Annotated in this window: 64 protein-coding genes; 27 read left to right on the forward strand and 37 right to left on the reverse strand. The window is 34.4% G+C overall.

Annotated elements, in window-relative coordinates:
• Nucleotides 1-355 precede the first annotated feature (355 nt).
• The 3 genes from BM227_RS05420 (at nt 356) to BM227_RS05430 (ending at nt 3,183) form a co-directional block, all read left to right on the forward strand.
• Entirely contained in the window at nt 356-1,675 is a 1,320-nt protein-coding gene (locus BM227_RS05420) for a ferritin-like domain-containing protein (protein WP_092911936.1), read from the forward strand.
• 231 nt (nt 1,676-1,906) lie between these two features.
• Nucleotides 1,907-2,809 carry a DnaJ C-terminal domain-containing protein gene (locus tag BM227_RS05425; protein WP_092911938.1) on the forward strand — a complete coding sequence of 301 codons (903 nt, stop codon included), beginning with the start codon at nt 1,907-1,909 and terminating at the stop codon, nt 2,807-2,809.
• Nucleotides 2,809-3,183 (forward strand): heat shock protein transcriptional repressor HspR, encoded by a 375-nt coding sequence (locus tag BM227_RS05430; RefSeq protein WP_092911940.1) that lies wholly within the window; start codon nt 2,809-2,811, stop codon nt 3,181-3,183. Before BM227_RS05425 ends, BM227_RS05430 begins: the two co-directional genes overlap by 1 nt.
• 10 nt (nt 3,184-3,193) lie before the next feature.
• Here BM227_RS05430 and murA read toward each other — a convergent pair whose 3' ends face one another.
• The gene (gene murA / locus BM227_RS05435) at nt 3,194-4,456 is read right to left on the reverse strand and encodes a UDP-N-acetylglucosamine 1-carboxyvinyltransferase (protein ID WP_092911942.1); all 1,263 of its coding nucleotides are present in this window, start codon (nt 4,454-4,456) and stop codon (nt 3,194-3,196) included.
• A gap of 2 nt (nt 4,457-4,458) precedes the next feature.
• Nucleotides 4,459-4,881 (reverse strand): NUDIX domain-containing protein, encoded by a 423-nt coding sequence (locus BM227_RS05440; protein ID WP_092911944.1) that lies wholly within the window; start codon nt 4,879-4,881, stop codon nt 4,459-4,461.
• Nucleotides 4,882-4,966: 85 nt separating this feature from the next.
• On the opposite strand from BM227_RS05440, the gene BM227_RS05445 reads away from it, so the two are divergent.
• From BM227_RS05445 to BM227_RS05470, 6 genes are all read left to right on the forward strand, one after another.
• Entirely contained in the window at nt 4,967-5,404 is a 438-nt protein-coding gene (locus BM227_RS05445; protein WP_092911946.1) for a hypothetical protein, read from the forward strand.
• 82 nt (nt 5,405-5,486) lie between these two features.
• On the forward strand, nt 5,487-5,876 hold the full coding sequence (locus BM227_RS05450; RefSeq protein WP_218147917.1) for a rhodanese-like domain-containing protein: 390 nt from the start codon (nt 5,487-5,489) through the stop codon (nt 5,874-5,876).
• Between the two features lie 120 nt (nt 5,877-5,996).
• Entirely contained in the window at nt 5,997-7,067 is a 1,071-nt protein-coding gene (locus tag BM227_RS05455; RefSeq protein WP_092911948.1) for a tyrosine-type recombinase/integrase, read from the forward strand.
• A 5-nt stretch (nt 7,068-7,072) separates the two neighbouring features.
• Nucleotides 7,073-7,993: a ribonuclease Z gene (rnz, locus tag BM227_RS05460; protein WP_092911950.1), complete on the forward strand. Its 921-nt coding sequence runs from the start codon at nt 7,073-7,075 to the stop codon at nt 7,991-7,993.
• 77 nt (nt 7,994-8,070) lie between these two features.
• A complete protein-coding gene (locus tag BM227_RS05465; protein WP_092911951.1) occupies nt 8,071-8,343 on the forward strand; it encodes a type II toxin-antitoxin system Phd/YefM family antitoxin in 273 nt (90 codons plus the stop codon).
• Nucleotides 8,344-8,346: 3 nt separating this feature from the next.
• Nucleotides 8,347-8,682 carry a type II toxin-antitoxin system RelE/ParE family toxin gene (locus tag BM227_RS05470; RefSeq protein ID WP_092911953.1) on the forward strand — a complete coding sequence of 112 codons (336 nt, stop codon included), beginning with the start codon at nt 8,347-8,349 and terminating at the stop codon, nt 8,680-8,682.
• 60 nt (nt 8,683-8,742) lie between these two features.
• Here BM227_RS05470 and BM227_RS05475 read toward each other — a convergent pair whose 3' ends face one another.
• The 8 genes from BM227_RS05475 to BM227_RS05510 all read right to left on the reverse strand — a co-directional run bounded on the left by BM227_RS05475 (nt 8,743) and on the right by BM227_RS05510 (nt 16,902).
• Complete coding sequence (locus BM227_RS05475; protein ID WP_092911954.1) at nt 8,743-9,267, reverse strand: hypothetical protein; 525 nt, start codon at nt 9,265-9,267, stop codon at nt 8,743-8,745.
• 39 nt (nt 9,268-9,306) lie between these two features.
• Nucleotides 9,307-9,933, reverse strand: coding sequence for an NAD(P)H-dependent oxidoreductase (locus BM227_RS05480; RefSeq protein ID WP_092911956.1), 627 nt, complete (start codon nt 9,931-9,933; stop codon nt 9,307-9,309).
• 189 nt (nt 9,934-10,122) lie between these two features.
• Nucleotides 10,123-10,695, reverse strand: coding sequence for a CvpA family protein (locus tag BM227_RS05485; protein WP_092911958.1), 573 nt, complete (start codon nt 10,693-10,695; stop codon nt 10,123-10,125).
• 3 nt (nt 10,696-10,698) lie between these two features.
• Nucleotides 10,699-11,559: a lysylphosphatidylglycerol synthase transmembrane domain-containing protein gene (locus BM227_RS05490; protein WP_218147918.1), complete on the reverse strand. Its 861-nt coding sequence runs from the start codon at nt 11,557-11,559 to the stop codon at nt 10,699-10,701.
• Nucleotides 11,543-12,502, reverse strand: a complete 960-nt coding sequence (locus tag BM227_RS05495) for a glycosyltransferase family 2 protein (RefSeq protein WP_092911962.1) — start codon at nt 12,500-12,502, stop codon at nt 11,543-11,545. The genes BM227_RS05490 and BM227_RS05495 overlap by 17 nt, the downstream gene beginning before the upstream one ends.
• Before the next feature lie 19 nt (nt 12,503-12,521).
• On the reverse strand, nt 12,522-14,090 hold the full coding sequence (locus BM227_RS05500) for an ArnT family glycosyltransferase (RefSeq protein WP_092911963.1): 1,569 nt from the start codon (nt 14,088-14,090) through the stop codon (nt 12,522-12,524).
• Entirely contained in the window at nt 14,087-15,418 is a 1,332-nt protein-coding gene (locus tag BM227_RS05505) for a UDP-glucose dehydrogenase family protein (protein WP_092911965.1), read from the reverse strand. Before BM227_RS05505 ends, BM227_RS05500 begins: the two co-directional genes overlap by 4 nt.
• A 5-nt stretch (nt 15,419-15,423) precedes the next feature.
• The gene (locus BM227_RS05510; protein WP_092911967.1) at nt 15,424-16,902 is read right to left on the reverse strand and encodes an ArnT family glycosyltransferase; all 1,479 of its coding nucleotides are present in this window, start codon (nt 16,900-16,902) and stop codon (nt 15,424-15,426) included.
• Between the two features lie 183 nt (nt 16,903-17,085).
• Here BM227_RS05510 and BM227_RS05515 point away from each other — a divergent pair, with 183 nt between their 5' ends.
• On the forward strand, nt 17,086-17,403 hold the full coding sequence (locus tag BM227_RS05515; RefSeq protein WP_092911969.1) for a hypothetical protein: 318 nt from the start codon (nt 17,086-17,088) through the stop codon (nt 17,401-17,403).
• Nucleotides 17,404-17,414: 11 nt separating this feature from the next.
• Here the strand turns inward: BM227_RS05515 and hemH are convergent, their stop codons facing one another.
• Nucleotides 17,415-18,356: a ferrochelatase gene (hemH, locus tag BM227_RS05520; protein ID WP_092911970.1), complete on the reverse strand. Its 942-nt coding sequence runs from the start codon at nt 18,354-18,356 to the stop codon at nt 17,415-17,417.
• Between the two features lie 122 nt (nt 18,357-18,478).
• On the opposite strand from hemH, the gene BM227_RS05525 reads away from it, so the two are divergent.
• The gene (locus BM227_RS05525) at nt 18,479-19,678 is read left to right on the forward strand and encodes a saccharopine dehydrogenase family protein (protein ID WP_092911972.1); all 1,200 of its coding nucleotides are present in this window, start codon (nt 18,479-18,481) and stop codon (nt 19,676-19,678) included.
• The gene (gene nspC, locus BM227_RS05530; RefSeq protein ID WP_092911974.1) at nt 19,675-20,811 is read left to right on the forward strand and encodes a carboxynorspermidine decarboxylase; all 1,137 of its coding nucleotides are present in this window, start codon (nt 19,675-19,677) and stop codon (nt 20,809-20,811) included. The genes BM227_RS05525 and nspC overlap by 4 nt, the downstream gene beginning before the upstream one ends.
• Nucleotides 20,812-20,818: 7 nt before the next feature.
• Here the strand turns inward: nspC and BM227_RS05535 are convergent, their stop codons facing one another.
• Nucleotides 20,819-21,088: a hypothetical protein gene (locus BM227_RS05535; RefSeq protein ID WP_092911976.1), complete on the reverse strand. Its 270-nt coding sequence runs from the start codon at nt 21,086-21,088 to the stop codon at nt 20,819-20,821.
• A gap of 69 nt (nt 21,089-21,157) precedes the next feature.
• Here BM227_RS05535 and BM227_RS05540 point away from each other — a divergent pair, with 69 nt between their 5' ends.
• Nucleotides 21,158-21,709: a class I SAM-dependent methyltransferase gene (locus tag BM227_RS05540; RefSeq protein WP_092911978.1), complete on the forward strand. Its 552-nt coding sequence runs from the start codon at nt 21,158-21,160 to the stop codon at nt 21,707-21,709.
• Between the two features lie 175 nt (nt 21,710-21,884).
• Complete coding sequence (locus tag BM227_RS05545) at nt 21,885-22,103, forward strand: cold-shock protein (RefSeq protein ID WP_092911979.1); 219 nt, start codon at nt 21,885-21,887, stop codon at nt 22,101-22,103.
• A gap of 44 nt (nt 22,104-22,147) precedes the next feature.
• On the opposite strand, the gene glmS is transcribed toward BM227_RS05545, so the two are convergent.
• Genes glmS through rpmH form a run of 7 tightly spaced genes read right to left on the reverse strand, consistent with a single transcriptional unit; the run spans nt 22,148 to nt 28,626 of the window.
• Entirely contained in the window at nt 22,148-23,947 is a 1,800-nt protein-coding gene (glmS, locus tag BM227_RS05550; protein ID WP_092911981.1) for a glutamine--fructose-6-phosphate transaminase (isomerizing), read from the reverse strand.
• 9 nt (nt 23,948-23,956) lie between these two features.
• The gene (gene mnmE, locus BM227_RS05555; RefSeq protein WP_092911983.1) at nt 23,957-25,300 is read right to left on the reverse strand and encodes a tRNA uridine-5-carboxymethylaminomethyl(34) synthesis GTPase MnmE; all 1,344 of its coding nucleotides are present in this window, start codon (nt 25,298-25,300) and stop codon (nt 23,957-23,959) included.
• Nucleotides 25,297-26,232, reverse strand: a complete 936-nt coding sequence (locus BM227_RS05560) for a Jag N-terminal domain-containing protein (protein ID WP_092911985.1) — start codon at nt 26,230-26,232, stop codon at nt 25,297-25,299. The genes mnmE and BM227_RS05560 overlap by 4 nt, the downstream gene beginning before the upstream one ends.
• Entirely contained in the window at nt 26,232-27,809 is a 1,578-nt protein-coding gene (gene yidC, locus BM227_RS05565) for a membrane protein insertase YidC (RefSeq protein ID WP_092912042.1), read from the reverse strand. The genes BM227_RS05560 and yidC overlap by 1 nt, the downstream gene beginning before the upstream one ends.
• A 23-nt stretch (nt 27,810-27,832) precedes the next feature.
• A complete protein-coding gene (gene yidD / locus BM227_RS05570) occupies nt 27,833-28,153 on the reverse strand; it encodes a membrane protein insertion efficiency factor YidD (RefSeq protein ID WP_425431713.1) in 321 nt (106 codons plus the stop codon).
• Between the two features lie 12 nt (nt 28,154-28,165).
• Entirely contained in the window at nt 28,166-28,504 is a 339-nt protein-coding gene (gene rnpA, locus BM227_RS05575; protein WP_342707887.1) for a ribonuclease P protein component, read from the reverse strand.
• Complete coding sequence (rpmH, locus tag BM227_RS05580) at nt 28,492-28,626, reverse strand: 50S ribosomal protein L34 (RefSeq protein WP_092911990.1); 135 nt, start codon at nt 28,624-28,626, stop codon at nt 28,492-28,494. Before rpmH ends, rnpA begins: the two co-directional genes overlap by 13 nt.
• Before the next feature lie 208 nt (nt 28,627-28,834).
• Here rpmH and BM227_RS05585 point away from each other — a divergent pair, with 208 nt between their 5' ends.
• Nucleotides 28,835-29,701 (forward strand): TIGR01777 family oxidoreductase, encoded by an 867-nt coding sequence (locus tag BM227_RS05585; RefSeq protein ID WP_092911991.1) that lies wholly within the window; start codon nt 28,835-28,837, stop codon nt 29,699-29,701.
• On the opposite strand, the gene BM227_RS05590 is transcribed toward BM227_RS05585, so the two are convergent.
• A complete protein-coding gene (locus BM227_RS05590; protein ID WP_092911993.1) occupies nt 29,698-30,183 on the reverse strand; it encodes a pilus assembly FimT family protein in 486 nt (161 codons plus the stop codon). The genes BM227_RS05585 and BM227_RS05590 overlap by 4 nt on opposite strands.
• Nucleotides 30,184-30,411: 228 nt before the next feature.
• A complete protein-coding gene (locus tag BM227_RS05595; RefSeq protein WP_092911994.1) occupies nt 30,412-32,988 on the reverse strand; it encodes an ATP-dependent Clp protease ATP-binding subunit in 2,577 nt (858 codons plus the stop codon).
• 251 nt (nt 32,989-33,239) lie between these two features.
• On the opposite strand from BM227_RS05595, the gene BM227_RS05600 reads away from it, so the two are divergent.
• The 7 genes from BM227_RS05600 to BM227_RS05630 are packed head-to-tail and all read left to right on the forward strand — an operon-like array spanning nt 33,240 to nt 38,225.
• Entirely contained in the window at nt 33,240-34,556 is a 1,317-nt protein-coding gene (locus tag BM227_RS05600; RefSeq protein ID WP_092911996.1) for a S41 family peptidase, read from the forward strand.
• 14 nt (nt 34,557-34,570) lie between these two features.
• On the forward strand, nt 34,571-35,290 hold the full coding sequence (gene purC, locus BM227_RS05605; protein ID WP_092911998.1) for a phosphoribosylaminoimidazolesuccinocarboxamide synthase: 720 nt from the start codon (nt 34,571-34,573) through the stop codon (nt 35,288-35,290).
• Entirely contained in the window at nt 35,287-35,529 is a 243-nt protein-coding gene (gene purS, locus BM227_RS05610; protein WP_092912000.1) for a phosphoribosylformylglycinamidine synthase subunit PurS, read from the forward strand. The genes purC and purS overlap by 4 nt, the downstream gene beginning before the upstream one ends.
• Nucleotides 35,526-36,197, forward strand: a complete 672-nt coding sequence (gene purQ / locus BM227_RS05615; RefSeq protein WP_092912002.1) for a phosphoribosylformylglycinamidine synthase subunit PurQ — start codon at nt 35,526-35,528, stop codon at nt 36,195-36,197. Before purS ends, purQ begins: the two co-directional genes overlap by 4 nt.
• A 1-nt stretch (nt 36,198) precedes the next feature.
• Complete coding sequence (locus tag BM227_RS05620) at nt 36,199-37,347, forward strand: GW dipeptide domain-containing protein (RefSeq protein WP_092912003.1); 1,149 nt, start codon at nt 36,199-36,201, stop codon at nt 37,345-37,347.
• Nucleotides 37,325-38,032 (forward strand): lysophospholipid acyltransferase family protein, encoded by a 708-nt coding sequence (locus BM227_RS05625; RefSeq protein ID WP_092912005.1) that lies wholly within the window; start codon nt 37,325-37,327, stop codon nt 38,030-38,032. Before BM227_RS05620 ends, BM227_RS05625 begins: the two co-directional genes overlap by 23 nt.
• A gap of 1 nt (nt 38,033) precedes the next feature.
• Entirely contained in the window at nt 38,034-38,225 is a 192-nt protein-coding gene (locus BM227_RS05630) for a YwbE family protein (protein WP_092912044.1), read from the forward strand.
• Here the strand turns inward: BM227_RS05630 and BM227_RS05635 are convergent.
• The 15 genes from BM227_RS05635 to BM227_RS05705 are packed head-to-tail and all read right to left on the reverse strand — an operon-like array spanning nt 38,222 to nt 50,635.
• Nucleotides 38,222-38,803, reverse strand: coding sequence for an ABC transporter ATP-binding protein (locus tag BM227_RS05635; protein ID WP_092912006.1), 582 nt, complete (start codon nt 38,801-38,803; stop codon nt 38,222-38,224). The two genes, BM227_RS05630 and BM227_RS05635, sit on opposite strands and share 4 nt — an antisense overlap.
• Nucleotides 38,804-40,036, reverse strand: coding sequence for a glutamate-5-semialdehyde dehydrogenase (locus BM227_RS05640; RefSeq protein WP_092912008.1), 1,233 nt, complete (start codon nt 40,034-40,036; stop codon nt 38,804-38,806).
• Nucleotides 40,036-40,935, reverse strand: a complete 900-nt coding sequence (locus BM227_RS05645; RefSeq protein ID WP_092912010.1) for an NAD(P)H-dependent glycerol-3-phosphate dehydrogenase — start codon at nt 40,933-40,935, stop codon at nt 40,036-40,038. The genes BM227_RS05640 and BM227_RS05645 overlap by 1 nt, the downstream gene beginning before the upstream one ends.
• Nucleotides 40,928-41,644: an NAD-binding protein gene (locus BM227_RS05650; RefSeq protein ID WP_092912012.1), complete on the reverse strand. Its 717-nt coding sequence runs from the start codon at nt 41,642-41,644 to the stop codon at nt 40,928-40,930. Before BM227_RS05650 ends, BM227_RS05645 begins: the two co-directional genes overlap by 8 nt.
• Nucleotides 41,616-43,199 carry a potassium channel protein gene (locus BM227_RS05655; RefSeq protein WP_218147919.1) on the reverse strand — a complete coding sequence of 528 codons (1,584 nt, stop codon included), beginning with the start codon at nt 43,197-43,199 and terminating at the stop codon, nt 41,616-41,618. The genes BM227_RS05650 and BM227_RS05655 overlap by 29 nt, the downstream gene beginning before the upstream one ends.
• Before the next feature lie 8 nt (nt 43,200-43,207).
• Nucleotides 43,208-44,638 (reverse strand): Asp-tRNA(Asn)/Glu-tRNA(Gln) amidotransferase subunit GatB, encoded by a 1,431-nt coding sequence (gatB, locus tag BM227_RS05660; protein ID WP_092912016.1) that lies wholly within the window; start codon nt 44,636-44,638, stop codon nt 43,208-43,210.
• A 21-nt stretch (nt 44,639-44,659) separates the two neighbouring features.
• Entirely contained in the window at nt 44,660-45,214 is a 555-nt protein-coding gene (locus BM227_RS05665; protein WP_092912018.1) for a thiamine phosphate synthase, read from the reverse strand.
• On the reverse strand, nt 45,192-45,482 hold the full coding sequence (locus BM227_RS05670; RefSeq protein ID WP_092912020.1) for a hypothetical protein: 291 nt from the start codon (nt 45,480-45,482) through the stop codon (nt 45,192-45,194). Before BM227_RS05670 ends, BM227_RS05665 begins: the two co-directional genes overlap by 23 nt.
• Before the next feature lie 13 nt (nt 45,483-45,495).
• Nucleotides 45,496-46,176: a F0F1 ATP synthase subunit A gene (locus tag BM227_RS05675; protein WP_092912022.1), complete on the reverse strand. Its 681-nt coding sequence runs from the start codon at nt 46,174-46,176 to the stop codon at nt 45,496-45,498.
• A gap of 46 nt (nt 46,177-46,222) precedes the next feature.
• On the reverse strand, nt 46,223-46,981 hold the full coding sequence (locus BM227_RS05680) for a TIGR02757 family protein (protein WP_092912023.1): 759 nt from the start codon (nt 46,979-46,981) through the stop codon (nt 46,223-46,225).
• A 35-nt stretch (nt 46,982-47,016) separates the two neighbouring features.
• Nucleotides 47,017-48,276, reverse strand: a complete 1,260-nt coding sequence (locus BM227_RS05685; RefSeq protein ID WP_092912025.1) for an RNA polymerase factor sigma-54 — start codon at nt 48,274-48,276, stop codon at nt 47,017-47,019.
• Nucleotides 48,273-48,995: an LPS export ABC transporter ATP-binding protein gene (gene lptB / locus BM227_RS05690; RefSeq protein ID WP_092912027.1), complete on the reverse strand. Its 723-nt coding sequence runs from the start codon at nt 48,993-48,995 to the stop codon at nt 48,273-48,275. Before lptB ends, BM227_RS05685 begins: the two co-directional genes overlap by 4 nt.
• A complete protein-coding gene (gene tsaE / locus BM227_RS05695; RefSeq protein ID WP_092912029.1) occupies nt 48,988-49,407 on the reverse strand; it encodes a tRNA (adenosine(37)-N6)-threonylcarbamoyltransferase complex ATPase subunit type 1 TsaE in 420 nt (139 codons plus the stop codon). The genes lptB and tsaE overlap by 8 nt, the downstream gene beginning before the upstream one ends.
• A complete protein-coding gene (gene trpD / locus BM227_RS05700) occupies nt 49,404-50,387 on the reverse strand; it encodes an anthranilate phosphoribosyltransferase (protein WP_092912030.1) in 984 nt (327 codons plus the stop codon). Before trpD ends, tsaE begins: the two co-directional genes overlap by 4 nt.
• Complete coding sequence (locus BM227_RS05705; RefSeq protein WP_092912032.1) at nt 50,384-50,635, reverse strand: RNA-binding S4 domain-containing protein; 252 nt, start codon at nt 50,633-50,635, stop codon at nt 50,384-50,386. Before BM227_RS05705 ends, trpD begins: the two co-directional genes overlap by 4 nt.
• Nucleotides 50,636-50,755: 120 nt before the next feature.
• On the opposite strand from BM227_RS05705, the gene BM227_RS05710 reads away from it, so the two are divergent.
• The 4 genes from BM227_RS05710 to BM227_RS05725 are packed head-to-tail and all read left to right on the forward strand — an operon-like array spanning nt 50,756 to nt 54,222.
• Entirely contained in the window at nt 50,756-51,889 is a 1,134-nt protein-coding gene (locus BM227_RS05710) for an ABC transporter permease (protein ID WP_143089694.1), read from the forward strand.
• Complete coding sequence (locus BM227_RS05715; RefSeq protein WP_092912034.1) at nt 51,886-52,677, forward strand: ABC transporter ATP-binding protein; 792 nt, start codon at nt 51,886-51,888, stop codon at nt 52,675-52,677. Before BM227_RS05710 ends, BM227_RS05715 begins: the two co-directional genes overlap by 4 nt.
• Nucleotides 52,667-53,635 (forward strand): MlaD family protein, encoded by a 969-nt coding sequence (locus BM227_RS05720; protein WP_092912035.1) that lies wholly within the window; start codon nt 52,667-52,669, stop codon nt 53,633-53,635. Before BM227_RS05715 ends, BM227_RS05720 begins: the two co-directional genes overlap by 11 nt.
• A complete protein-coding gene (locus BM227_RS05725) occupies nt 53,632-54,222 on the forward strand; it encodes an ABC-type transport auxiliary lipoprotein family protein (RefSeq protein WP_092912037.1) in 591 nt (196 codons plus the stop codon). Before BM227_RS05720 ends, BM227_RS05725 begins: the two co-directional genes overlap by 4 nt.
• A gap of 47 nt (nt 54,223-54,269) precedes the next feature.
• Here the strand turns inward: BM227_RS05725 and BM227_RS05730 are convergent, their stop codons facing one another.
• Complete coding sequence (locus BM227_RS05730) at nt 54,270-54,971, reverse strand: FlgO family outer membrane protein (protein WP_092912039.1); 702 nt, start codon at nt 54,969-54,971, stop codon at nt 54,270-54,272.
• Between the two features lie 116 nt (nt 54,972-55,087).
• On the opposite strand from BM227_RS05730, the gene BM227_RS05735 reads away from it, so the two are divergent.
• Nucleotides 55,088-55,320, forward strand: a 233-nt coding sequence (locus tag BM227_RS05735; RefSeq protein ID WP_143089695.1) for a transposase family protein, incomplete at its 3' end; no start/stop codon positions are given.

A 55,320-nucleotide genomic window follows, 5' to 3' on the forward strand; every position in this document is an offset into this window, starting at 1 on the left:
CAAAGTATCTCATATAAGCTCCTCTCGTATCTCTCTTTGGTTGCCCAAAGGGCATCACAGCCTCGTAATCAATGAGCAATTGATGCAAAAGCATCATTGCAACTTTTAATCAGTGATTATCACCAAAGAGACAGTCAAGCTAAATTAAGTGATCTCCTTAAGCAAACTAAGCTTAAAGAAGTCACAGGGGGTATAAAAAGACTTTTTAGCTCTTTGGTTAGACTGTGATTAAGTTAAAGATCTGAAGTCTAATTTCTTCATTCTTGATAGTAATAATTTAGAGTTAATTTTTCAATCCTTTTTGGATGAAAATCTCTAAATTATTTCTATAAATGTATTATACGAGGAGGTAAAAATGGTAAAAAGTAGTTATATAGTGTCTGGAGTAGCAGCTTTAGCACTGCTAGTTGCAGGATGTGGAAGCAGTAGCTCATCTGATACAACTGCAATTTCTGGTTATGATGTTACTGTAGAGAGAGGACCAATATTACACTCTGTTGTTATAGATGCAAATGGACAAAAATCTTTTGAATTAGGAAATGGAAAATACCGATTTGCTCAACCGCCTGTATATCCAGTTACAGCTATGGGTGGTTTTATAGATATTGACCGTGATGGCATTGTATCGGTTAATGATGTTAACAATACAATAATACTAAGAGGACATAATGGAAGTGCAACAACTCTAGTTAATACTATTGCTGCAGATGAAGAGATTAAAACTTGGTTAACCGAGCAATTTGGATTAACTGAAGATGAAATTTATAATGCTACACCAAATACAAATGCAACAATTGCGGCAATTAGTGATGTTGTTTTTGCTTATTGTGTAGAAAATAATCTTACTAGTCCTGAATCTATAACATTAGATCAGTTAAAAAGCTTAGAAAATGATATAAATGATCGTATCAGTTTATATATAAATAGCGAAGTAACAACTGCTGATTTAGAAGAACAGTTAGTTGATGAATTAAATATATCTCGCTTAACAAGTGATGATATACTTAATATGCAAAATATGTATAATGGTACTTTTGGCGGAGGTGGATGGAATAGTATGCATAATGGCACAGCAATCATTAGTACACTGCCAACTTCAGAATTAACTAATGAACAGAAGTATCTATTGGCTTATATGTGGAATGAAGAGAAACTTGCTAAAGATATATATTTTGCACTAAATGAAATTACACCTCATCAAGCTTTATATAATATAGCAGCTAACTCAGAAACAACACATGAAGCAATGGTAGAAGCACTCATTGAAAAATATGATCTAAATATTACAAATTTGACTGATTATAGTGGAGGCTATTCTGCAGATGAGCTAAGTGCATTTGCTCCTGGTCAATATGAATTGCCAGAAATAGAAAATTTATATAACGTATTGTATGAAAAAGGAAGTCAATCACTAATAGATGCTCTGCAGGTTGGATGTATGGTTGAAGTTACTGATATAAATGATTTAGATAAAGATATTGCTACTGCTAGCGGTGCAGACGATTTGGTAATGGTATTTAGCAACTTAAGAAGTGGTAGTTACAATCACTACTGGGCATTTGATAGTGCTTTAAAAGCTCTTGGAGTATCTGACGGATGTTGCTCTGCTGGAGAAGAGTATTGTAAAACTGCTGATGAGTATCCTCTTCCACATAATGGACACTACAACTTTTAAATAATACTTATTTAATAACTTTAATTTTTTTAAGAGATGGCATTTTTGCCATCTCTTATCTTCATAAAAAACTTCAATTACTAAATTAAATAAATCAAAATCAATTTTTACATAATTTAAATTGCCTAAAGTAACCCAATTATAATTTTCACATCTTTAAAGTTGATTGACATCGACTAAACTTTTATGATATAATTCCACAAAAATTTGGTTAGTTATTAAGGAGTGGGCATGAGTAAAAGCCTATATGAAACATTAGGTGTAAGCGAAAATGCAAGCGCAGATGAAATAAAGCGTGCCTATCGTAAATTAGCAAGAAAGTATCACCCGGATATAAATAAAGATCCAGATGCTGAAGAGAAATTTAAAGAGATTAATGCAGCATATGAAGTATTGAGTGATCCTGAAAAGAAAAGACAGTATGATCAATTTGGAGATCAAATATTTGGCGGTCAAAACTTCCATGACTTTGCTCGTGGACAAGGTGCAAATGTTGATCTCGATGAAATTTTACGTAATATCTTTGGCGGTGGATTTGGCGGATTTGGCGGAGCATCTAGGCAAGGTGGCTTCGGAGGTTTCAGCTCCGGCGGATTTGGCGGATTTGATATGGGAGGAATGGGCGCTCCTGATCTGGATATTCATGCAAAGATTACAATACCATTCAATACAGCAGTTTTAGGTGGAACACACAGCATAACAGCAAATGGTGAGACATTTGATGTACGTATTCCTGCTGGTGTAAAGACAGGAGAGACTCTTCGCATTCGCAATAAAGGTAAAAGTTACAATGGACAAAGGGGTGATCTGTTACTAAAAATTGAAGTTGCACCAAGTCCTGAATTTAATAGAGAAGGCGATGATCTTTACAAAACAATTGACATTCCATTAAAAACAGCTATGTTTGGAGGAAAAGTAAAGGTTCCAACACTAGAAAAAGAGATCACGCTTAAAATTCCTCAAAACACAAAAAATGGACAAAAGTTCCGTGTAAAAGGTTTGGGTGTAACAAATAGAAAGACAAAGATCAAAGGAGATCTTTATCTTATAGCCAATATTGTGTTGCCAAAGGTTGAAGAGCTTGATCCTGAACTTGCTAAAATGATGGAAGAAAAACTTCCGGGAGGTGAGTAATGCATAGTTATGATGAACCCGTATATTTAATAAGTGTCGTAGCAAAGGTTTTAAATATCCATCCGCAGACTCTGCGGCAGTATGAACGAGAAGGTCTTATAGAGCCTTCAAGAACAGAAGGTCGTATGAGGCTCTATTCTCAGCGAGATATAGATCGAATAAAGCTTATTTTGCGTCTTACACGTGAGCTGGGTGTTAACTTGGCAGGTGTTGACATCATTATGCAACTTAAAGAGAAGATTGATGCAATGCAAGAAGAGATAGACTCTCTAAGAAAAGAGTTGGAAAAAGCCAACAATAGTACAACAATTCCTAGTCACAGAGCAATAGTTACAAAAAACAACTATGAAATAATCATATTTGAAGAGGAGTAGGGGGATCTCCCTACTCTTTTAATCTCTCTATATTTGCTCCAAGTTTCTTTAACTTTTCATGTAAAGACTCATAACCTCTATCTAAATGGTAAATACGATGAACATTTGTAACACCATTTGCAGCAAGTCCTGCAAGTACAAGTGCACTGCTTGCTCTTAAGTCTGTTGCCATAACATCAGCACCAAGTAGTGAAATAGGTCCATTAAGTGTTGCAGTATGACCTTTTAAGTGTATGCTAGCTCCAAGACGCTGCAGTTCACTGACATGCATAAAACGGTTTTCAAAGAGTCTCTCTTCTATAATGCTGACACCTTCAGCCTGTGTAGCCAGTGCCATAAACTGTGCTTGCATATCGGTAGGAAATCCCGGATACTCAGTTGTAGAGACTTCAAATGCTTTTAATTTTGCAGCAGGGTAGATTGTCATGCTGTTTTCATTGCTTTCAATACGACATCCTGCTTCATGAAGTTTTGCTGTAACTGCATCAAGATGATCAGCTCTAACATTGTTAAGAGTAATAGAGCTGAATGTTATAGCTGCAGCACAAAGGTATGTTCCTGCTTCTATTCGATCTGGAATAATAGAAAATTGTTTAAAATTCAAAGGTTCCCTGTCCGTTCCGTGTATAATTAGCTCATCAGTTCCTATACCTTCAATATTTACACCTGCATCTTTTAACACTTCGCACAACTGGACAACCTCAGGCTCTTTAGCAACATTTATCAACTCACTCTTACCTTTAGCCAGTGCTGCTGCCATAATGATATTTTCACTGCCAGTTACAGTGATTTTGTCAAATATAATGCGTGCACCGTGCAATCCTTGTGGTGCTGTTGCTACAACATAGCCATTTTTTATCTCTATTGATGCTCCCATTTGCTCTAATGCTTTTAAATGAAGATCAATAGGGCGCTGACCTATGGCACATCCTCCAGGCAAACTTACTTTACAAGTTCCAAATCGGCTTAAAAGCGGTCCAAGAACCAAAATTGATGCACGCATCGTCTTTACTATGTCATATGTAGCTGTAGTATTTGTGATGTTCTCATTATCTATTTTTAAAGTATGATCTTCAAAAATAAATTTGCTTCCAAGTTTTTCAAAAAGCTTTAATAGAGTTCTAATGTCTGCAACATTTGGAATATTCTCTATAGTGCAAGGTTTATTACATAATAGTGTTGCTGCAATTAATGGCAAAGCAGCATTTTTTGCTCCTGAAATATTTACCTCTCCACTTAGACGAGAGGGACCTTTAATCGATAGATAATCCATTTTTAACAAGTTTCCTTATGCTTAATATAGTCTTTTAAAATCTGTTTATGATCAAAAACAAGTTTGTCCCAGGGAATATCAGAGAGATGATATAGAGTTGCAGTTTTTGCATCATCACCGCCAATAGGAACTCCTACAGCTTTGCTTACATAAACAATAGATACTGTATGAAATCGCTTATCACGTTTTGGATCTGAATAGACTCCAAGCAAATACTTAAGTTCTATATTTAATCCTGTTTCTTCTTTCATCTCTCTAATACAGGCGTTTTCAACTGTCTCTCCAACATCTACAAAACCACCGGGTAGGGCAACTCCTAAAGGTGGATTTTTTCTTTCAATAAGAACAATACCTTTAAACTCTCCTTTATCATTGAAACACTCTATGATACTGTCAGTTGCAAGAAACGGTGTTTTGATAGACATAAAAAATACCTTCTTCTAAATTTGTTGATTTTACCATAAAAAGGCGTTAAAATAGGGTGATATTTTTTAATATGGAGTAAAATATATGTCAAATAAAATAGATAGACTAAAGGCATTGGCAAATGAACTCTCCTCTTATGAGATAGATCGTAAAAAAAATCAAAAACGTTTAAAAGAGCTTTTTAATACATTGGAACTATATTCAAAAGTTGAAGATTTTGAAAAAATATTTGAGTTTAAGGCAATGAATCTCTCAGGTATTTCTCTAAACAATAGTAGTCTTGGTGAAATTTCAGAAGGAAAATATGCTCAGATTATTGCTATTATTTATGCAGAAGAAGAGGGTAAGAAGAGGGCAAAAAATGTTAATCTCAGGTATTTTGGCAGAGTTGAAAAGCTTGATGAAGAGTTAAAAAGAGATATTATAGAGTTTGTATTGAGATGGCGGCTTGAAAAGAGCTTTTTAGGAGTTGACCACTATAAAAAGATGATTAAAGAGTTAATAAAAGAGGAATCAGCTTAAATAAAATAAATAGCTTCTCAAACTTCACAACAACTTGGTTTTCTGATGATACTATTGCGAAAAAAATCGCAAAGGTTTAAAAATGACATCTGAAGAAATAAGTAATGCAGTACATATTTTTCCAACGAAAGATATGCTAGAAAGCGGCATTATGAAAATTATAGATATACGTACAGAAAAAGAGTGGCGACAAACTGGAGTAGTACCAGGATCTAAGTGCATAACTTTCTTTGACAATGTAGGACAATACGATATAGATAAATTTTTAGAAGAGTACCATAAAATCGCAGATAAAGATACACTAGTTGGTTTAATTTGCCGTACAGGAAGCCGTACGAGAATGGTTACAAACTTTCTACGTCAACAAGGATACAATGTTGTAAATCTTGATGGTGGAGTTTATCATTTAAATCGCATAGGAGTTGAGTTGGTTCCGTACAAACAAACTGTCTATTGCAATAGCGAAAATTAATGGAATAGTGAGTATAATACATTATAAAATAAAGTTTGAAAATTATAGTTTTCAATACTTTTATTAAAAAAGTATTGGAAACTAGAGTTTTTATAGTTTTTTTTATAAGGAAATATCTATATGAAATATCCATTGGATTTTGAAAACAGTTTCAATAAAACACTTCTTTTTTGGATAACACGCTATATGCACTCCAAACTTAACTCATTATCTAACCGTCAAGTAAAAGATCCTCAAGCACTTGCACGCATTATCTCAAATCTTCGTACCGGTGTAGATAGCATCGAGACTCTGTCACGTTTAGCAAAAGAGGCCAGAAATGCTGGATTAATTGGAATCAATACATACTATAAACCTCTTGAGAAGCTATATTATTATTTAGAAGAGATGGGTCCTGCATCTATGAAAGAGATTGATGAAGAGTTAATTAGTGATTTTCTTGCCTCAGCTACAGCAAGGCTTTCAGATGCAACAAAAAAGAATTATAGAATCTCTATGATTAACTTTTTTGGCTATATAGACAAACAAAACAGTGATGAAGATGGAAGAACCCATCGTTATGGAATTGAACTTAAAAACTGGGGCGGATTGTCTGGAAAAAGTGGTACAAAACTACCCTCTTTTATGCAGGAAGATGAAGTTGAGAGATTTTTAGAAGCTATTGAAACATACCCATTTCAAAGCAGCGTGGCTGCCAGAAACAGGCTTTTAATAAAGCTAATTCTATTTACAGGTATCCGTGTTGGAGAAGCTTTGCAACTTAAAACCAAAGATTTAATTGCCGAGGGAGATATCTATCTCATCCGTATTACAGGAAAAGGAAATAAAGCTCGAGTAGTAATGATAAAGGCATCTCATATTAATAAATATCTAACAGAGTGGATGCAAATTTGCAGATGTGAAAGTGACTGGCTCTTTTGCAACAAAAAAGGAACCCCCCTAACCCAAGCCTATGTAAGCCGTATAGTTGAAAAGATACTAATGAAAGCTGGTATTCGTAAAGAGAAGAATGGCGCACATATGCTTCGGCATACATTTGCAACCATGCTCTACCTTAAAAAGAAAGATTTAGTACTGGTTCAAGAAGCTTTAGGGCATGCAAGTTTAGATACATCACGCATATATACCCATTTTGACAAAGATAGGCTTAAAGAGGCTGCAAGCGTGATGGATGATATTGCTAAAGGTTGAAGTTAATGAATAAAATTATTTTTCTTGGAACATCAGCAGGTGTTCCTACAAAGTTTAGAAATGTATCTGCCCTATCCCTTCAACCCGAAAACTCTAAAGAGTGGTTTCTTTTTGATTGTGGAGAAGGAACACAGCATCAGATATTAAAAAGCCATTTGAGTCCATACAATCTATCTAAAATATTCATAACGCATCTACACGGCGATCACATATACGGTTTACCAGGACTACTTGCATCAAGAGGAATGCAGCAAGCTAAAACAGAGTTGGAAATTTACGGTCCTGCAGGCATTAAAGAGTTTATAGAGACCGTTTTAAAACTTAGCAGACTCAATCTTCCTTTCGATTTGAAGATTTATGAAATTTCAAATGATATGTCAATAGACTTTAAACAGCTATCTATTGACATAGTAGAACTCTCCCACTCTTTAACTTCTTATGGCTTTGTTTTAACTTTTAAAGATAGACCTGGAAAGTTTAATGTTGAAAAAGCAAGATCTATGAGCATACCGGAAGGTCCTATTTATGCAAAGCTTAAAAATTTAGAAACTGTCACACTTGAAGATGGGAGAGTTATAGATGGAAAAGAGTTTTTAGGAGATCCTATAAAGGGAAAACGCATTGCAATAGGTGGAGATAATGATAATCCCCTACTCTTTTCAAAATATGCCCCATTTGATCTAATGATCCACGAAGCAACATACACACAAAATGATTTTGATAATCTACCAAAAAAGTTTCAACATACAACAGCAAAACAGTTAGCTACTGCAGCTAAAAAAATGGGTGTAAAACATTTGATATTAAATCATATCAGCCCAAGATATGATAAAGATAACAGAGTCTCAGAGCTTTTAGAAGAGGCAAAAAGCTACTTCACTGAAAAAGTTGAAGTAGCTTATGACTTTATGCAGGTAGATTTTTAATTTTTTGCTTTACTAATCTGTAATCATATACTAAATTAAGACCAAATTTGGTACAATGTTATAAAAAGGATATTCACATGCAACTTAGTGAAACTATAAAACCTATCAGTTATTTAAAATCAAAAACAGCAGAAATTATAAATAGTGTAAATGAAAATAGGCAAGCTATTATCATAACTCAAAATGGTGAAGCAAAAGCTATTATTCAAGATATAAAAAGTTATGAAAACTTGAGAAATTCCTTATCATTATTAAAATTGATAGTTCAAAGTGAAGAAGATATACGAAATGATAATGTAATCTCTCAAGATGAAATGTTTGAAAATTTAGAAAAAAAACTTTTTGGATAACAATTGAAAAATTTTGAAGTTATATGGACAAAAAATGCAGAATTTGATTTAGAATCTATTATAGAGTATATCAAAACCGATAGCATTAAAATAGCTAAAGATATTTTTTTTGATATTAAAAATCAATGCAATCAATTATCAACTTTTCCTACCAGTAGAAGAATTGTTCCTGAACTTCAACAAATAGGGATTTTGAGGTACAGAGAACTCATATTTAAAAGATGGAGAATTATTTACAAGATTGAAAAAGAGAAAGTTTTTATTTTAATAGTTGTTGATTCAAGTAGAGATATCGAAGATATTCTTTTTCAACGGTTGTTAAAAGATGACAACAAATAGAGAAATAAAAGCTACTTCAATGCAAAAGTTGAAGTAGCTTATCTTTATGCAGGTAGATTTTTAATCTATAGCCTCTTCAAGGTCTTTAGCAGTTGTAACAAACTCAACTTCTTTAACAACACTATGATCAAGATCAATTACCATAACATAATTTTTATATTTATCATTTTTAAATTTTTGAGAGACAGACTCGTCAAGAATTAGATAGATTGGATATTTGTGTTTTTGTAAATCTGGAAGTGCTGCATATTTAAATATCATAGATGGCATTTTACTTACATCAGCAATAAAGATAACATGATGCTCTTCTAAGTAATTTTCCGGTTTTGTATTTAAAAACTCTTTTACAAGATGTCCTGTTGATTTAGCAAAAACCATTATAACCTTTTCACTATTTTCATCAACAGTTCCTTCTTTACCAAACTGATCTTTTAAAGTACCAGGCTCAAACTTTTTCCCTATCTCTATTGCCGGAGCAATTGTGCCCTTCTCTACTTTTACTACAGGTTTCTCTTCTACTTTATTGCTACAACCACTTATAGTCAGCACTGAAGCAAATATAGCTGCCATTAATTTAAGTTTCATTTTTATCCTTTATTAATTAGTTTATCGATTAAGTCTAAATTATAAGATGTAATCTGTAACTTCGTCAAGAGTTAATCTATGTTTCTTTTTTGGTCTATCTGCTCTGTAACCAAAAGGTAGAACCAAAGCACTTTGAAATACATTAGTATCAATACTTAAAATTTTATCGACCTCTTTATAGTCAAAACCCTCTATAGGACAAGAGTCAATACCAATAAAAGCTGCACCAGTCATCATATTTGCAGCTGCTATGTAGGCTTGCTTTTCACTCCACAACTCAAGCGTATGATCGTCTCTTCCATCAACCCAATCTGCATAAAGTTTTAAAAGACCGTTATATTTATCTTCAGGTAATCCATATCTTTTCAACTGTTTTTGAACATACGGATCACTGCTTCTTACATCTTTTCTTGCCAAAATAACGACTAAATCGCTACAAGTACCAACCTGTTTTTGATTCCAAGAAACTTTTTGTATTTTGTCTTTTATCTCTTGGTTTCTAATTACAATAAACTTCCATTGCTCTATACCAAAAGAGCTTGGGCTCAATCTTCCACACTCTAGAATATATTCCAAATCCTCTTTTGGAATTTTTCTATTTTGATCAAATACTTTGCAAGCATATCGATCATTCATAGCTTTTAAAAATAGTTCTCTATTTGTCATCTTCCATCCTTTTAATTATAAGATTTTATCATATTAAATATCTATTTAAATGAATTAAACCCTCTAAGTAATTTGGTTATGGTTACTTTAATACATTAGAACAGGTTATTTCAAACGAAATTTTGAAGAATTGGGAAAATTTTTACGAAATAATGAAAGAGAATTATTGGTAGTTAAATTAATTTTACTCTATCTTAAAAATTCTTTGTATGTTTTTTCATCTGAAATTGTTTCTAAAAATATCTCTTTAGTATCAGTTACAGAACCAGATGTGAGTTTTTTTACAAAGTTATTTGTAATTACTCTTTTACAAAATTTATACATATATGGATAAACAATACTATTTTTTTGCAAATAGTTTTTTATCTGAATATTACCTATCCTAAATTGCGATGCAATAAAAAGTCCAAAAGTCCATACAAATAGTACCCAAAGTCTATTAGTCAACATTCCAAATATTTTGTTTATAATTTTAAAACGGTTTTTTATGTATACTCCATATAATTTCTCTATGGCAATAACAGTTATGAAATATATAGAAAATAGAAGTAAAAATCCAATTAGTTTTAAACTTGCAAAGTTTTCTGGTATAAGTATATGGTGTTTAACTAAAAAAATAGAAAAACTTGCTCCAAAACTATCTGCAAATGCAATTCCTACAAAGACTTTTATTATCTCATAAAGCTGTTTTGATAAACCAGATTTAAAGCCAATATATGAAAAATATATGATGCTTGCAAAAACTAAAGTATCTACAAAAATAGCTTATCCTTTTTCAGGAGAAACTCTATTTAATAGAAAGAGACCCATTAGTGATGAAATTGCAGTTATTATAAAAAATAGAAAAGAGAATGTTACTCCTAAACTAGGATCTTCACCTATATACTCTAATCCATAAAGAAATGTAAGCTCTCTAACCCCTATTCCACCAATTGTAAGTGGTAAAACGGCAACTACACTGGAGATGAGAAAAAGAGTCATATACTCTAAGTTTGAATGACCTATATAAAGACTCTTTATGATTGCTAATGCACATAAAAGTTGAAGGAGTTGTACTGCAAATCCCCAAACAAGAGTTTTATTAAAACATTTTAGAAAATCTTTAAAAAAGAGTTTTGTTGAAAAATAGGCAATAGGAAATAGTAAAATTGCTATTAAAAATGATAACCATTTAGTCCAATCTCCTAAAAGTTCTGAGTAGTCACTAAAAGCAAATAACAAGCAGGAATAAAATGCTAAAGCAAAGAGTCCACTGAGCCGGTCTAGTAAAACTGCTTGAAACAGTGGTTTAATTCCTTTTTTATAGTGTTTATTAAGTAGATAAATTTTATAACCATCACCACCTATTCCGCCGGGTAAAAATAGGTTATAAAACATTCCTACATAGTAAAGAATAAGGTTAAACTTTTCAGATAGTTTTAGCCCAATAGCTTTGAAGTAGATATTTAGCCTGAAAGAGCTGGCAATTTTTGAAAGATTAAATAGTATAAAAGCTATGAAAAGCCAGATTGAATCAGCACTTTGAAGAGACTCTTTTAGTCTTTCAATATCGACTTTGTGCAGCACAAACCACAGTGCTGCACCTGTAAGTAAAATTTTAAGAAGAAGTTTAATCTTTTGTTTCATCAGACTTTTTTGATTTTCCTACATAAACCTCTTTTATTGTATAAGGCTTCTTATTTTGAGACTCATAATAGGTTCGCATTATCAATTCAGCAATAAATCCAGTTGTAATAAGTTGAATACCACCTAAAGTCAACATTACCCCAAGAGTTAGTAGAGGTCTTTGCCCTATATCTTCTCCAAAAAGTTTTACTAAAAACATATATGCATCAATAAGAAGACCAGCTCCAAGCATTGGAATACCTAATGTTCCAAACAGATGCATTGGTTTTGTTCTATATTTCTGCATAAATAACATTAAAAGCAGGTCACTTACAACACGAAAAGTTCTACCTATACCATATTTGCTCTCTCCGTGTATGCGTGGGTGGTGTCTTACATCAACTTCAGTAATCTTTGCACCATACATTTTAGCAAGAACTGGAATAAAACGGTGAAGCTCTCCATACAATCCAAGGTTTTTAGCTACATCAGCTTTAAAAATTTTAAGTGTACAGCCATAGTCATGCAGGTAAACTTTTGTAGTTTTACGAATAATGGCATTTGCTATTTTACTTGGAATTTTGCGTAAAAACATACCATCTTGACGTTTTGCACGACGACCTGCTACCAGATCCCACCCCTCTTTTTCCAACTTCTCTATCATCATAGGAATATCTGCCGGATCGTTTTGCAAATCACCATCCAATGTAACTATTAACTCACCCTTAGCCTCATCTATTCCTGCAGCCATTGCAGTAGTTTGACCAAAATTTCTGTTGAAAACTAATATTTTAGTACGCTCATCAGCAAGCTCTTTCATTTTCTCTACGGTTTTATCTGATGAACCATCATCTACCATAATAAGCTCATAATCAATATCTTTAAGAGCTTCCCTAACTGCTTTAAAGAGTGGGGCTATGTTATCCTCTTCGTTCATCACTGGAATGACAACCGAAAGTTTCATCTTTTTCCTTTTAAATTTACTATTTATTTTTCATTTTATTTACACGAACAATGACAATGCCATACTTTTTAAAGATAGGCTGATAACTCTCTATCTCTTTTAGCTTTGTCACTTTTGTAAGTACAATTTCACCATTTTTAGGAACTCTTTTTGGAACTAAATTTTGGGAGTATACCATAAAACTAGGCATATTAATTCCCCACATAACTACGCTTAATTTATGTTTTTTAGTAAATAACGCAGCATCTTTTATAGGCTGTTGCGCTAATGCAGCATATGTAGGAAGAACTGTTCCGTTTATAAGCAATATAGAGATTATAGAGGTAAAAACTACTTTAACAAAATTACTATACTGCATCTTCCATACTATAAGAAGCGCTGCAAAAAGTATAGCAATCTCCATCTTATATCTCCAACCAAACAGCTCTTTACCTTCTATTATTAAAGCTTTTGCAAACTCATCTTTTATAGTTGGTAAAATAGCCTGTGCAATCTCTGGTAAAAAGATAAGAGCAGTCATCAATATTGCAACAGGAAGAATAATCCATAGAGATGAACGAATCTTTTCAAAGCCAAGAGCCATCAATACAAACAGAGGTGTATACCCATAGATTACATAGTGTGGAAGTTTTGTTCCTGAAAAAGAGAAAAAGATGAAGACAAAACCAAACCATAGTGTCAGAAACAAAATACGCTCATCTTTAAACCACGTTTTTAGCTGGCTGAATGCAACAAGTAAAATACCAGTATGAGGCATTGTACCAACTAACAAAACCGGAATATAGTATAAAAAAGATCCACTATGACCTTCAAATGAGTTTTCAAAACGAGAGAGGTTATGTTTGAAAAAGAATCCTTCAATAAACTTCATTCCCTGATCTTGATACTCTAACCAATACCAAGGAGCAGCAATTAAAAGAAATATCAAAATTCCTATAGGATTAAAAACAGATTTAAGCCAAAAGAGAAGATCTCGCTTTAAGGCAAAATAGATAAATGTTACTACAAACGGAACCATAATAGCAACAGGCCCCTTGGTTAAAACACCAAATCCAATTGCTGCAAATGTAATGTAAAGCCATAACTTTTTTTCTGTTTGGATATAAAGAAAAATAGCAAACATACTTGACGCGATGCAAAGATTAAGCAATGCATCTGCAATAGCCGCTTTTGCAATGACACTTATTTGAAGTGCAGAAGCCATAAAAATGGCACTTAAAAGTGCTATTTTTCGATCATAAATATATTTTACAAATTTATAAAAAATTAAAACCCAAGCAGTTGCAGCTAAGCTTGATGGCAGGCGTAAAGCAAACTCATTAAGTCCAAAGAGCTTTACACTAACTGCTTGTAGCCAATAGATGAGAATTGGTTTATCAAAACGAAGTTCACCACCAAGATAGGTGGTTATATAGTTACCAGAGGCAAGCATCTCCCTTGTTGCCTCGCTAAAAGCCCCCTCATCCAAATCAAACAGGGGGACACTACCAAGATTAAAGAAAAAACTCAAGTAGATAATAAAGCCAAGGAATAATAATCCATAACGCTCTACATAGTCTTCAACGTTGTTAGCAGTAACAGGTTTCAAGCTTTCGGCACCCCAATCTGATAATACTCAAACCCTTTTTTATTCATCTTCTCAATGTTATACTGGTTTCGTCCATCAAAGATGATAGGATTTTTTAGTCTTTGTTTCATCTCATCAAAGTCAGGGCTTCTAAACTCTTTCCACTCTGTAACCAAAAGCATTGCATCAGCATCATTTAATGCGTCATATTTGCTTTTAGTGTACTCTACGTTTGGATTATCTTTTAGGTAAAACTCTTTTGCTTCATCCATTGCTTTAGGATCGTAAGCTTTTATTTTTGCGCCTCTTTTGGTTAGTTCATTGATAATTGTAATTGAGCTTGCTTCTCTCATATCATCAGTTTCTGGTTTAAAGCTAAGTCCCCAGATAGCAAATGTTTTTCCATTTAAGTCTTCACCAAAGCGTTTTATGACTTTTTCGGCAAGTACTCTTTTTTGATCTTTGTTTACCTCTTCTACTGCTTGAATGATTCTTGGTTTATATCCTGCATCTAGGGCTATTTTATTTAGAGCTTGAACATCTTTAGGAAAGCAGCTTCCACCATAACCGCATCCTGGGTAGATGAAGCTGTAGCCTATACGTTTATCGCTTCCTATTCCTATGCGTACTTTATTTACATCTGCCCCTACTCTTTCACAAATATTTGCTATCTCATTCATAAAGCTGATTTTAGTTGCTAAAATAGCATTAGCTGTATATTTAGTCATTTCAGCGCTTCTTACATCCATAGCTATGAAGCGTTCGTGGTTATGTGTAAATGGAGCGTATAGCTCTTTCATAACTTCTAAAGTCTCTTCATTTTCAGCACCGATTACTACACGATCTGGTTTCATAAAGTCTTCTATAGCTGAACCCTCTTTTAAGAACTCTGGGTTACTTACTACTTCAAAAGGAATATTTACACCACGTTTATCTAACTCTTTTTGGATTGTCTCTTTTACTTTATCAGCAGTTCCTACTGGAACAGTTGATTTATCTACTACAATCATTTTATGAGTCATATATTTACCAATATCTTGGGCAACTTTTAGAACATATTGTAAATCTGCACTTCCATCTTCACCTTGAGGGGTTCCAACTGCTATGAATATGACATCTGATTTTTTGAGAGCCTCTTTAATGTCTGTAGTAAATTCCAAAGTACCTTTTTTATAGTTCTCTTTGACCATACTCTCTAGGCCCGGCTCATAGATGGGAATAATTCCTTGTTTTAGTTTTTCTATTTTATTTTCATCTATATCTACGCAGATTACGCTATTGCCCATCTCGGCAAAGCAGGTGCCTGTTACCAGGCCTACGTAGCCGGTGCCTACTATGCTTAGTTTCATTATCTCTATTCTCCTTCTTTATAGCCATTAAAATCTTTAAGATAGTATACATAATAGATCATTTTATAATCTTTATATAGAGGTATAACAATTGTCTTAATCTTTTCAACCTTCTTAAAAGAAGATGCTACATCAGATATATTTTCACGATTTGTTACAAAAATAAAATTTTCACCAATATGCTCTTTTAAATCCGTAGTAAGCTCATAATGGTCAAGCAAAGTACCTTTAGGATTCCATTTAACTGCATCAAAAGGGTGAGGATGAATGTAATAAATTAACTCTGCCATTGTTTTACGATCGTCACTAAGAAGCTTTGCATCAGGGTAATTCTTTATTATGCTTTCAACTTCTTTGCCCAACTCTTTCCAGCCTAACACTCTTTTATATGGATCAGTTTTTCTTGTTAACTCTATTCCTAATGCTTTTGTTATGTCATGATAGTGGTAAAAGAGTACTCCTAAAAATATGTTGACTCCAATTGCAGTGTAAAGCCAACCTCTTTTATTATGCATAACAAGCCACGCAACAACTAAAACAGTAGAAGCTACATACATTGGAGCCGACCAGTTAGCATGAGCACGAGAAAGCAGACTTATAGTAAGTATCAACATAAAAAATGGAACTATAAACCACCAAAGTAGATATAGGTTATTATCTTTTTTTAGTGATTTAAAGCGAAGTAGCAGTATAAGTAACCAGCCAAAAAGAATTGGACCAAAAACACCAAACTGTGCTCCTAAAAACTCAAACATTCGTCCAGGATGAAACAACTCTCCTTCTAAATGTGCATTATCTTCTGTATGTTTAAAACTGACAAATTCATGAGTATAGTTCCAGTAAAGATTTGGCAAATATATAAGTGCTGCCAGTACCATTGTTACATAAAGTTTTGGATTTTTAAGATGATAGCGATAAGTTTTAGATGTAATAAGATATGCAAAAGCAGAGACAACAAAAATGATCATTGTATACTTGCTAAGAAGACCACCTCCTCCTGCAATGGCGATAATAAGCCAATCTCTCCAGCTATCACTTTTAAGTGCTTTAATGAAAAAGAGCATTCCTAAAGACCAAAAAAACAAAAACGGTACATCTGTAGAGATAATGAGCGAAGAGAGCCAGACAGCCGGCAACATAACAAAAGCTATTGCACTATAAAATGCAACCTTTTCATCAAAAAGCTCTTTTGCAAGAAAATATATGTTTATTGTAGTTAACATATAAACAATAGGAGAGGCTATTTTAATACATACAAATCCATCACCGCAAATTGAAGTACTCAGCATAATAAGCCAAGCTACCATAGGAGGTTTGGAGTAGTAACCAAAATCAAAATGCCTTGACCATCCCCAATAGTATGCTTCATCAGCATACAGATCAATAACAGAGCTAGCCTGTGTTAACATATATATTCTATATGCTGTCACCAAAAAAAGTAAAATAAACATATTTGTAAATGAATAATATTTTGTTTCTCTCATTGCAATCCTATTAGAAATATTTGTTGGTATTTTAGCAAAAAATCTGATTCTTGATATATTAAATTTTTTTAGATAAAATATAAGTTCCCGCGATGAACCGCTTGCTTAAGTAATCTGTTACGTAATTGAATCGTAATATTGATTATATAGCATAAAATAAATAAATCAAGAAAGGAGGAAAAGATGATACATGAACTCAATGGAAGAGTAATCAAAATCATAGGCACAAAATACCCACGCCTAAGACATTTGATTCGCAACCATCCATATACTAAAATAGTAGGTATAGGTGTTATGAAATGCCTGTTAGATGATATGCAAATGACACCTGATGAAATTTCAGATGAACTGCTTACGGAAATGATTGAAAAAGGAATTGAGCTTTATCATGAAAAGGAAGATGAGATAAATGAGCTTCCTGTACTTGAACAAAAGCGCAAAGTTCTTTGTAAATCACTTAAGCAAATAGCAACAAGCCACTTAGAGACAGTAGCCTCTTAAGTGACACTTAACTACTTCATTTGACGATATAAAGCTTCAACTGCTCGGACAAAACTATCCGAGTCATTTGGACAACGACATACCTTATAGGTTTTAAAGCCAAGCTTTTGGGCTACTTCACGATACTCTATATCAAGTTCAAAGAGTGTTTCTGAATTATCTATAGTAAAGGCTATTGGGTAAATCAAAGCCTTTTTGTTTTTTATCTCTTCAAGAACCATTTCTAAAGATGGTGTAAGCCATTTTAGAGGACCAACCTTAGATTGATATGCCAAATGAACCTGATTAAACTCTACTCCCTGCTGCTTTAGCCTCTCTACATGCAAAGCCACCTCTGCTTCTACCTGTTTTTGATAAGGATCACCTTTTTTTATAACACGAACAGGCAATCCATGAGCAGAAAAGATAAGGTTTAATGACTTAGGATCTTCATTACCAATTCCTTCAATAATGCGTTCTTCAACACTTTCAAGGTAAGGCTCAAAATCATAATAATGCAAATGACTCACAATTGTAGGATGATAACCAATATCCTTTGCAGCAGCACGTATATCCTCTATTGATGATGCTGTAGTTGTAGTTGAAAATTGCGGATACATAGGAATCAAGTATAATTTTTTAATCCCTTCCTCTTTCAATCTTTTTAAAACATCTTTTGCAAAAGGAGGAGTATATCGCATAATAATCTCAACCTTTGCATCACCTATTCGCTCTTGAAGTTTTTTTTGAAAACTTTTTGTAATGCTAAGAAGAGGTGAACCTCCCCCTATCTTTTCATAATTCTCTTTTACTTCAGGCAAACGAGTTTTAGTAATGTAGTTTGCAAGATTTTTACGTACAAACGGCGGTGCACCAATAATACGATGATCGTTAAACATGTTTTTCATAAAAATTTCTATCTCATCGTAGTTTGAAGCTCCGCCCATATTCATTAATATGATTGCTTTTTTCATTAATAAATCTACCCTTAGTAGTTAAAATTATTAAGAATTATGCCAAACTCACTATTTAGTAGAGTTTAACTCTTGGATTTTGAGTATAATTACATTTATTTCACACTAAAGGTTGAGATGTCATGAATAGAGTATTAATTATCGGTGCTGGCGGTGTCGGACGAGTTGTAGCGCATAAGTGTGCGCAAAACAGTGAAATTTTTGAACATATTACATTGGCTAGCCGTACGCTATCTAAATGTGAAGCAATTCGTGATGAAATAAAAGAGAAACAGAATAAGTCAATCGATGTAGCACAGGTTGATGCTGACAATGTTGAAGAGCTTGTTAAGTTGATCGAAGAGGTTAAACCATATGTTGTTATCAATGTTGCTTTGCCATATCAAGACTTGACTATTATGGATGCTTGTTTAAAGACAAATGTTCACTATCTTGATACAGCCAACTATGAGCATCCAGATACAGCAAAATTTGAGTATAAAGAGCAGTGGGCAAAAGACCCTGACTTTAAAGCAAACGGTTTGATGGCACTTCTTGGTAGTGGGTTTGATCCAGGTGTTACCAATGTCTTTTGTGCCTATGCGCAAAAGCACTACTTTGATGAGATTCATACTATCGATATTTTAGACTGTAACGCAGGTGATCATGGCTATCCGTTTGCAACTAACTTTAACCCAGAAATAAATATCCGTGAAGTTAACTCAAAAGGACGATACTGGGAAAATGGCAAGTGGATCGAAACTGAGCCAATGGAAATAAAAATGGTTTGGGACTACCCAGAAATTGGCCCAAAAGATAGTTATCTTCTTTACCATGAAGAGGAGGAGTCACTTGTTAAAAACATTAAAGGTCTAAAACGTATCCGCTTCTTTATGACCTTTGGTGAAAGTTATCTAACCCATCTTAAAGTGCTTGATAACATTGGTCTTACACGAATTGATCCTATTGAAGTAGATGGATGTAAAGTGATTCCTTTACATGTTGTTAAAGCACTTTTGCCTGATCCTGCAAGCCTTGGACCACGCACTAAAGGAAAAACCAACATCGGTGTTGTTTGTGAAGGTATTAAAGATGGTAAAAAGCGTAAAATCTATATTTACAATGTCTGTGACCATCAAGAGGCATATAAAGAGGTTTGCGCACAGTGTGTTAGCTATACAACAGGTGTACCTGCCATGATTGGTGCAAAATTGATGTGTGAAGGCAAATGGATGAAAGCAGGTACAATTAATATGGAGCAGATGGACCCTGATCCGTTTATGGAAGAGCTTAATCGCCAGGGATTGCCTTGGAATGTCATTGAAATGGATCCTGAAAAGTGATAGACTTTAGCAAAGTTCCAACCCCTTGTTACGTTTGTGAAGAGGAGCTTCTGGAGAGAAACCTTAAGATCCTCGACCGTGTTCAAAAAGAGAGTGGTGCAAAGATTTTGCTTGCTCTCAAGGGCTTTGCTATGTGGAGTACCTTTGATCTGGTTGGCAAATATCTTTGCGGTACAAGTGCCAGCGGTCTGCATGAAGCAAAGCTAGGTCGTGAGGAGATGAACAAAGAGGTACATACCTACTCTCCAGTCTTTAAAGAGGAAGAGATTGAAGAGATTGCAAGACTCAGTGATCATATTGTCTTTAACTCTCCTGAACAGATACGACGTTTTTTAAAAAAGTCAAAAGCGGTCAATCCATCAATTTCTTGCGGTCTTCGGGTCAATCCGGAGTTTTCATCGGCACCTGTTGACCTTTACAACCCTTGTGGTCTTTATAGCCGACTTGGCACAACCATTGCCAATTTTGATCCTGAAATTTTAGAAGAGCTAGATGGACTGCACTTTCATGCACTCTGCGAGCAAAACGTCGATGCCCTTGAAGGGGTTCTGAAAGCATTCGAAGAGAAGTTTGGCAAATTTATTTCTAAGATGAAGTGGATCAACTTTGGGGGCGGTCATCACATTACCCGTAAAGATTATGATGTTGATCGTTTGATTGAAGTGATCCGTGATTTTAAAGCTCGTTACAACAACATTACCGTCTATTTAGAGCCAGGAGAAGCTGTTGGATGGCAAACAGGACCATTGGTAGCTTCAGTGCTTGATATTATTTATAATGGGATGGATATTGCAATACTTGATGTGTCAGCTGAAGCACATATGCCAGATACCTTAGCGATGCCTTATAGAGCTGAAGTGCGTGGAGCGGGTGAAGCTGGTGAAAAGTCTTATACCTATCGTCTTGGTGGTAATACCTGTCTTGCAGGTGATATTATGGGTGATTACAGTTTCGATAAACCGCTTAAAGTGGGTGATAAGATTGTCTTTGAAGATCAGATCCACTATACAATGGTCAAAACGACCACATTTAATGGGGTACAACATCCATCTATTGCCATTTGGACTAAAGAGAATGAACTTAAAATTGTAAGAGAGTTTAGTTATGAAGATTTTAAAAATAGACTCTCATAAATTAATTTTACGAATCAATCTGTTTAGCAATATCTGCTATGCCCTCTTCTAACTTTTTGCGATTTTCATAAGTAAAAAATGAAGGGGGCTTAGCCTCTTCTTTGTAGTGTATGCATATGGCATAATGTAAAAGATTTACATCTTGGTTAGCCATTTTGTCAAACCACTCCAGCGAGATTGGTGTTACAGTACCATCTGCATATTTTATAATGGCAGCTGGATATAGCTGACTGACATTGTCAAGATCTATTGTTTCATTTTGAATTGTAAGTGTCACGCTTTCCCCCATTTGTTGATGTGATATACTAAACAAAGTTGCTTTAAAAGTTGGTTACAAAGGCATGAAATGATTGAAGACAAATATAGATGGAATGAAAGATATAAAACTCTGCCACCACCTCAAAATCCAAGTGATCTACTACTAAGATACATTGATCGTATCAAAGGAAAAGATGTATTAGATATTGCAGCAGGATTGGGAAGACATTCTCGTATTTTAGCAGAAAATGGTTGTAAGGTTGATGCTATAGAGTATAGTGATGTTGCAATAGAATCTTTAAGAAAAATAATAGGGGTTAATGCCATTGAGATGGATTTAGAGAATGGATGTAGTTTAGAAAAGAGTTATGATGCTATTTTATGTTTTAACTATCTAAACAGAAATCTTTACGATTTTATGATTAACCACATAAAAGATAATGGAATTATTCTCTTTGAAACATTTGTATTTGATGAAGAGAATGAGTGTGCACCAAAAAACCCTGACTTTTTACTAAGAAAAAATGAACTGTTAAAGGTTTTTGGCTCACTTCATATTATAGAATATAAAGAGTCTAATGTTATAAAACAGAATGGTCAAAAGGCGCTGATGGCTTCTATGGCTGCGATAAAAAAATAAAAATATAGAAAAAACTTGCTTTTATAAAACTTTTCAGCTATACTTCCAGCAAGAAAGATGATTTAGATTCTCGTCTTTGTGTGTGACCGTTCTACCTCGACCCTTCGAATTAGAGTTTTTAACCCGCAAGATAGCTTCAAAACACTTTTCAAATTTAAACAACAAAGGTATCGCAATGGCAGATATTATCAATGGAACAGTTAAATGGTTCAATAGTGAAAAAGGTTATGGATTCATCCAACCTGAAGATGGAAGTAAAGATGTATTCGTACATTTCAGACAAATTAACAACCCAGGTTATGGACGTGTTTCATTAGATGAAGGTCAAAGAGTAAGTTTCTCAATTGGTCAAGGTGAAAAAGGCCCACAGGCAGAAAACGTTACACCTCTGTAATTAACTTCAAAAGAGTGGCTTTTTAAGCCACTCTCTCTTCTACTTTACTCTACCGTTACACTTTTAGCCAAGTTTCTAGGCATATCAACATCATTTCCTAAACGAATAGCTATCTCCATAGCAAGCAACTGTTCAACTACCATCATTTCAAAAAACTCAAGCATTGGATGGTTATGATTATGAGTTAAGATAAAATCATCTGCAAGATCAAAAATTTCTGGTGAGATTGCCAATATTGTAGAGTCTCTTGCACTTAACTCCTCTACATTACTTTTTGTTTTATCGTAAAGCAGAGTTTTTGGCATCAAAGCTATTGTAAAAAGTTCAGCATCAGCCAAAGCAATAGGTCCATGTTTCATCTCTCCGGCAGGATAGCCTTCTGCGTGAAGATAACTAATCTCTTTTAGTTTTAAAGCCCCTTCAAGTGCTAAAGGATAGAATATATCACGCCCAATAAAAAAGAAGCCGTGCCCATGCAAGTAACGTTTAGAGAGACGTTTACACTTTTCATGTATATCAAGAGCATTTTTTAAAACAGTAGGAACATGCCCAATAGCATCAAGCTCTTTGTTTATTTGACTATCTTCTAAAACACCGCATCTCTTTCCAAAATAGAGAGACAACATCCATAAAACCATAACTTGCGTAGCAAAAGCTTTTGTGCTTGCAACCCCTTTTTCTATTCCAGCTCTAGTTAAGATTGTGGTATCTGCTAAGCGTACAATAGATGAGTTGTCAACATTACAAATAGCCAATGTCTTTAATCCGGCATGTTTTGCCATTTTAAGAGCTTCAAGAGTATCGGCAGTCTCACCACTTTGACTAATAACTATAAATAGCGTATCTTTTGTCAGCAGTGGTTCTTTATAGCGAAACTCACTGGCTATCTCCACTTGTACAGGCAGTTTTGATAATCTTTCAAAAAGGTAACTAGAAACCAATGCAGCGTGATAACTTGTACCACAAGCACAAAGTTTTATGCGTGAGATACCATCTAAGAAGTTTTCATCTATCTCTTCAAAAGAGATCTCATTATCTAATACACGCCCTATCATTGTATCGCTCATCACTTCATACTGCTCATAAATCTCTTTTTCCATGAAGAAGCGATACCCACCCTTTTGAGCTGTTAGTTTATCTCCTGAAAGTGGAACGAACTGTAGAGTATGAGGTTCAGTATATATGGAATCTGGTGTTGCATACCCAATTGTACCATCCTCCATATATGCAACCTCTTTAGCTTCGCCAATCAAAGGTGCATCTGATGAGGCAAAAAAGACTTCATTCTCACTGTTCTTACCGATAATCATCGGCGAACCTTTACGGGCAAAATAGATAGTATCAGGAGTTTTTTGGGTTATAAGTAAAACTGCATAAGCACCTTCTAGTCTCTCAATTGTTGCTTTAAAAGCAGCAAAAGTATCTTTATAGTGCTCATACTCTTTTTCAAAAAGGTGAACAATTACCTCTGTATCTGTCTGGCTTAAAAAATTTACACCACAATTTTCCAGTTCAGATTTTATTTCACGATAATTTTCAATAATACCGTTATGAACTACATAACTGTAATCACCCATATGAGGATGGGCATTCAGTTCGGTAGGTTTTCCATGCGTTGCCCATCTTGTATGACCGATTCCAACACCTAAACCATCAGTTAAAAAGTTTTTTGTCTTATTATCTAAATTTGTAAGTTTGCCAACAGCTTTAAAAGAGTCTATCTTTCCACTCTGCATTACAGCAATTCCTGCAGAGTCATATCCGCGATACTCTAACTCTCTTAAACCTTCTATTAGTTGACTTTTGATCTCTCTTTTTCCAATATATCCAACAATACCACACATATATTATCCTTACTTTCCTAAGCAAAATTCGCCAAACATTTTATCCATAATATCATTAAAGTCGACTGGTTTTGATATAGAACTGATAGCAGAGATTGCATCATTTAGATGGAATGTAAATATCTCCAATTCACCCATTAAAAGTGGCTCTTTTGCTTGAGATATTGCACTTCTAGCTCGTTTTACAGCTTCTATTTGTCTTGCTGAGATTAAGAGCAGTTCATCTCCTTGTGCCATTTTTGAAAGTCTCTTTTCCAATTCAGAAAAAATCTGTTCAGCTTTATTGTCTTGGCTTAATTGCAATGGATTAAATTGTTCTAACTTTTTTGTATCTAATTTTTTAGGAAGATCTATTTTGTTTAATGCAACTATTATCTCTTTATTATTGCCTGATTTCTCAAGTAGAGATAGTATTTGCTCATCTTCTTCATCCCAAGTCCTACTTACATCAAAGATTGCAATAACTATATCACTCTGTTCAATTGCCTCTACAGATCTTTCTATACCAATCTTTTCAATTGTATCTGATGAGTCTCTAATTCCTGCTGTATCTATGATACGAATCAGATGTGAACCAACTCTTATCTGTTCTTCAATAGTATCTCTGGTAGTACCGGCTATATCACTTACAATAGCTCTTTTATAACCTAACATTGCATTTAGTAAAGAGCTTTTCCCAACATTTGGTTTGCCTACAATTGAAACTTTAAAGCCTTCTATCATACCCCGTCTGCGTTCACTAGAACTAACTATCTGCCCTATTTTAAGCTCTATCTCTTCAAGCTGATGAAGAATGTTATTTACTATATCATCAGGCAAATCTTCTTCAGCATAATCAATAGTAACTTCAGCAAATGCAACAGCTCTAAGAAGCTTTTCTCTTACATCATCTACAAACTCTCTAAGCTCACCTTTCATCTGTCTAGCTAAGATCTTGGCAGTTTCATCACTTTTTGCTTCTATCAGTTTTGCTATCGCTTCTGCTTCTGTTAAGTCTATACGACCACCCAAAAACGCTCGACGGGTAAATTCGCCCGGTTCTGCAAGCCTTGCACCATAGAAAAGTACGGTTTCTAGGATCTTTTCAGCAACAATAGAGCCGCCATGACATTGAAACTCTACTACATCTTCAGTAGTAAAACTATGGGGAGCTTTAAACCAGATAACAATCGCTTCATCTATAAGTTCATCATTTTGATTGTAAAGGGAAGAGAGGTGGGCATATCTAGGAGAAAAAGTTTCTCTTTTGGTTACTTTTTTAGCGATATCTAAAGCATTATCACCACTTACACGAACAATAGCAACCGACCCCACCCCGCTTGCGGTGGCGACGGCAGCTATAGTATCACTCATCGACGCTCCAAAAACTCATTGATAATAATGTATCGACCACCTTCTCTGTTTGTGCGTACAGCTACATATTTATTAGGGAAAATCTCTCTTAGACGCTTGAGTGCTATTTGAACAAGAATACCATCAAGAACTTTTGTTTGGGCTCTGCCTTCAATCTCAACACGCTCTATAATTGGCTGAAGATAATTTTCTATCATAAGTTCTTGATTTTGTAAAAATTCAGCAATTTCCAAGCGTACTTTGTAGCCATATTTTCCGTTGATCCAATTATAGATAAGATATGCTAGCGATTTATATCTGTATCCCTCTTTACCTATGAGAAGTGCAGCATCTTCACCTTTAAACTCAATGAAAATTGTTTCATCATCATATACACTTACACGAATCGGCTCAAGGTTGAAACAAGCAGAAGAGAATAGTTTATTAATCTCTTCTTCAACTATATTTACTACTGTATTTATATCTAAGGATTCTGTGTAGAAGTTATCAAAAATTTCACTCTCTTTTTTCAGATAATTTCTCTCTTTTTCTTCAACCTGCTCTTTTTCTTCTACAGGCTGCTTTTCTGTACTAGGAAGAGTATCTTCTATTTTTTCTTCTTCAACCTTCTCAATCTCTTTAACTTCTTCAATCTTTTGAGATACCTGTAACTCTTCTTGCTTCTCTTCACTCTTTTCTATCTCATCAGTGCTCGATTCAGTTTTTGCCTTTTGCTTAGGTGCTTCTTCTTTTAGCTCTTCTTTTTCTTCGCTTTTTTCTTGAACTTTTTTAGTACATTGGGCTACTATAATGGCAGGTTTGCGCCCAATTCCAAGAAAACCTTTAGATGGATTTTGAATTATTTGAATCTCCAGTTCAGTTATTGAACAGGAGAACGCCTTTGCTGCTTCAGCGTATGCTTCTTCCAGTGTTAAAGCTTCAAACTTTTTCATTATTCAGCCTTTTTATGCTTTTCCAACATCTTGTTGATAACAAGTTGCTGTGCAATAGAGAATATATTGTTAGTCAACCAGTATAACACAAGTCCGGCAGGGAAAGTAACAAAGAAGAAAGTAAATATGACTGGAAGCCACTTAAATATCTTCTCTTGCATAGGATCAGTAAAGTTGTTTGGTGTTACCATTTGATGTAGCCACATTGATGCACCCATCAAAATTGGCAATACATAGTATGGATCCATTACAGAAAGGTCATGAATCCAAAGTATCCATTCTGCACCTTTAAGCTCTATTGCATTCAAAAGAACTCGATAAATAGCAAAGAATACAGGTATTTGCAGAAGCATTGGTAAACAACCGCCTAGAGGATTTGCTTTATGTTTTTTATAAAGCTCCATCATATGCATATTCATCTTTTGCGGATCGCCTTTATACTTCTGCTGAATCTCTTTAATTTTAGGAGCAAGCTCTTTAAGCTTATGCATAGAGACCATGCCTTTGTACGTCAAAGGATAAAGCAATATACGAATAAGAACAGTCAATGCAACAATTGTCCATCCCCAGTTAGGAATAAAACTATGAAGCCACATAAGAACTTTAAACATTGGAGCTGCTATAAAAGTGAACCAGCCAAACTCAATGATTTTTGTTAATTCAGGATGAATAGATTGTAAAATTTTATACTCTTTTGGTCCTATATAACCATGTAAAGTTGTTTCACTTCCCTCTTCTTTTATAAAAAGAATAGGATTATCTTCTGCATCTTTGTTTATTACAACATCCATTCCTTTCTCAAAATCATAGAAAGCTGTAGCATAGTAACGATCAAATGCAACTGCTATACGAGCTTTTCTGAAAGCTTCAGTACCTTTAGCATCTCCATCATCTATAATAGTTAAAGTTCCATCAGCCTCTTCTACCATAACGCCATGCACTGTATAACTATCTATTCTTAAATCTGGTCTATATCCTGGTGAAATAAAGTATGGCTTGGAATCACTAAGCTTAACTGTTATATCATAGTGATGATCTGGATAGATTTTTACTCTCTTTTCAACAATCAAACCATTGAGATTTTGTGTAAAGAGAATCTCTTCAGGCTTATCTTTGCCAATATTCAGTTTAGATACAGAAACAGTATAAGGCGTTTTAAATGCAAGTTCATTGAGTTTAGGATCACTAAATCTTATCTCAAGAGGTTTTGGAATTTTAGGAGAATTGAATAGTTTAAGCTCTTTTCCCTCTTCAGTACGATACTGCTTATCTTTTAGATATACTTGAGAAATTCTACCAAGAGCATCAAATTCTATAGTAGCATTAGATGTCTCAACTGTTGCTATTACATTTGTTAACTTTTTATCTGCTGTTTGACTTTTTTGTGTTGGAGCAACACTTTTTTCAATTGCAGAAGAGGTTGTCTCCGATATAGTTTTACTATCTTTTACAGTTGTTTGAACTGTTCTGTTTTGATCAACCAAATGTTTTGGTTTTGGCATAAAAAAGTAATCATACCCTATAAAAACAAGTAATGAAAGCACGGTTGCTATTACAACACGCGTTTGTGTATTCATGTTATCTATCACTATCAGCCTTTCTAATAAATATTTTTTATAACTTTACATCCATCAGACTCAGGTACATACCAAAATTTGATATTAGAAACCCTATTTGAAACTTGGATGGCACTAAAATGTTTACATGAGATTTTTGGATAATCTATACCACCGTCGAAAAATTGGTTGCAACGAAGTATTCTAAGTAAAGAAGAAAAAAGTGCTTTGATGATGTTTGGATTGGTTTGAATTTGCCACTTGGCATATTCTGAGCATGTTGGATAGTATCGGCAGCTTCCAAACCCCAAAAGTGTTAAATACTTCTGGTAAAACTTTAAAGACTCCGACAGTATCTTTCTGATCATCTCATAGCCTCATTGCCCAATATCCAATCGTTTAATAGCCCGTCTAAAAGCTTTTTCAAGCTCGTTGAATGGTGTATCAAGTATAGGTGGTTTTGCAACCAAAACATATTTACCATTTTTCAGCATCGGGATCATTTTTAAAAAAAGAGCCCGTAGTCTACGTTTAGCACGAGCTCTTTTTACGGCGTTGCCAATCTTTTTACTAGCAACAAAGCCAACGCTGCATTCTCTCCCATCAGGTACTGCAAAAAGCACGAATGACTTATCGTGCCATCGTTTGTTAGATTTATATACCCTATTAAAATCAGCTGTACGCTTAAGGGAGCTGTAGTGAATTAAACCGCCAATCGCTTACGACCTTTTGCACGGCGTGCATTGATGATTTTACGTCCATTTTTTGTCTTCATTCTTGTTCTGAAACCATGTGTACGTTTGCGTGGAGTGTTATGTGGTTGATAGGTTCGTTTCATCTATCTTTCCTTCCTCTATTTTAGATTTAAGCCCGGTATTTTAATTAAATTTCGCTTAATAATAGATTAGAAGATTTTATAGTGATAATTTATTATTGCACAAACTGAAGTCTCAACTCAAATAAAAATCTCCAATAAAATATTTAATATTATTTAATACTAAAAGGATACTATGATAATTATAAAGCCAAATTTAAAAGGTTAAAAAATGAAAGTTGTTATAAGCGGTGCAAGCGGTTTTGTAGGTAGTCATTTAACAAAAGAGTTTGAAAAGAGAGAATGGAATATAACTCCTTTGATACGTTCTGATTTTAAGTTATCAGATAGTGAGTTTAGCAAAAAATTTATTGGAGCAGATGTAGTTATACATTTAGCCGGTGCGACAATTAATAGACGATGGAGTGAATCTTATAAAAAAGAGCTATATTCAAGTCGTATTGATACAGCAAAAAAAATAGTAAATGCTATGGCAATAATGGAGAAAAAGCCAAAACTTTTTATCTCTACATCTGCAGTAGGCATATATGCTGGTGATGGACAATATAATGAAGAGAGTGCTGTCTATGCCAATAATTTTTTAGGTAGTCTTGCACAAGATTGGGAAAAAGCTGCTTTGGAGGCAAAAAGTTTAGGAGTAAGAACCGTAATATTTCGTTTTGGTATTGTAATGGGGCATGGAGGTGGCGTATTGCAACAAATGGTGCCAATGTTTAAGCTGGGACTAGGAGGAACTATTGGAAATGGTAAACAACCATTTTCATGGGTACATATAGACGATCAGATGAGAGCATATTTTTATATCATAGAACATGAAGATTTAGAAGGAATATTTAACCTTATGGCACCTACACCAACTACAAACTATGGCTTAACCAAAGCATTGGGAAAAGCTCTGCACAGACCTACTTTTTTTATAATACCAAAGTTTCTTTTGAAGCTGAGATTTGGCAGTGAGGCTGCAGAAGTATTTGCAGGTGGGCAATATGTAACGCCTTTAAGACTTCCAAAAGCTGGTTTTGAGTTTAAGTTTAGAACTATAGAAGATGCATTAAATGATCTTTTTGATAAAGATTAAAAATTTACCTCTTCTTGAATATCTTCATCTCCCCACTTCTCAATACACATTTCTCTTAACTTTTCATGTGTTGATATTTTAATATTTTTGCAATTTATTCTATATTTTATTACATTTTCACTTTTATTTAAAGTTATTCTCAATACCACTTGAGGAGTTGCATATGTTTCATCTCTTAATGAATAAGTACCATCTTTATTATAATCTCCATTGGTTGTATAGTTCCACTTTAATCCAGGGACTAACTCTTTTTCATTAATAATTAAAATATCATTAAGTTTAAATGTTGAACTTCCTTCAAGATACATCCAGTTAATTGCATTTTGAACTGCTAAATCAAGCCCTGTTGTAACTGTATAAGACATACTTTCAATTACAGTTCGCTCTTTTAAGTTAATAAAATGTGATATACCTACAGCAGCTAATAATCCAATAACTATAACTATAAATATTAATTCTAATAATGTAAATGCTTTTTTCATTCCAACTACCTAAATATTCAGCTATTGCAATAGTAGCAATTAAAAGTAAGTTATAAGATTAATATTGGAATTAATAAGTAGTCTAAGAACAAACCTTAAAGAATATAGACTTATAGAAAAATTTGTAAAATTAATATCGTACAAACTGCTTTTTTTTTAAGTATTTATTGAAGAAACAAGCTGGATATAATAATTCCAGCTTGTTATAGTGAAGTCAATTAAGAAGTACTATTTATTAATATGTACTATAATCTCATCATTTTCAGCATCGAAGATGACACTGTCACCCTCTTTGACCTTGTCTTCAAGAATAAGCTCAGCAAGTTTGTCTTCGACAAGCTCATAAAGTGCTCGTTTAAGTGGTCTTGCGCCATAAACTGGGTCAAAACCTGCCTTAGCAATGAGTTCTTTTGCTGCATCGCTAAGTGAAACTTTGATGTCTCTTTCTTTAAGTTTATCTTGAATATTTCTAAAGAGAATATCCACAATTTGTGTAATTGCACCTTGATCAAGTGGATTAAAGATAACAATGTCATCAAGCCTATTCAAGAATTCTGGCTTGAAGTACATCTTCAACTCATCTTTAACCGCTTTTTCTCGATCTTCTGGATCTTTAAACTCCATAATCTTATCACTTGCAATGTTAGATGTAAGGATGATAATGGTATTTCTAAAATCTACCGTAACACCCTTATTGTCAGTTAACCTTCCATCATCTAACACTTGCAACAAGACATTAAAGACATCTGGATGCGCCTTTTCAATCTCATCGAAAAGAATTACGCTATAAGGTTTTCTACGTACCGCTTCAGTAAGCTGTCCACCCTCTTCGTATCCAACATATCCAGGAGGCGCACCAACAAGGCGACTTACCGCATGTTTCTCCATATATTCGCTCATATCAATACGGATCAAAGATTTTTCCGTATCAAATAAGAACTTCGCCAATGTTTTGGCAGTTTGTGTCTTACCAACACCTGTTGGACCAAGGAATAGGAAACTTCCAATTGGTCTATTCTGTTCGCTTAGACCAGCTTTGTTACGCTTAATTGCTCTTGCAACAGCTTTAATTGCAGTCTCTTGTCCTACAACATCTTGTGCAAGAACATCTTCAACATGTAAAATCTTCTCTTTTTCACTCTGCAACATCTTAGTTACAGGGATCTGAGTCCAACGGCTGACAATTTTGGCGATAGCTTCTTCATCAACACTGTTTTTAAGCAGTGTACCCTCTTCTTGCATTCTTTCCCACTGCTCATTGAGTTGTTTAAGTTTTTGATCAAGCTCTGGGATCTTGCCATACTCAATCTCAGCGGCTTTGTTGTAATCGCCATTTCGTTTCGCCATCTCCGCTTCATTGCGCAGTTTATCAATATCGACTTTGATCTGTGCAATTTCATTAAATACACTCTTCTCAGTCTCAAATTGCGCTTCAAGCTTACGTCGTTTCTCTTCAAGATCAGCAAGTTCTTTTTCAATCTCTTCTAAACGTGTTTCATTCTTTTTAGACTCTTCCATCATTAGAGCCTCTTTTTCAACCTGTAGACGGCTGATTTCACGTTTTACACGTGCAAGCTCGGTAGGCTCACTCTCAATTTGCATTTTAAGCTCTGCAGCTGCCTCATCAATAAGGTCAATAGCTTTATCAGGCAAATAACGATCCGTAATGTAGCGTGCAGAGAGTTTTGCTGCTGCTACCAATGCACTATCTAAAATAGTTACATTATGGTGAGCTTCTAGCCGCTCACGCAATCCTCTTAAAATTTGTAAAGCCTGATTAATGTTAGGCTCATTTACGTGCACTGGCTGGAATCTTCGTTGAAGTGCCGCATCTTTTTCAAAATATTTGCGATACTCTTTAAGAGTTGTTGCACCAATTGTATGCAACTCACCTCGTGCCAGTGCAGGTTTTAACATATTTGCAGCATCCATACTTCCTTCAGATGCACCTGCTCCAACTATAGTATGGATTTCATCAATAAAGAGGATAATATCACCGCTATTTTTAACCTCTTCAATAACTGCTTTTAAACGATCTTCAAACTCACCGCGATATTTGGCACCTGCTATCAATGCACTCATATCAAGAGCTATAACACGCTTGTTTTGTAAGCTTAACGGCACCTCTTTATTTACTATTCTCTGTGCCAATCCTTCAACAATAGCAGTTTTACCAACACCTGGCTCACCAAGCAATATCGGATTGTTTTTTGTCTTACGGATCAAAATCTGCATTACCCGCTCAATCTCTTCATCACGACCTATGACTGGATCTAACTCTCCATCTATCGCTTTTTTATTTAGATCTATACCATATTTTTCAAGAGCCTCAAGTGTCTCATCTGCTGTTTGACTCTCTATCTTCTTACCGCCGCGAATAGCCTCAAAAGTCTTTTTAAGCTCCATTATATCGACATACTTACCAAGTATATCTTTAATTTGTGCATTCTCTAAATTTGCAAGCAACCAGGTATCAACAGCTAAGTATTGATCACCTTGCTTTGCCATCAAACCTTCAGCTTGCTGTAGGCTCTCTTGCAATGCACGAGAAATTTTAATATTTTCTTTTGTAACAGTTGAAACCTTTGGTAATCTATCTGCTACACTTTTAGCTTCAAGCTCTATAGGAGCTTTATCTACTCCCATACGATTTAATGCTTGATTTAAAACACTTCCACTGTTTGTTAATAGTGCCCATACAAGATGAGCTGGTTCAACTTCAGGGTTTTTATTGTGTAGTGCAAGACTTACACCTGATTCAATTGTTTCAGTCATTTGGTGTGTTAATTTTTCAAATATGCTCATTAGCAACTCCTTTTTTAATACCTAAATCTGTAACAAATGATTTATTTTACTATCATCTGTTAAATTAACTGCGCGTATTATATCAAGTTTAGTCTATTAATGTCAAGGTTTTTAATTTAAATCTCTAAATGTTTCTAAATTATTCAGTTATAACCTGAAAATTAAATGAACTTTTTTTATTTATCAACATTTCAGTGTCAAATTACTATAATATCAGCCAAACAATTTATAGATTACAATGGATCAAATAGATGAAGAAAAAAAGAGGTTTTATAGCAGCCGGTTTTCTATCGACAGCTACAGCTCTAACATTAATAACAACCCCTAACCTGTTTGCTAAAAGTGATACCAACACTACGGTATCTAAACTTGAAGCTTTAACCAAATTTACTAGAGTCATAGGTACTGTTGAGAAGTATTATGTTGACGACTTGACTATCAATGAAATAATTAATAAAGCCATCAAGGGATTAATGGCAAATCTTGATGCTCACTCATCTTTCCTTGATGCAAAAAGTTTCAAGGAGATGAAGATCCAAACAAGCGGTGAGTTTGGAGGCTTGGGGATAACTGTAGGAATGCGCGATGGTGCATTAACTGTCATTGCTCCTTTAGATGGTACTCCAGCATATAAAGCGGGACTTAAATCAGGTGATATTATTTTAAAGATAAACAATCAGTCAACACTAAATATGACACTTGATGAAGCTGTCTCGCTTATGCGTGGAAAACCTAAAACAAAGATTAACCTGACAATTGTTAGAAAAAATGAACCAAAACCTTTAGTTGTAACTATTGTTCGCGATATCATCAAGATACAATCTGTCTATACTAAAAAGATAGAGAATGATATATTATACATTCGTGTCGTATCTTTCGATAAAAAAGTTGTAAAAGATATCAAAAAAGCTTTAACAGATAACCCAAGTGCAAAAGGTATTATCATTGACTTGCGTAACAACCCTGGTGGATTGCTTGATCAAGCAGTGGGTACAGTCGATCTTTTTGTGGATGAAGGTGTAATTGTTTCGCAAAAGGGTCGTGTTAAAAATGAGAATGAAGTCTATAAAGCTCATAAAAAAGGTACATACACAAATATTCCTATAGTTGTACTTGTAAATGGTGGAAGTGCCAGTGCAAGCGAAATTGTCAGTGGTTCACTTCAAGACCATCGACGTGCAGTAATTGTTGGTGAAAAAACATTTGGTAAAGGTAGCGTTCAAATCATTATGCCTGTAAATGAGACAGAAGCTATGCGTCTTACAATTGCACGCTACTACCTTCCAAGTGGTCGTACAATACAGGCAGTTGGAGTAACTCCTGATATTGTAGTACCTTTTGGTAAAGTGACTATTGAAAAAGATACATTCTCTATAAAAGAGGCTGAACTTAAAAAGCATTTAAAAAGTGAGTTAGAAAAGATAGAGGGTAAAAAAGAGGATAAAGCAGAAAAAGTTGATCCTAAAAAAGAAAATATCATTACAAAAGAGGATCTTTATAATGATAATCAGCTAAAAGAGGGTGTTGATATTTTACGTGCTCTCATAATCACACAAAAACAAAAGTAAATTTAGGAGAAGAAATGACTAAAAAAGAGTTACTTTATGAAGGAAAGGCGAAACGCCTTTTTACAACTGATGAACCAAATCTTCTTATTGCAGAGTTCAAAGATGATTTAACTGCATTTAATGGTGAAAAGCATAGTCAAGAGGCTGGCAAAGGTGCACTAAACAATAAAATCAGCACTGAGTTGTTTAAGCTTCTTGAAAATGCAGGTATTCCAACCCACTTTGTTGATCGCCCAGATGACAACCATATGGTGGTTAAAAAAGTTGATATCATTCTTATTGAAGTAGTTGTACGTAACATTGCTACAGGAAGTCTCTCTAAACGTCTTGGAATTGAAGATGGGACAAAACTTCCTTTCACTCTTGTAGAGTTTTATTATAAGCGTGATGACTTGGGTGATCCTATCATCAATGATGAACACTGTTTAATTCTTGATCTTATAAAAAGTGAATCAGACCTTGAAGAATTAAAACGTCTTGGTCGTGAAATAAATACAATTCTTAAAGCATTCTTTGCCAAAAAAGGTCTAAATCTTGTTGATTTTAAAGTTGAGTTTGGTTATGACTCTGAAGGCAATATTCTACTTGCAGATGAGATCAGTCCTGATAGTTGCCGATTTTGGGATATGGAAACCAATGAGAAACTTGACAAAGACCGCTTCCGCCAAGGACTTGGAAATGTTAAAGTTGCTTATGAAGAGGTCCTTAAACGTATACTTGGAGAAGATAAATGAAAGCTATTGTAAACGTATATCTTAAAGAAGGTGTTTTAGATCCTCAAGGTAAAGCTGTCCATCATGCGTTGGGTGCTCTTGGATTTGAAAATGTTTCAAATGTTCGTGTAGGTAAGCAAATCGTTTTAGACCTTCAAAGTTCTTCTGAAGAAGAAGCTAAACAAGAGGTTGAAAAGATGTGCGAAACTCTTTTGGCGAATACCGTCATTGAAGATTACAATATCGAGATTGTCCAATGAATGTAACTGTTTTACAGTTTCCTGGTACCAACTGCGAGTTTGATACAAAGTATGCTTTTGAGCGTCTTGGACAAAATGTATCTATTGTATGGCACGAAGAGGAACAAATTCCTGCAAATAGTGATCTAGTTGTAGTTCCAGGTGGATTTAGTTATGGAGATTATCTTAGAAGTGGTGCTATTGCTCGTTTTAGTCCAGTAATGAAAGCGGTAAAGGCGTATGCTGATAGAGGTGGTTATGTTTTAGGAATCTGTAATGGATTTCAAATTTTGCTTGAAACCCATCTGCTTCCAGGTGCTATGAAAAGAAATGAAAATTTGCACTTCATCTCTAAACACCAGTACCTTAAAGTAGAAAACAATGATAACCACTTCTTACGTAAATGTGAAGTTGGAGAGAGGCTAAATATTCCTATTGCACATGCTGAAGGAAACTATTTCATTGAAGAAGATGGTCTTAAAATGCTTTATGACAATGGTCAAGTTCTATTGACATATTGCGATAAAGATGGAAATCCTGATAATCCAAACGGTTCTGTAGACAATATTGCTGGAATTTGCAATAAAGAAAAAAATGTGTTTGGTTTGATGCCTCACCCTGAACGTGCAATGGAAAGCATATTGGGTTCAGATGATGGTGTAAAAATGCTTGAAGGGTTTTTGACTTAAAGTGATACGATATCTACTTTTTTTAACTCTTATGCTCGGTATCTCTTTTGCTACCGAGCCATCTGTCTATTCTGCTTATTTAGATTCTGAATTTAGTGAAGAAAATATAACTACACAAAATAATGAAGAGATTAATGTAAGCACTTCCATCAAAGAACCAGACGAGCAGTTAATTTACCTTAATATTGAAAATATGCCTGAAAAGATTTATGTTGGTCAAGTTTTTACATTAACTCTTAAAGTTACATCACTGGAAAAAAATCAGCCATATACTATAGATTTGGAAAATGAATACAATTTAACCATTATGCAAGAACCAAACGAAATAGCTCCCAAAGCAATCAACTATTTAACATATGTTTTCAAAGCTACCTCAAGTCAAGCAAAACTTCCTGATTTTGTTGTATATTATGATAATATGCCAGAAAAAGAGTATCGTCTTAATGGTTCTTATCTAAAAACTGTTTCACTAAATCCACCAAAAGATTTTTCTGGTGTTCTTGCAAAAAATATGCAGCTTGTTAACTATCAGGCATCTACATATACAGAAGATACAAATTTACTGGCACTGCAACTAAATATTTCATATGGAAATTATGATGATTTTCATCTGCCAAACTCTAACAATCAAGGTATAGATACATATAGTGGAGATTTAAACAGTACAACATTGCTATATTTTGCAGTCTATCCATTAAATGTAGAAAAAGTTGAATTTACTTACTTTAATTTGTCTAAAAACAGATATGAGAAATTCAATATACCTATCATAGTAAAGCGCAGCAGTGTAAGCACACAAAGTAATCTTGATCCGCAGGCAAGCGAGTTTACAAAATTTAAAATTATTGCAACTATTGTTTTAATTACTGTATGGTTGATATTATGGCTAATGCATAGAGGATGGATGTATCCTATACTTATTATTCTTGCTGTAGCTTATCTATTAACATATTTAATTCCATTAAAAACTATCTGCATAAAACCTGGGAGTACTCTGTATCTTCTTCCTACTAAACAAAGTACACCTGTAATGAATATCTACGAAGAAGTAGAAGCAAAAGAGATGAACCGTTATGGTGATTATGTAAAAATTCAATTGCAAAACAATACTATAGGATGGATAAAAAATGAATCTATTTGCACGCATTAGATTTTACTATTCGGCTTTTATTATCTCACTTATCGTAAGTATAATGATACCTTTGCTTTACTTCTTTCCTAAAAAGAAGAGCAAGATTTTGCATTATGGTAATAAAGCAATGTTAGCCTTGCTATTTGCAAAAGTAACTACTGTTGGTAAGCCCGATGATAGAGCACAGTTATATCTAATAAACCATCAAGGAATTGTAGATATCATTACACTTGAAGCTCTTCTAAATAAAAATCTTAACTGGGTTGCAAAAAAAGAGCTTTTTGAAGTACCTTGGTTTGGTCTTTTACTTAAAAATGGTGAGATGATATCGGTTGATCGTGAAGATAGACGCGGATTGATAAAACTTTTAAAAGATGTAAAATACTCTGTTGAAGAGCTTCATAGACCTGTTGCAATTTTTCCAGAAGGAACACGTGCAAAAAATCAAAAAATGCTACCATTTAAACCAGGTGCCAAATTTATTGCCGAAAAGTATTGTATGATTGTACAACCGGTAGTCATTGTTGGTAGTAAAAGCGTTGTAAATGAGCACGAAAAAACTTCAGAAGGTGGAAATCTAAAAGTTATTTACTTACCTTCTATTGATGTACCCAATGCTTCTAAAGACTGGTACGATCAACTTCGTACAGATATGCAAAAGATAATAGATCAAGAGTTGGAGCAGTATGAAAATAAACGATAATATGGATGGGCGTATCCGAAAAAATATAAAAAGCGGCTTGAGTGTGGCGATTGTTTTAAAAGAAGACCAATCAACAGGTAGATTAACAGATGGCATTGTAAGAGATATTTTAACTAAATCTTTAAAACATCCTCATGGTATAAAAGTGCGTCTAATGAGTGGAGAAGTTGGACGTGTAAAAGAGATTTATTAACGAAGTTCAATAATTTTATCACTACACCATTTTGCTAAATCTCTATCGTGTGTTATCATTAAAATTCCTACTGAATCAAGAGTTTTTAGAAGTAGCTTCATTACATCTAGTTGAATCAGATTATCTAGAGCTGATGTGGGTTCGTCAGCAAGAAGCAGTTTAGGTTTCATAAGCAGTGCACGCAAAATGGATGCTCTTTGCAACTGTCCACCGGAGAGTTCATGTGCTCTTTTTTTTAGCAGTTCTCGTTCAAACCCCATTTGATCACATAGTGCATCAATTCCTTCCAAAGAGGCAACATCAGAAATTTGGTTTTCTATCGTATAGCTTGGATGAAAGGAGCTGTAAGGGTCTTGAAATACTTGTGAAAAAGGGGCTTTTTCTATTTGCCCAGACATAGGTCGGAGGTTGCCGGCAATAAGTTCAAACAGTGTACTTTTTCCACTGCCGCTTGGACCAAGAATTGTGACAATTTCACCCGCATGGAGCTTTAAAGAGAAGTCTTTATATAACAACTTCTCTTTAGTGTATCCAAATGTCAGATTTTCAATCTTTAGTACAACCTCCTGAGGCTTCATTTAACGAATCTGCCCTTCTCCGTAAATCTTATATTTGTAAGTTGTCAAATCGTTAATCCCCATAGGACCTCGTGCATGTAGTTTGTTTGTACTAATTCCTACTTCTGCACCAAAACCAAATGCTCCACCATCGGTAAATCTGGTTGATGCATTTACATATACACATGCTGCATCAACTTCATTTAAAAACTTCTCAGCAGCACGATGGTTATTGGTCAAAATTGCTTCAGAATGACCTGAACCAAATGTGCGAATGTGCTCAATTGCCTCTTCGATTCCTTTTACAACTTTAATAGATAAGATATTTGCAAGATATTCTGTATGATAATCCTCTTGGGTGGCAGCCTCTATGTCAATAATCTTACGTGTAGCTTCATCGCCAAGCAGTTTTGTAGATTCTGCATCAAATGCAATTTTGAGCTTTGGTAAAATCTCACCAGCAATATCTTCATCAACAATCAAGGTCTCCATAGCATTACAAACGCCTGGACGCTGACATTTTGCATTTACTGCAATTTTGATTGCCTCATCTATATCAGCATCTTTATGAATGTAAGTATGGCAAAGCCCTTTATCGTGTTTAACAACAGGAACTGTCGCATTATCATTTACAAAACGGATCAATGCTTCTCCGCCACGTGGAATGATAAGATCAACATACTTATCCATTTTAATTAGCTTTGCAACACCTTCACGACTGCTATCAGGTAGTAAACTTACAAGTGCTTTAGGTAATCCTTCACCCTCTAAAGTATCTTGAATGATTTTTGCAATAGCATCATTGCTCTGTTTTGCTTCTTTCCCACCTTTTAGAATTGCAACATTTCCACTTTTAAAACATAAAGCAGCTGCATCACTGGTTACATTAGGACGAGATTCATAAATTATGCCAATTACACCTATAGGAATAGAGACTTTTTCTATGCGCAAGCCATTATCTGTAACCCATCCATCCAAAATACGCCCAACAGGCTCTTTAAGTGCTGCAATCTCACGTACAGCCTGCGCCATTGCTTCTATTCTGTTCGCATCCAAATAGAGTCTATCCATAAGAGCTGAAGAGAGATTGTTTCGTTTGCCCTCTTCCATATCATATTTATTGTGTTCAATAATTAATGCACTGTTAGCAACCAAAGCATCAGCTATTTTATTTAAAACACGATTTTTAACCTCTCCACTTAGTGTGGCAAGAACAGAAGCGGCATTCTTAGCTTCTTGTAAGTAATTCTCCATTATCTCCTCCTATTGTTTAAAAGATCTTTTAAGCTCTCCATTGGATCTTTTCCTTCTAATATTTCATAAACTTCATTAGCTATTGGTAAGTAAATATCATTAGTCTTCGAAATTGTATATAAAGCTTTTGCTGTGCCAACGCCTTCAGCCACTTCTCCTAGTTCTTTAAGAATTTCATCAAGAGTTTTACCCTCTGCAAGTCCTAAGCCTACTCGAAAATTTCTAGAAAGTTTACTGCTTGCAGTTAAAAAAAGATCTCCTGCCCCACTTAGTGATAAAAAAGTCTCCTCTTTTGCTCCAAACTCACGACCTAAACGCGCCATCTCTACAAGCCCTCTTGAAATCAAGCTAGCACGTGCATTTTCACCAAGTTTCAACCCTTCACAGATCCCACCTGCAATGGCAATAACATTCTTATATGCACCACCTATCTCTGCACCTATTACATCTGTACTTACATAAGTTTTTATAAAATCAGGAAAAACCTCACTCCAACCTGTAGCAACCATACGATTATGACTGTTTAACACAAGTGCAGTTGGAAGCCCTAAAAGTACCTCTTTAGCAAAAGATGGTCCACTTAGGTAAGTTAAATTGCTCTTTGGAACAAACTCTTCATAAATCTCATTTAAAAAGGCACCAGTACTAGCCTCTATTCCTTTAGATGCAACAAGAATATTGTGATTTTTAAAACCATAGTGTTTATGCAACCACTCTCGTACAGCTTGAGCAGGAATGGTCATAACAATATTTTCATATTCCAGTGCTTCATCAAGTGATACAAATCCTTCAATATCACGCTTTGTTCTTGAAGTTATTACTACATTACACTTATGACGAAAAGCAGAAGCTAATGCTTGTCCCCATTTGCCTGCACCAATCACTGCTATTTTATTCATCTATTTGCCCCATTAAAAGAGTATAGAAATCTTCTAAAGCCTGACTCTCTCCTAATAATACTAAAATATCCCCTTCATCAAATTTATGATTTATTCCCCTTGAAACAAATGTAAAATCATCACCAAGCTCTTTGTCAGTAATACCTATTAAAATTAATCCAAACTCTCTAAAATCAATATCACTAACATATTTGTCTTCAAGAAAGCTCTTTGGAGGAATTTCTATCTCTTCAATTCTTATCTCATTATCAATATATATGATTTCATCAAGGACTTTTGTGACAGCTGGACGAGTAATAATGTCTACTATTCTATTAGCACTAGATTCATATAGATCAATTACTTTATCTGCACCAATAAATTTAAGTTTTCTAGTACTCTCTGAAGATGTAGATACAGATATAATAGTAGAGTTGCTTGAAATGGTTTTAAGAGAAAGCACTAAAAATATATTAAGAGACATCTCATCCATAGCACAAAAGAGTATTTTATTATCAAGTCCTAACTCTTCCAACTTTGAATCATCTACTAAATCAATATAGAAAGCAGAGTCAATACCATACTCTTTTGCATCATTAATTATATCTTCTCTATTGTCTGCAACAGTTATTTTACTAAAATTTGATGTGAGCATTTCATAAATTCTATGCCCAAGTTTTCCAAATCCAAAAAGAATTATTTCACGAGACTCTTGTTTTGAACCGTACACTTTTTTCTAACCTTCCTTTAAAGTCAGCAATACTAACACTATAACCCATTATTACAAGAATATCACCTACTTTTAATTCTGTATTTTCTGAAGGATTAAATATTATATAGTGACTACTTTTATCATTGCTTCGTAAGCTTTTTAATACAGCCAAAAGAACTAATCTGTTAGCAGAAAAATCAAAATCTCCAACAGTAGAACCATCTAAAAACGATCCAAGTTTAATCTCTATTTCATCAATTCTAGCAGTTCTTTTTTGAGTTAAAATAGCTTGTAAAGCTTCAAATGCAACAGGTTGACCTATATAAACAGCACCAAGCAGTCCTGCAATCTCTTCAGGCATAATTAGATGATTTGCACCAGCAAGTTTTAATTTCTTTGCAACACTTTTGTCACTGCAACGAGCTATTATTTCAACATCTTTACATAGACTTCTTGCATTAATAGTTATAAATACATTAATTATATCATCATGTGTAACACATATTACAGACTTTACATTTTGACAAAGTTTAAGTTTCAAAAATGTATCACTTTTTGTTGCATCAGCTTTTAAAACATGAAATCCATCAAGTTCTGCTTTTTCGACTTTTGCTGGGTCTGTCTCTATAACAAGAAAAGATTCACCAGCTTCTTGGAGCTTTTTTGAAACAAGCTGTCCTATCTTGCCATAACCACATACTAGATTCAGATCTTTTTTCTTCATGATCTGATTCATAACTCTTGTCTCTTTAATTTCAGGCAGTTTTTCATTGAAAGCTGAAACAATAATAGAAGTTAAAAAAGATATTGCACCTATACCTGTAAGAATGATCAGCATTGAAACTGCACGACCCTCTGTTGTTACAGGAGTAATATCGCCATAACCGACTGTAGTAATAGTTACTAAAGCCCAATAAACAGCATCAAAAAGACCATTAATATTTGGATTTGTTCCATTCCCTTCAAATACATAAATCATTACTGATGCAATAAGAGTAAAGAAAGAGAGAAGAGTTACAAGGGTATATAGCTCTATTTTTTTACTTTTTAATATTTCAAAAAATTGAAGAAGACTCTTACTGTAACGTAACATTTTAAAAGCTCTAAATAGAACAAATACCCTAAGGACTCTTATTTCACGATAACTAGGTAAAATTGCTATTAAATCTATGATTGCAGGAACAGAAGTCATATATGACCACTTATTAGAGGCAATATCTTTAAATACCTTAGTTAGTTTAAATGGCTTTTCAAAAAATTGAGACTCTTCATACTCTGTAATAATAACTTTATGTATATCATCATGTACCCATAAACGTAAAAGATACTCTACTATGAAAATTGATGTAACAATATAAAGATCATAATAATCAAGCCAATCAGCTACATGCTCCCTAACATCAATTACTAATATTGAAACACTTGATAGTATTATCAATACCATAAAAATATCAAAATATTTTTTATATGGATAGTCATCATTATTTAGAAGATCGTTGAAGAATTTTTTAATTTTTTGATATCTGTGTGCACTCTCTAGAAAATAAGAGAATGCAACCAGATATTTGATCACTATATGTTTCAAGAGTTAAGACGCTCTTTTAGTAGTTGATTAACTTTACCTGGGTTAGCAGAACCTTTCGAAGCTTTCATTACTTGTCCAACAAAAAAGCCAAAAAGCTTCTCTTTACCACCTTTATACTCTTCTACTTTGTCTTGATTATTGGCTAAAACTTCATCTATTAAAGCCAAAATTGCACCATCATCGCTAACTTGTTTTAAACCAAGTTTTTCTATGACTTCATCAACATCTGCACCTTGGTTTTCAAAGAGATAGTCAAGAACATCTTTACCGGCTTTACCGCTAATAGTGCTCTCTTCTATTCTTTTTACAATCAATGCAAGTTGCTTGGCACTAACAGGAGATGTTTCAACTGTCATACCACCTTTTAGTCTTCCTTGAAGCTCGATTGTAAGCCACTTTGCTGCCTCTTTAGGGTTTGCACCCTCTTCTATCATCTCTTCATAAAAACGTGCCATCTCAACTTCAGATGTTATGACAACGGCATCATATTCACGAATACCAAAATCTTTAACATACCTTGCTCTTTTAGCATCAGGCATTTCTGGTATATTTTTAGCCTCTTCGATCATCTCATCATCAAGAATTACTGGAAGAAGATCAGGCTCTGGGAAATAACGATAATCAGCACTATCCTCTTTACCTCTCATAGAGCGGGTTTCACCTTTTACTGTATCAAATAGACGAGTTTCCTGCCATACCTCTTCATTATAAACGCCATCTTCCCAAGCCTCTATCTGACGCTGTACTTCATAATCAATAGCTTGATGAATAAAGCGGAAACTGTTCATATTTTTAATCTCTACACGAGTATAAAGTTTATCATCCCCTTTTGGTCGAATAGAGACATTAACATCACATCTAAAAGAGCCTTCTTGCATATTTGCATCACTGATGCCAAGGTATCTTACGATAGAGTGAAGTTTTTTAAGATAACGTACTGCTTCATCAGCACTTCTCATATCAGGTTCGCTGACAATTTCAAGCAGAGGGGTTCCTGCACGATTTAAGTCAACTAAAGAGTGATCACCTTCATGAGAGTTTTTACCCGCATCTTCTTCAAGATGGGCTCGTGTAATTCCAATACGTTTTTGACTTCCATCATCAAAATCGATCATTAAATGACCATTCTCTACAATAGGTATCTCAAACTGGCTGATTTGATACCCTTTTGGAAGATCTGGATAGAAATAGTTTTTACGGTTGAAAACAGACTTTTTATGAACTGTAGCTTCAATAGCATTACCAAACATCATAGCTTTTTTTACAGCTTCTTTATTTAAAACTGGCAATGCTCCTGGAAGACCTAAACATACAGGACAAGTATGACTATTTTGATGATCGGCAAAACTGGTAGCACAGTTACAGAAGATTTTTGTTTTTGTATTTAGCTGAACGTGGACTTCAAGGCCAATAATGACTTCAAACATATCTGAAAAATCCTTAAGTATTTATTTTAAAAAAAAGCGTATCGACGCAAAACCGTCAGCTCCCGCATCTTTAACGGCATCTATATGAGACTCAGTAACAATACCGCCTAATGCGAAAAGTTTGATTGCTATTTTACCTTTAATTTCTTTCAACTTCTCTAAACCTTTAGGCTCTCCTTTACCAGGAGTTTCAAATATAGGACTATATGTAATGGCATCAGCCCCCTCATTCTCTGCAAAAGTTGCCTCTTCTAAAGAGTGCGTACTTGCTATAACCCAAAGCCCTTTTGATTTAGCATCACTTATTTTGTCCAAAGATGAAGATGGCAGGTGAACACCAAATGCACCTAAGTTTGCAGCCAATTGATAATCAGTGTGCAGTAAAAACTTTGTTAAAGTGTATTTTGACTGGATTGAAAGAAAACTTTTAGCCAACTCTTCATATTTATCTGTTTTTTTATCTCGAAGAGAGACCATATCAACTCTTTTTTGTACTAAAACTTTTTTAAGAGTTTGCAGTAGAGTATTTGGATTAGAAGTATAATATTTTGGATCAGTTATCGCGTAATGAAGCATTGTTTGATGATTCCATCAACTCTTTAATAGCTAAAAGTATATCAGTTTGTCGTTTTAATTCCCTATGTTTTTCATACTGTAAGGATGCCAATTCAAGTATTACTACAAAAAAAAGACCAAGAAGAGAGCCAACTATACCAGCCATTAATGCAATTATAATTCCAAAAGGAAGAAAAGACCAGAAAAGCAGACCTGCACCTAAAAAAACGAGAGCCCAAGAGGCTCCCAAAAGAAAACTGATAATTGATTCAGTAAATGAGTGCTTCAAGAGAGCTCCACTATTAGTGAGACTCTTCTTCTAACAATACTGCACCCGCCAAGTAGACGTATGTAAGAATCATAAAGATAAATGTTTGCAAAATAGCAGAAAACGCCAAAAGTACAAATGCTGGAAGAGGCACGAACCAAGGTGCTAGCATCAATAGAACCCATAAGAAAAGGTCATCTCCCTTGATGTTACCAAAAAGACGGAAAGAGAGAGAAATAATACGAGAGATATGAGATACAATCTCAATTGGGAACATTAGAGGTGCCAACCATTTAACGGGTCCAGCAAAGTGCGCAAAGTAGTGTACTACACCATTTTTTCTTATCCCTTCGAAGTTATAGTATACAAATACTATAAGAGCAAGAGTAAGAGTCATGTTGATGTTACCAGTTGGTGACTCGAAACCAGGAATAATTCCTAAAACGTTTCCAATAAATACAAATATTCCGATTGTAGCTACTAACGGAAGATATCTTTTAGCATTTGTTTCACCGATAACATCACGTCCCATAGCAACAATGCCTTGCAAATATGCTTCCATAATGTTTTGTGTTCCTATAGGAACCATTCTTAAAGATTTTGTAGCCATTTTTGCAAGAGCTAGTGCAATAATAGCAGAGAGAAGAACATGCGTTACAAATACGAATGCATGTGAATGGTTAATAGCTCCAAAAAAGGTAAATACACCTTCCATCCGACTTCCTTTATCATAAATTTGTGCGATTTTAGCATAAACTCCATTAATCAGGCTTTAATAACTCAACTTTTTCTTGCCCTATTCTGTAAAGTGCAAAATCATATTTTACAGGGTCTTCAGCTGAAAACTCTTTTAGTTTCTCTGTCAACTCTACAGCAGCTTTCCAATCATAAGTTTTTCGTTTTAAAAGTCCTAATTTACGACTTACATTAAATGTATGAGTATCTAGAGGAATAATCAAATCAGCAGAAGATACTTCACTCCATAATCCAAGGTCAAGTGCATCTTTTCTAACCATCCAGCGTAAAAACATCATCCACCGTTTATATGGACTTGAAGGCTTGCCATTTTTAGGTAGTGTTCCTATTAAAAACCTATAACCTTTGCTGTCATAACTATTTAACTCTCTTATCTTTTTGATTATTTCAAATACTCCATCTATTACTGACTTTTCTTTTAAGTAGCCTTGCAAAAAAGTATATTTAAGTTCACCTTTTTCCATTTGGCTCAATGTCAGAAAAATTTGAGCAACATCCTCTTTTGATTGAAATCTATAATAGTACTCTGATGCATTTTTTCGTATATTTTCTTCATTTGAGTTTAATAGTGAAAAATCAAGTTTTTTTAAAAACTTAACAATAGCATTTGCATTTCCGTATGCAAAAAGAGCGCAAAGCAGTATGGCACGCTCATCATCTAAATCTTTTGCAACCTGTAAAGGATCTGCCCCTCCTAATATAAGCTCAGCCTCATCATTTCGTTTCTTAGCCTCATTTTCTAATAACTTAAATAAATCTTCCATATTTAAATCCTACCCCCTAGCTCTTAACTCAAAAATTACGCAAGCTGATAAAATCGTTTGCGTTCACTAGAACCACCTATTTTCATCTGCTTTCTATACTTTGTAATTGTACGGCGAACCATTTTTACCCCAAATTTCGCCTCAATCATATCTAAAAGTTTTTGATCACTTAGCGGTTTATTTTTATCCTCTGAAGCAATTGCATCTGCTATAAACTTCTTAATAACAGCATTGCTGACTTCTTCATCTATTCCTGTAGTAAAAAAAGTTTTCATAGGAAAAATACCACGTTCGCAAGCCAAATATTTGTTTGCTATTGCCCTAGAAATTGTAGATGGATTATGATCAAACTCTTGGGCTATATCTTTAAGTTTCATCGGCTTAATATCTCCACCTTGAAAAAAATCATACTGAAACTCAACTATCATTAAACCTATTTTATATAGTGTTGCTTTGCGCATTTGCAAAGCATCTATCAAGTCTCTTGCCTCTTTAATCTTTTTTTTGACAAACTCATGGTCTAAAGAGCAATCTTCAATAATAATATCAGGATAGAAGAGATCATTCATCTGCACTTCTATACCATTAGATTTTTCTACTATTATTAAATCTGGAATAACTGGAGGTGAATCCTCCATATTATCTAATGCCGGTGGATTTTTAAAACTGCGTATTACTTTAAGAGCCTCTTCATAATTTGATGAATTTTTAAACTTTGATAAATTTTGTAAATCTTGCAGCATATCTGATACAAGTGAGTATATAGGCTCTTCAACACCACTTTGTCTAAGTTGAAACAGCATAGCTTCAGTAGCATTAACTGACCCAACACCAGGTGGATCAAGATAGGAAAATCGTTGCCGTATACTCTCAACCTGATAAGGCTCTGCTTTTACCTTTTTAGCAATCTCATTTATATCACCGGTAAAATACCCTTCATCTGAAATCTCTTCAATAATCGCATAAGCAATATCAATACTTTTTGGTGTAGGAAAAAGTGGAGCATTTATCTGTTCATTTAATTTTTCATACAAAGATAAATTTTGGATTGTTTTAGCTTCTATTGCTTCTGTAGTGCTTGAATTATCACTTTGATACAATACTTTATGAGTAAATTTAGCAGAAAACTGCTCTTCAAATCCAGATTGAACCTGCATATATGGATTTTCACTCTCATATTTTTGCAGCAGCTCTTCTAGTTCCTCTAGACTAGACTGCAAAATTGGAAGCCAGCTTCTCAGAGTACCTGATAGTCTATTTTTTAACTGTGTACTCTGTGAGCGTCGAAGTTTCATAGTGTAAAATGCTCTCCTAAATAGTGTTTAATGACATCAGGATTGCTTGCAATCTCTTCTGCACTTCCCTCGGCCATCAATTCTCCACTACGCATAACATAGGCTCTATGGCATATACCAAGTGTTTCACGTACATTATGGTCTGTAATTAAAACCCCTATCTCTAAATCAAGCAACTGTTTAATAACATTTTGGATATCAATCACAGCTATTGGATCAACTCCGGCAAATGGTTCATCAAGAAGAAGAAACTTTGGTTTATGCACCAACGCGCGTGCAATCTCAGCACGCCTTCTCTCTCCACCGCTTAAACGAATCCCTTTTCTATTTCTAATAGGTTCAATGTTAAATAGCTCTAAAAGATTTTCTATCCTCTTTGTAGAACTTTTTGTATCTAGCTTAGCAGCTTCTGCAGCGATCCAAAGATTCTCTTCAACAGTTAAATCTTTAAAAATACTCGATTCTTGGGGCAAATAACCTATACCAAGTCTTGATCTTGTATGCAAAGGATCTTTTGTAACATCCATATCATCAATGAATACTCTTCCTCCACTTACACCAATAAGTCCGCAAATCATATAAAATGTTGTAGTCTTTCCTGCACCATTTGGGCCAAGAAGTCCAACAACCTCTTTTGTGTTCAGCTCTATTGAAACATCTCTGACTATTACACTCTTTTTTATCGTTTTACTAAGGTTTTGGGCTCTTAAACTATGCATCCGTTATAATCCTATACTTTCGTGCATTATCAATTGGAGTTATCTCTATTATGGCAACTTCAAAACCAAGGCTTTTTAAAAGTTCATACAATTCATCATCTCCCCACTCTATTAAGTGCCATCCACTATTTTCCAACTCATCCAATAGACCAATTTGCATAAACTTCTCATTTGGACACTGGTAAAGATCATAATGATAAAGCGAATCACCATAAATTTGCTGTATGGAAAAAGTTGGAGAAGTAACTGTTTGACTATTGCCTTTTGCATCCGCCAAAGCTTTAACTAATGTAGTCTTTCCAGCGGCAAGATTACCGCGCAAAAAGATGACAGTATCCTGTGGTAAAATGCTGACAATCTCTTTTGCCAACTCCGGTAACTGCTCTAATGTTGCTACCTTCTCTTTTATCATAGTGAATTACTAACCTTAACAATCTTTTTAAGAGCCTCTTTTGCATGTCCTGAATCTATTGTCTCTTTTGCAATTTGAAGACCATCTTGAAAATCACGTGCCTGTCCATCTACAATAAGAGCAGCAGCGGCATTGATTAGAACAATATCACGCTTAGCGCCCTCAATCTCTCCTTCCAAAATTCCCTTGGTAATAGTTGCATTTAAAGCTGCATCGCCACCTTTAATCTCTTCAAGAGTGCTTTTCTTGATTCCAAATTCCATTGGGTCTATAGTCAAACTACTTAGTTCTCCATCTTTAAGAGAGACTGCTTCACTTACATCTGATAGTGATATTTCATCCAATCCATCTCTACTGCTAACAACCATAGCACTTGTAGTACCCAATCTTTTTAAAGCCTCTGCCACTCTCTTTACAAATGATGTATCAAATACACCTATTAACTGTTTTCTTACATCTGCAGGATTGCTTAAAGGTCCCAAAATATTAAAGATTGTTCGATGCTCAATAGATTTTCTAATTGGCATAATAAACTTCATAGCCGGATGGTGATGAATAGCAAAAATAAATGTAAAACCTGTCTCTTCAAGCATTTTTACCTGCTGCCCGGGTGAAAGGTCTAAACGTACTCCAAGATGCTCAAGCATATCTGCGCTTCCTGATCTGCTTGTAATAGATCTATTGCCGTGCTTTGCAACATAACAACCAGCTCCTGCTAACAAAAGAGAGACTGTAGAAGATATATTGAAACTTCCGCTTTTATCGCCTCCGGTACCGCAGTTATCTATGAGTTTTTGTCGAAGGTCATCGCTTACTGGCAACTTTACAGAGTGAGCTCGCATAACTTCAGCTGCAGCAGCAATCTCATCTGCATTTTCGCCACGTTTTGCCATATCTATTAGCAGATTTCGAGCCTCTTCCTCATCCATATATCCTGAAAATAGCTGTTCAAATTTTGATTTTGCTTCATCATATGTCACGACTGTAACTCCTGTACATACTCATCTTTTGCGCTTTTAGGAATAGTTTTAGTAGTTGGAATTTTAAGCACTTTATACTGCTTGGCACCTTTTAAGTATCGTATCTCTATAGTATCGCCAACCTTAACATCTTTACTTGGCTTTGCTTGAACACCATTGATGAATACGACACCGCTTTTTACCATATCTTGTGCTATTGTTCTGCGTTTAACAAGATTTACACTGCTTAAATACTTATCTACTCTCAAAGATACTCCATATGCATATAGTTTGTTAATTCTATCGCCTAATTGGTTAAACCCCAATTAGAAGGTACTCTATCTTTAATTAAAGGATACATTTAAACATAGCCCGCTAAAATAGTTACTATGAATGATAAAAGATATTTTTATTTGGATATTTCCAAAAAACCGGCTCTATTGTACTTTAAAGGAAGATGGGAGATAGATAATCTTTCCTCAATAGAAAAATCATTTAAAGATTTACTACCAACAATTTTAAATCAAAAAAAGCTTGTTATAGATCTTTCTGAAATATCTTCAATAGATACAGGCAGTATGATATTTTTTATTACTATACGCAAAGAGTTAAAAGAGAAAATCAATATCAAAACAGTTAATGCATCAAAATCATTTTGTCAAATGTTTCGTCTTGTTAAAGGATTTGAGCCAAGAGATAAAGAAGAGAAAGTAAAAACAGATCCGTTACTTACTTTTCTAAATTATATAGGAAAAAAAAGTTTTTCTGTTTTACAAGACTTTTTACAATTTGTAGACTTTTTAGGACACACTGCTATAGCAATGTGGCAAATTCTTCTTCACCCTTCCAAATTTCGTATAAAAGAGACAGTAGGAAATATCTATACCGCAGGTACCACAGCTTTACCAATTGTAGCTTTAAGTGCTTTTCTTGTAGGAATAGTTATAGCTTTTCAAAGTGCAGTTCAACTACAAAAATATGGTGGAGATATATTTATAGTAGATATGATAGGCATATCTATTCCAAGAGAGCTAGCACCACTGATAACGGCAATAATTGTAGCAGGCAGAAGCGGATCATCATATACTGCACAAATTGGTGTAATGAAGATAACGGAAGAGATAGATGCTATGAAGATTATGGGATTTGATATATACAGATTTTTGGTTATTCCACGCATAGCAGCTATGATCATTGCTTTACCTCTACTCATCTTTTTTGCAGATATTATCGGAATTTACGGTGGTTTACTTGTTGCCAAATATCAGCTCGATATTACACCCGCACAATTTTTAGATAGACTCCACTCCAGTGTTGATGTCAGGCACTATCTTGTAGGTATATTAAAAGCTCCATTTTTTGCCTTTATCATAGCTGCTATAGGCTGTTTTAGAGGATTTCAGGTTTCAAAAAATACTGAAAGCATAGGCAAATATACAACAATCAGCGTCGTTAACTCTATTTTCCTTGTAATCGCTCTTGATGCTATCTTTTCTATCATCTTTACGGAGCTTGACATATGAGTCAAAAACCTATCATCTCAATGCGTCATATAGTAACACGCTTTGGCGATACGGTAATACACGATAATGTAAATTTAACTATATATGAAGGTGAGATTTATGCCATACTTGGAGGTAGCGGTTCTGGGAAAACTACACTTTTAAGAGAGATGAATATGCTTCTTCGTCCAAGTGCAGGAGAGATTGATGTTTTAGGGCATAATATTTTGCATATTTCACCTCAAACTGCACAATGGCTAAGAAGCCAATGGGGAGTTCTGTTTCAGTTTGGAGCACTATTTACTTCCCTGAGTGTTGCAGAGAATATAGCAATCTCTTTAAATGAATATACAAAACTTTCAAAAAAAATAGTTCAAAAAATCGTACAATCCAAGCTTGAAATGGTAGGATTAGAAGCAAAAGTGGCTGATCTTTACCCAAGCGAATTGAGTGGTGGTATGGTTAAACGGGTAGGACTTGCCCGTGCATTGGTAATGGATCCGCAGTTACTCTTTTTAGATGAACCTACATCAGGACTAGATCCTATAAGTGCTGAAGCATTTGATAATCTCATTACACAATTGCGCTCACTTTTAAAGCTCACTATCGTCATAGTTACTCACGATATAGACTCTATTTTCAATATTGTTGATAGGATGGCTGTTTTGGGAGACAAAAAAGTAGTTGCAGAGGGAACTTTGCCTCAAATTCTAAACAACAATCACCCTTTTATTCAGCACTTTTTTGGTGGAAATAGAGCTAAAGTACGCATTGAAGCAATGATGGAGCATAAAAAAGATGGAAAGTAGACCAAACTATAACATAGTAGGAGCTTTTGTTTTAATACTTGGCATAGGAGCTATATTTTTTGCCCTTTGGATGGGTAATATAAATACCCAGCAAGCATATAACTACTACTATACATATATGGAAGAGTCTGTTGCAGGTCTTCCACCAGATGGTACTGTCAAATATATGGGAGTTGATATAGGAAAAGTCAAAGAGATATATATTGATCAAGAAGATCAAACAAGAATTCGCTTAAAACTTCAACTTCCAAAAGATTTTCGTGTAAGAGAAGGAATGTATACAACACTTAAATTTGCTGGCATTACAGGTATAACCTACATAGAAATAGTTGGTGGACAAAAAGATGCTCCTGTAATAAAAGCAAATGAAAAAGATATTCCAATAATTCCATCAAAACCTTCTGCTTTGGCACAAATAGGAACATCCATTACTGATGTGACAACAGGCTTTACTAAAGCAATAAGCCGTATAAACAGAGTGTTAAGTGATAAAAATATAGAACATATCAATAACACTTTAGAGCAGTTAGATAGCTCATCAAAAGCCTTGACAAAACTTCTAAGCAGTAAAAATTTAGAAAATATAGAGACAATTTTAAACAATCTAGCAAAGTTATCAAAAGAGAGTTCTAAACTGATAGAGACAATAGAGAGTATAAAGAGTACATCACAGATAATAGGATATGAAGGAAATAAAACTATGTACTCTATTAAAGAGAGTGCTGATGCATTTAAGATATTTAGCAATAAATTTAGAGAGAGAATAGAGGCAGGAGATTACGATATTCGCCAAATATTAAAACCGACTATAGAAGAATTAAATACCCTTTTGCAATCAACCCAAACACTAATTTATCAACTGCAAGAAGATGCCCAAATGTTAAAAGAGAGTCCAAGCAATCTACTATTTAAAGAGGCTGAACCTCTAATTGGCCCTGGAGAAGGAGATAAAAAATGAAAATAGTTTTTTTAATCATAGTTTTTTTATTAAGTATTGGCGGTTGTGCCGTAAAAAAAGTACCTCCTACACAATCATACATTATAGACCCACATACACCAAAAATAGAAAAATCTATAAAAAAACCTAAGTTTCATACTATAAAAGTTACAATAGCCAATATAGGACGCCTAAGCCAAACACATAATATCTACTATCGAAACAAAAATTTCATACTTCAACCATATGCATATGGAAAATGGTATGACTCTTTGGGAAATATGATCAAGGCAAAACTTATAGAAGCCTTACAGCAGACTAATATTGCTTCAAATGTTATAGGAAGCAGTGCAAATATAAAAAGTGAAATGATTTTAGAAATTTCTATTCTTGATTTTGTACAAGATTTTTCAAAAGGAGAACCATCTACAGTTCATATATCCTGGCTAGCAACACTTATACAAATTAAAGATGATCAAGTAGTAAAAAGCAAGCACTTTAAAACAACCATCAAATCCACTTCTGAAAATGCAAAAGGGGGAGTAGTAGCTTTTAATCAGGGGACAAATATCATTGTAAATGAAATAGCTAAATGGTTGTTAGATTGATATAAAAGGTGTATATCGTACTTAGATATACACCTAATTTTACACTATTATTTACAAGTTATTGTATTGTCTGCACATACATCTGGGCACTTTTCAGTAGCACAACCGTCAGTAGTAATGTCTATTGTTCTTATAGGAATAACTGGTTCTGGTTTAGGCTTTTTACAATTTTCAAATATTCTGCAATCATTAGAATGAAAAATCACTCTTGAAGTTGCTATAACTCTACCATTTTTATTATCAACTATTCTTGAGTTTATTAAAATACCTTCTGCTATTTTAGTATATGTCCCAACTAATACATATTTATTTTCAATTGGTGAATGTAGTTTTTTTACATTTCTTGATAGGAAGAATTCTCCATTTGCATTGATAGAGAGAGATTTTTGACCTCTAAAATCCATCACCTTAACACCTCTTTTAAACAACTCATTAAATAGGCTTTCTCCTAAAACTCTACCAAAATGTGTAGTTTTATTTAATTGGTGAAGATCTACAAATGATGTAATAGCAACAGAACCAACATTTTTAACTTTTAATGTATTTACCAACTGTTGTGCTATTTTGTCAGCAGTATCTTTTATTGTTGTCGAAGTAGCAACATTTACACTATAGTTTGATACATCTCTATAGGAAATTTTGTTAACTTCTTTAACTGGTTTTACAGTAGTTGTTTCACTTTTTTGGGCACATCCTTGAGCCAACAATAAAGCAAAAGTTAACGAAGATAATAGTCCTAATTGTTTCATCCTTGATCCTTTAGATAAATTTTTAATGAAATTTTATTATACTAGTAGCCCATTCCGATACTAAGGAATACTTTTTGCTATAAAGCCAAAAAAGTATATTTATATCGGGAGAAAAAATGGAGCCAGAATTATTGAAAATTTTAAAAGAGCATATATCAGAACAGGCAAGACCACAGGGGAGACAGTATAGTTTGCCGGTAATAATGTTTTTATCGATAATAGCTATATTAATGGGAGCAAAGAATCCAATAGAGGTATATAAATGGATGAAAGCAAACGCTAAAAGGAAGGAGATAAAAAAATTACTAGGAGTAGAGTTTATACGAATACCTGGGAGATCAAGATTATA

The organism is Hydrogenimonas thermophila (genome assembly GCF_900115615.1).
GTDB classification, from domain to species: Bacteria; Campylobacterota; Campylobacteria; order Campylobacterales; family Hydrogenimonadaceae; genus Hydrogenimonas; species Hydrogenimonas thermophila.

What these genes read in the sequence shown, in the direction of transcription:
- purS (WP_092912000.1), top strand. Translation starts at nt 35,287, where the DNA reads ATGAAAGCTATTGTAAACGTATATCTTAAAGAAGGTGTTTTAGATCCT.
- BM227_RS05455 (WP_092911948.1), top strand. Translation starts at nt 5,997, where the DNA reads ATGAAATATCCATTGGATTTTGAAAACAGTTTCAATAAAACACTTCTT.
- BM227_RS05730 (WP_092912039.1), bottom strand. Translation starts at nt 54,971, where the DNA reads ATGAAACAATTAGGACTATTATCTTCGTTAACTTTTGCTTTATTGTTG.
- BM227_RS05625 (WP_092912005.1), top strand. Translation starts at nt 37,325, where the DNA reads ATGAATCTATTTGCACGCATTAGATTTTACTATTCGGCTTTTATTATC.
- BM227_RS05440 (WP_092911944.1), bottom strand. Translation starts at nt 4,881, where the DNA reads ATGTCTATCAAAACACCGTTTCTTGCAACTGACAGTATCATAGAGTGT.
- BM227_RS05675 (WP_092912022.1), bottom strand. Translation starts at nt 46,176, where the DNA reads ATGGAAGGTGTATTTACCTTTTTTGGAGCTATTAACCATTCACATGCA.
- mnmE (WP_092911983.1), bottom strand. Translation starts at nt 25,300, where the DNA reads ATGAGTGATACTATAGCTGCCGTCGCCACCGCAAGCGGGGTGGGGTCG.
- glmS (WP_092911981.1), bottom strand. Translation starts at nt 23,947, where the DNA reads ATGTGTGGTATTGTTGGATATATTGGAAAAAGAGAGATCAAAAGTCAA.
- BM227_RS05725 (WP_092912037.1), top strand. Translation starts at nt 53,632, where the DNA reads ATGAAAATAGTTTTTTTAATCATAGTTTTTTTATTAAGTATTGGCGGT.
- BM227_RS05595 (WP_092911994.1), bottom strand. Translation starts at nt 32,988, where the DNA reads ATGAGCATATTTGAAAAATTAACACACCAAATGACTGAAACAATTGAA.
- BM227_RS05560 (WP_092911985.1), bottom strand. Translation starts at nt 26,232, where the DNA reads ATGAAAAAGTTTGAAGCTTTAACACTGGAAGAAGCATACGCTGAAGCA.
- BM227_RS05545 (WP_092911979.1), top strand. Translation starts at nt 21,885, where the DNA reads ATGGCAGATATTATCAATGGAACAGTTAAATGGTTCAATAGTGAAAAA.
- BM227_RS05475 (WP_092911954.1), bottom strand. Translation starts at nt 9,267, where the DNA reads ATGAAACTTAAATTAATGGCAGCTATATTTGCTTCAGTGCTGACTATA.
- hemH (WP_092911970.1), bottom strand. Translation starts at nt 18,356, where the DNA reads ATGAAAAAAGCAATCATATTAATGAATATGGGCGGAGCTTCAAACTAC.
- BM227_RS05715 (WP_092912034.1), top strand. Translation starts at nt 51,886, where the DNA reads ATGAGTCAAAAACCTATCATCTCAATGCGTCATATAGTAACACGCTTT.
- BM227_RS05495 (WP_092911962.1), bottom strand. Translation starts at nt 12,502, where the DNA reads ATGAAACTTTCGGTTGTCATTCCAGTGATGAACGAAGAGGATAACATA.
- BM227_RS05420 (WP_092911936.1), top strand. Translation starts at nt 356, where the DNA reads ATGGTAAAAAGTAGTTATATAGTGTCTGGAGTAGCAGCTTTAGCACTG.
- BM227_RS05480 (WP_092911956.1), bottom strand. Translation starts at nt 9,933, where the DNA reads ATGACAAATAGAGAACTATTTTTAAAAGCTATGAATGATCGATATGCT.
- BM227_RS05585 (WP_092911991.1), top strand. Translation starts at nt 28,835, where the DNA reads ATGAAAGTTGTTATAAGCGGTGCAAGCGGTTTTGTAGGTAGTCATTTA.
- yidC (WP_092912042.1), bottom strand. Translation starts at nt 27,809, where the DNA reads ATGAATACACAAACGCGTGTTGTAATAGCAACCGTGCTTTCATTACTT.
- BM227_RS05525 (WP_092911972.1), top strand. Translation starts at nt 18,479, where the DNA reads ATGAATAGAGTATTAATTATCGGTGCTGGCGGTGTCGGACGAGTTGTA.
- BM227_RS05430 (WP_092911940.1), top strand. Translation starts at nt 2,809, where the DNA reads ATGCATAGTTATGATGAACCCGTATATTTAATAAGTGTCGTAGCAAAG.
- BM227_RS05505 (WP_092911965.1), bottom strand. Translation starts at nt 15,418, where the DNA reads ATGAAACTAAGCATAGTAGGCACCGGCTACGTAGGCCTGGTAACAGGC.
- BM227_RS05680 (WP_092912023.1), bottom strand. Translation starts at nt 46,981, where the DNA reads ATGGAAGATTTATTTAAGTTATTAGAAAATGAGGCTAAGAAACGAAAT.
- BM227_RS05510 (WP_092911967.1), bottom strand. Translation starts at nt 16,902, where the DNA reads ATGAGAGAAACAAAATATTATTCATTTACAAATATGTTTATTTTACTT.
- lptB (WP_092912027.1), bottom strand. Translation starts at nt 48,995, where the DNA reads ATGCATAGTTTAAGAGCCCAAAACCTTAGTAAAACGATAAAAAAGAGT.
- BM227_RS05640 (WP_092912008.1), bottom strand. Translation starts at nt 40,036, where the DNA reads ATGGAGAATTACTTACAAGAAGCTAAGAATGCCGCTTCTGTTCTTGCC.
- purC (WP_092911998.1), top strand. Translation starts at nt 34,571, where the DNA reads ATGACTAAAAAAGAGTTACTTTATGAAGGAAAGGCGAAACGCCTTTTT.
- BM227_RS05515 (WP_092911969.1), top strand. Translation starts at nt 17,086, where the DNA reads ATGATACATGAACTCAATGGAAGAGTAATCAAAATCATAGGCACAAAA.
- BM227_RS05590 (WP_092911993.1), bottom strand. Translation starts at nt 30,183, where the DNA reads ATGAAAAAAGCATTTACATTATTAGAATTAATATTTATAGTTATAGTT.
- BM227_RS05465 (WP_092911951.1), top strand. Translation starts at nt 8,071, where the DNA reads ATGCAACTTAGTGAAACTATAAAACCTATCAGTTATTTAAAATCAAAA.
- BM227_RS05540 (WP_092911978.1), top strand. Translation starts at nt 21,158, where the DNA reads ATGATTGAAGACAAATATAGATGGAATGAAAGATATAAAACTCTGCCA.
- tsaE (WP_092912029.1), bottom strand. Translation starts at nt 49,407, where the DNA reads ATGATAAAAGAGAAGGTAGCAACATTAGAGCAGTTACCGGAGTTGGCA.
- BM227_RS05710 (WP_143089694.1), top strand. Translation starts at nt 50,756, where the DNA reads ATGAATGATAAAAGATATTTTTATTTGGATATTTCCAAAAAACCGGCT.
- BM227_RS05600 (WP_092911996.1), top strand. Translation starts at nt 33,240, where the DNA reads ATGAAGAAAAAAAGAGGTTTTATAGCAGCCGGTTTTCTATCGACAGCT.
- BM227_RS05490 (WP_218147918.1), bottom strand. Translation starts at nt 11,559, where the DNA reads ATGAAACAAAAGATTAAACTTCTTCTTAAAATTTTACTTACAGGTGCA.
- BM227_RS05635 (WP_092912006.1), bottom strand. Translation starts at nt 38,803, where the DNA reads ATGAAGCCTCAGGAGGTTGTACTAAAGATTGAAAATCTGACATTTGGA.
- BM227_RS05450 (WP_218147917.1), top strand. Translation starts at nt 5,487, where the DNA reads ATGACATCTGAAGAAATAAGTAATGCAGTACATATTTTTCCAACGAAA.
- BM227_RS05645 (WP_092912010.1), bottom strand. Translation starts at nt 40,935, where the DNA reads ATGAATAAAATAGCAGTGATTGGTGCAGGCAAATGGGGACAAGCATTA.
- BM227_RS05685 (WP_092912025.1), bottom strand. Translation starts at nt 48,276, where the DNA reads ATGAAACTTCGACGCTCACAGAGTACACAGTTAAAAAATAGACTATCA.
- BM227_RS05665 (WP_092912018.1), bottom strand. Translation starts at nt 45,214, where the DNA reads ATGCTTCATTACGCGATAACTGATCCAAAATATTATACTTCTAATCCA.
- murA (WP_092911942.1), bottom strand. Translation starts at nt 4,456, where the DNA reads ATGGATTATCTATCGATTAAAGGTCCCTCTCGTCTAAGTGGAGAGGTA.
- gatB (WP_092912016.1), bottom strand. Translation starts at nt 44,638, where the DNA reads ATGTTTGAAGTCATTATTGGCCTTGAAGTCCACGTTCAGCTAAATACA.
- purQ (WP_092912002.1), top strand. Translation starts at nt 35,526, where the DNA reads ATGAATGTAACTGTTTTACAGTTTCCTGGTACCAACTGCGAGTTTGAT.
- BM227_RS05425 (WP_092911938.1), top strand. Translation starts at nt 1,907, where the DNA reads ATGAGTAAAAGCCTATATGAAACATTAGGTGTAAGCGAAAATGCAAGC.
- rnz (WP_092911950.1), top strand. Translation starts at nt 7,073, where the DNA reads ATGAATAAAATTATTTTTCTTGGAACATCAGCAGGTGTTCCTACAAAG.
- rpmH (WP_092911990.1), bottom strand. Translation starts at nt 28,626, where the DNA reads ATGAAACGAACCTATCAACCACATAACACTCCACGCAAACGTACACAT.
- BM227_RS05630 (WP_092912044.1), top strand. Translation starts at nt 38,034, where the DNA reads ATGGATGGGCGTATCCGAAAAAATATAAAAAGCGGCTTGAGTGTGGCG.
- BM227_RS05720 (WP_092912035.1), top strand. Translation starts at nt 52,667, where the DNA reads ATGGAAAGTAGACCAAACTATAACATAGTAGGAGCTTTTGTTTTAATA.
- BM227_RS05445 (WP_092911946.1), top strand. Translation starts at nt 4,967, where the DNA reads ATGTCAAATAAAATAGATAGACTAAAGGCATTGGCAAATGAACTCTCC.